Annotated in this window: 26 protein-coding genes; 13 read left to right on the top strand and 13 right to left on the bottom strand. The window is 64.5% G+C overall.

The genetic code is table 11. The features are described from left to right. Nucleotides 1–213 precede the first annotated feature (213 nt). Complete coding sequence (locus RYH74_RS24090; RefSeq protein WP_317410355.1) at nt 214–1704, bottom strand: NCS1 family nucleobase:cation symporter-1; 1491 nt, start codon at nt 1702–1704, stop codon at nt 214–216. Between the two features lie 342 nt (nt 1705–2046). On the opposite strand from RYH74_RS24090, the gene hydA reads away from it, so the two are divergent. From hydA to preA, 3 genes are all read left to right on the top strand, one after another. Next, entirely contained in the window at nt 2047–3486 is a 1440-nt protein-coding gene (gene hydA, locus RYH74_RS24085) for a dihydropyrimidinase (RefSeq protein ID WP_317410354.1), read from the top strand. Between the two features lie 280 nt (nt 3487–3766). Beyond that, nucleotides 3767–5134 (top strand): NAD(P)-dependent oxidoreductase, encoded by a 1368-nt coding sequence (locus tag RYH74_RS24080; RefSeq protein WP_317410353.1) that lies wholly within the window; start codon nt 3767–3769, stop codon nt 5132–5134. Continuing rightward, nucleotides 5135–6409 carry an NAD-dependent dihydropyrimidine dehydrogenase subunit PreA gene (gene preA / locus RYH74_RS24075; RefSeq protein ID WP_075045658.1) on the top strand — a complete coding sequence of 425 codons (1275 nt, stop codon included), beginning with the start codon at nt 5135–5137 and terminating at the stop codon, nt 6407–6409. It begins immediately after the preceding gene. 183 nt (nt 6410–6592) lie between these two features. On the opposite strand, the gene RYH74_RS24070 is transcribed toward preA, so the two are convergent. The 4 genes from RYH74_RS24070 to gnd form a co-directional block, all read right to left on the bottom strand. After that, entirely contained in the window at nt 6593–7213 is a 621-nt protein-coding gene (locus RYH74_RS24070; RefSeq protein ID WP_015270992.1) for a TetR/AcrR family transcriptional regulator, read from the bottom strand. A gap of 299 nt (nt 7214–7512) precedes the next feature. Further along, entirely contained in the window at nt 7513–9309 is a 1797-nt protein-coding gene (locus RYH74_RS24065) for a glycoside hydrolase family 15 protein (protein WP_317410352.1), read from the bottom strand. A gap of 144 nt (nt 9310–9453) precedes the next feature. Then, the gene (zwf, locus tag RYH74_RS24060) at nt 9454–10959 is read right to left on the bottom strand and encodes a glucose-6-phosphate dehydrogenase (RefSeq protein ID WP_075045660.1); all 1506 of its coding nucleotides are present in this window, start codon (nt 10957–10959) and stop codon (nt 9454–9456) included. Then, nucleotides 10956–11978 (bottom strand): phosphogluconate dehydrogenase (NAD(+)-dependent, decarboxylating), encoded by a 1023-nt coding sequence (gene gnd / locus RYH74_RS24055; RefSeq protein WP_157896988.1) that lies wholly within the window; start codon nt 11976–11978, stop codon nt 10956–10958. Before gnd ends, zwf begins: the two co-directional genes overlap by 4 nt. 164 nt (nt 11979–12142) lie before the next feature. On the opposite strand from gnd, the gene RYH74_RS24050 reads away from it, so the two are divergent. Beyond that, a complete protein-coding gene (locus RYH74_RS24050) occupies nt 12143–12310 on the top strand; it encodes a DUF6026 family protein (RefSeq protein WP_003258397.1) in 168 nt (55 codons plus the stop codon). A 42-nt stretch (nt 12311–12352) separates the two neighbouring features. Here RYH74_RS24050 and RYH74_RS24045 read toward each other — a convergent pair whose 3' ends face one another. From RYH74_RS24045 to RYH74_RS24025, 5 genes are read right to left on the bottom strand one after another with little or no spacing between them, the layout of a single operon-like run. Further along, on the bottom strand, nt 12353–12607 hold the full coding sequence (locus RYH74_RS24045; protein ID WP_075045662.1) for a PAAR domain-containing protein: 255 nt from the start codon (nt 12605–12607) through the stop codon (nt 12353–12355). Nucleotides 12608–12661: 54 nt separating this feature from the next. After that, on the bottom strand, nt 12662–13624 hold the full coding sequence (locus RYH74_RS24040) for a PoNe immunity protein domain-containing protein (protein ID WP_317410349.1): 963 nt from the start codon (nt 13622–13624) through the stop codon (nt 12662–12664). A gap of 15 nt (nt 13625–13639) precedes the next feature. Continuing rightward, on the bottom strand, nt 13640–14596 hold the full coding sequence (locus RYH74_RS24035) for a PoNi-like cognate immunity protein (protein WP_317410347.1): 957 nt from the start codon (nt 14594–14596) through the stop codon (nt 13640–13642). 9 nt (nt 14597–14605) lie between these two features. Then, nucleotides 14606–16009: a hypothetical protein gene (locus tag RYH74_RS24030; RefSeq protein ID WP_317410346.1), complete on the bottom strand. Its 1404-nt coding sequence runs from the start codon at nt 16007–16009 to the stop codon at nt 14606–14608. Beyond that, nucleotides 16006–18321 carry a type VI secretion system Vgr family protein gene (locus RYH74_RS24025; RefSeq protein WP_317410345.1) on the bottom strand — a complete coding sequence of 772 codons (2316 nt, stop codon included), beginning with the start codon at nt 18319–18321 and terminating at the stop codon, nt 16006–16008. Before RYH74_RS24025 ends, RYH74_RS24030 begins: the two co-directional genes overlap by 4 nt. 899 nt (nt 18322–19220) lie before the next feature. On the opposite strand from RYH74_RS24025, the gene glgA reads away from it, so the two are divergent. The 8 genes from glgA to RYH74_RS23985 all read left to right on the top strand — a co-directional run bounded on the left by glgA (nt 19221) and on the right by RYH74_RS23985 (nt 32316). Next, on the top strand, nt 19221–20780 hold the full coding sequence (gene glgA, locus RYH74_RS24020) for a glycogen synthase GlgA (protein WP_075045668.1): 1560 nt from the start codon (nt 19221–19223) through the stop codon (nt 20778–20780). A gap of 14 nt (nt 20781–20794) precedes the next feature. Further along, nucleotides 20795–22537 carry a malto-oligosyltrehalose trehalohydrolase gene (treZ, locus tag RYH74_RS24015; protein ID WP_317410343.1) on the top strand — a complete coding sequence of 581 codons (1743 nt, stop codon included), beginning with the start codon at nt 20795–20797 and terminating at the stop codon, nt 22535–22537. Then, on the top strand, nt 22534–24603 hold the full coding sequence (gene malQ, locus RYH74_RS24010; RefSeq protein ID WP_317410342.1) for a 4-alpha-glucanotransferase: 2070 nt from the start codon (nt 22534–22536) through the stop codon (nt 24601–24603). The genes treZ and malQ overlap by 4 nt, the downstream gene beginning before the upstream one ends. Continuing rightward, nucleotides 24600–27374, top strand: a complete 2775-nt coding sequence (locus RYH74_RS24005; RefSeq protein WP_317410341.1) for a malto-oligosyltrehalose synthase — start codon at nt 24600–24602, stop codon at nt 27372–27374. Before malQ ends, RYH74_RS24005 begins: the two co-directional genes overlap by 4 nt. Nucleotides 27375–27388: 14 nt before the next feature. Then, on the top strand, nt 27389–27637 hold the full coding sequence (locus tag RYH74_RS24000) for a DUF2934 domain-containing protein (protein WP_061551133.1): 249 nt from the start codon (nt 27389–27391) through the stop codon (nt 27635–27637). A gap of 155 nt (nt 27638–27792) precedes the next feature. Continuing rightward, nucleotides 27793–29946 (top strand): glycogen debranching protein GlgX, encoded by a 2154-nt coding sequence (gene glgX / locus RYH74_RS23995; protein ID WP_075045673.1) that lies wholly within the window; start codon nt 27793–27795, stop codon nt 29944–29946. A gap of 183 nt (nt 29947–30129) precedes the next feature. Beyond that, nucleotides 30130–30939, top strand: coding sequence for an endonuclease/exonuclease/phosphatase family protein (locus RYH74_RS23990; protein ID WP_025339815.1), 810 nt, complete (start codon nt 30130–30132; stop codon nt 30937–30939). A 300-nt stretch (nt 30940–31239) separates the two neighbouring features. After that, nucleotides 31240–32316: an autotransporter outer membrane beta-barrel domain-containing protein gene (locus RYH74_RS23985; RefSeq protein WP_025339816.1), complete on the top strand. Its 1077-nt coding sequence runs from the start codon at nt 31240–31242 to the stop codon at nt 32314–32316. A 117-nt stretch (nt 32317–32433) separates the two neighbouring features. Here RYH74_RS23985 and glgB read toward each other — a convergent pair whose 3' ends face one another. From glgB to RYH74_RS23970, 3 genes are all read right to left on the bottom strand, one after another. Beyond that, nucleotides 32434–34644 (bottom strand): 1,4-alpha-glucan branching protein GlgB, encoded by a 2211-nt coding sequence (gene glgB, locus RYH74_RS23980; protein WP_317410339.1) that lies wholly within the window; start codon nt 34642–34644, stop codon nt 32434–32436. Then, entirely contained in the window at nt 34645–37962 is a 3318-nt protein-coding gene (treS, locus tag RYH74_RS23975; RefSeq protein WP_317410338.1) for a maltose alpha-D-glucosyltransferase, read from the bottom strand. It lies immediately after the preceding gene. Between the two features lie 154 nt (nt 37963–38116). Further along, entirely contained in the window at nt 38117–40135 is a 2019-nt protein-coding gene (locus RYH74_RS23970) for an alpha-1,4-glucan--maltose-1-phosphate maltosyltransferase (RefSeq protein WP_286100190.1), read from the bottom strand. 140 nt (nt 40136–40275) lie between these two features. Between RYH74_RS23970 and RYH74_RS23965 the strand changes: the two genes are divergently transcribed. Continuing rightward, nucleotides 40276–40437: a hypothetical protein gene (locus RYH74_RS23965; RefSeq protein ID WP_003251307.1), complete on the top strand. Its 162-nt coding sequence runs from the start codon at nt 40276–40278 to the stop codon at nt 40435–40437. Nucleotides 40438–40497: the final 60 nt, after the last annotated feature.

Genomic DNA, 40497 nt, shown 5'->3' with positions numbered 1-40497 from the left:
CCATCAGGGACTGCCACAGGCGGGTGCTGTCGATGTGGTGCTGGGTGGATTGCATTACTTGTTGGGCTGGGGTCATGGGATTTTCCTCAGGCATTTTTGTTGTCTGTCCCGGCCTCTTCGCGGGTAAACCCGCTCCCACACGTACAGCGTTGGCCTCAGGACCTGCGCTGTACCTGTGGGAGCGGGTTTACCCGCGAAGAAGCCAGCGCGGTCTCACGGCAAGGGCTTGGCCACCCGCGCCGGGCTGCGCGCGACCACGCCGGCGAAGAGGTAATACAGCGCCCCGCCCAGCAGCGAACCGGTGAACCAGCCGTAGTCGTAGAACCAGCTGAAACTGCTGTTGCCAATGGCCATCACGGTCAGCGCGACCGGCAACGCAAAGGCGGCAAAACCGGCCCAGTTCCACGCCGGGTACACGTCGTCGCGGTACAGCCCGGCCAGGTCCAGCTTCTGCCGGCGGATCAGGAAGTAGTCCACCACCATGATCCCGGCGATCGGCCCCAGCAGGCTGGAATAGCCCAGCAGCCAGTTGGAGTACACGCTCTCCAGGCTCAGGTCGGAGACGATCCAGCCCAGCTTCTTCAGCAGCTCATGGCCCATCAGCGCCAGGCCGATGAAGCCGGTCAGCCACACCGCGCGGCTGCGCCCGATCAGGCGTGGGGCGATGTTCTGGAAGTCGTTGGTAGGCGACACGATGTTCGCCGCGGTGTTGGTCGACAGCGTGGCGATCACGATCAACGCCATGGCCAGGGCCACCCAGAACGGGCTGTGGATCTTGCCGATCAGGCTGACCGGGTCGGACACGGTCTCGCCAACCAGCGACGCCGAAGCAGCGGTGAGTACCACGCCCAGCGCGGCGAACAGGAACATGGTCAGCGGCAAGCCGAAGATCTGCCCGAGAATCTGGTCCTTCTGGCTGCGGGCGTAGCGGCTGAAGTCGGGGATGTTCAGCGACAGCGTGGCCCAGAAACCGACCATGGCGGTAAGCCCGGCACAGAAGAAGCCGAGCATGTTCGCCCCTTCCGGGCGCTTGGGCGGCTGGGCCAGCAGTTCGGTCATCGACATGTGCGGCAAGGCCCAGAACAGCAGGCCGACGCCGACCGCCACCAGCAGCGGTGCCGAAAGCGTTTCGAGCCACTTGATCGACTCGGCGCCGCGCAGCACCACCCACAGGTTCAGGCACCAGAAGATCATGAAGCCGATCACCTCACCGGTGCCGCCCAAAGCTTTCCAGCCGTCGAACACCGAGCCGAGGAACAGGTGGATGGCCAGGCCGCCGAACATGGTCTGGATGCCGAACCAGCCACAGGCGACCACTGCCCGGATCAGGCATGGCACGTTGGAGCCGAGGATGCCGAACGACGAACGCAGCAGCACCGGGAACGGAATGCCGTATTTGGTGCCAGGGAAGGCGTTGAGGGTGAGCGGGATCAGCACGATCAGGTTGGCCAGCAAAATCGCCAGCAAGGCCTCGCCCACGCTGAGGCCGAAGTAGGCGGTGAGCACGCCGCCGAGGGTGTAGGTGGGCACGCAGATGGACATGCCTACCCACAGGGCGGTGATATGCCATTTGTTCCAGGTGCGCTGGTGCACCTTGGTCGGGGCGATGTCATGGTTGTAGCGCGGGCTGTCGAGGACATCGCTGCCCTCGGACAGCTCGAACAGCCCATCCTGCTCGACCACTTCCGATCTGCTCTGCTGCATGGGGGCCTTCTCCAGATGTTCTTGTAGTTGTTTGCCCATCGGGTTGATGCGATGGCCGGAGTACACACGCTTTATGTGCTTGAAAATCTCGACCAGATTTCCATCTTGTCAAGTCAGTCAAAGTTTCAAAAAGCCCCGTAGTCAGCACCGCAAATCAAATAATTTCCTTAATTTCAATGAGTTAAAAACCACAAAATTAATGGGAAAATTTTCTTGCTGAATGCCGTATCTGCATCTAGCCTCCAATCTTGTCAGGTCTGACAGGATTAACCGCCCTGCCCGCCCTGTACCCAGACAATTCCAAGAACCGGCCCAGACCGGTCAGCCTGCGAGGAAAACGGCATGTCCCTGTTGATCCGTGGCGCCACCGTGGTCACCCACGAAGAGAGTTACCCCGCCGATGTCCTGTGTGCCGATGGCCTGATCCGCGCCATCGGGCAAAACCTCGAACCGCCCACCGACTGCGAGATCCTCGACGGCAGCGGCCAGTACCTGATGCCCGGCGGCATCGACCCTCATACCCACATGCAGCTGCCGTTCATGGGCACCGTGGCCAGCGAGGACTTCTTCAGCGGCACCGCCGCGGGCCTGGCCGGTGGCACCACCTCGATCATCGACTTCGTCATCCCCAACCCGCAGCAGTCGTTGCTGGAGGCCTTCCACACCTGGCGCGGCTGGGCGCAGAAAAGCGCCAGCGACTACGGCTTCCATGTCGCCATCACCTGGTGGAGCGAGCAGGTGGCCGAAGAAATGGGCGAACTGGTGGCCAAACATGGGGTGAACAGCTTCAAGCACTTCATGGCCTACAAGAATGCGATCATGGCCGCCGACGACACCCTGGTGGCCAGCTTCGAACGCTGCCTGCAACTGGGTGCGGTGCCCACCGTGCATGCCGAGAACGGCGAACTGGTGTACCACCTGCAGAAAAAACTGCTGGCCCAGGGCCTGACCGGGCCGGAAGCCCACCCGCTGTCACGCCCGTCCCAGGTCGAGGGCGAGGCGGCCAGCCGCGCCATCCGCATTGCCGAGACCCTGGGCACGCCACTGTACCTGGTGCATGTTTCCAGCCGCGAAGCGCTGGACGAAATCGCCTATGCCAGGGGCAAGGGCCAGCCGGTGTACGGCGAAGTGCTGCCAGGCCATCTGCTGCTGGATGACAGCGTCTACCGTGACCCGGACTGGGCCACCGCCGCAGGCTACGTGATGAGCCCACCGTTCCGCCCGCGTGAACACCAGGAGGCGCTGTGGCGCGGGCTGCAATCGGGCAATCTGCACACCACCGCCACCGACCATTGCTGCTTCTGCGCCGAGCAGAAAGCCATGGGCCGCGACGACTTCAGCCGTATCCCCAACGGCACTGCCGGCATCGAGGACCGCATGGCGGTGCTGTGGGATGCCGGGGTGAACAGCGGGCGCCTGTCGATGCATGAGTTCGTCGCGCTGACCTCCACCAACACCGCGAAAATCTTCAACCTGTTCCCGCGCAAAGGTGCCATTCGTGTTGGCGCCGACGCCGACCTGGTGCTGTGGGACCCGCAAGGCACCCGCACCATCTCGGCCAGGACCCATCACCAGCAGGTGGACTTCAACATCTTCGAAGGCCGTACCGTGCGCGGCATCCCCAGCCATACCATCAGCCAGGGCAAGGTGCTCTGGGCCGATGGCGACCTGCGTGCGGAAAAAGGCGCGGGCCGGTATGTGGAACGGCCGGCGTATCCGTCGGTGTACGAGGTGCTGGGGCGCAGGGCTGAAGTGCAGCGGCCGACGCCCGTCCAGCGCTGAAGCCATTGGGGCTGCTGCGCAGCCCATCGCCGGCAAGCCAGCTCCCACAGGAATAGTGCTGCTCTCAAGGGCATGGCTCTCCTGATGGAACCAGCTCTCAAGGGCATGGCTCTCCTGATGGAACCAGCTCTCAAGGGCATGGGCCTCCTGATGGCACCAGCTCTTGCAGGGATGGCATTGCTCTCACGGACAACACTGTACCTGTGGGAGCTGGCTTGCCGGCGATTGGGGCGCACCGCGCCCCCATTCCAAGCCCCATATAAAAAGAGAGGCTACAACCGTGATCAACGCCCTGAACCACTTGCCGCGCCCACGGGCCGGCGCCGACCAGCTGGCCGAGCGCTTCAGCGACCTGGCCCCACCCCTCACCGCCCGCCAGGCCGCCGTCGAAAGCGCACGCTGCCTGTATTGCTATGACGCCCCTTGCGTCAACGCTTGCCCCAGCGACATCGACATCCCGTCGTTCATCCACCGCATCAGCGACGAAAACCTGCAAGGCGCCGCCGAACGCATCCTCTCGGCCAACATCCTCGGCGGCAGTTGCGCCCGCGTCTGCCCCACCGAAATCCTTTGCCAGCAAGCGTGCGTGCGCAACAACGCGCAGGAATGCGCACCGGTGCTGATCGGCCAGCTGCAGCGCTATGCCCTGGACAACGCCCAGTTCACCGAGCACCCGTTCCAGCGTTCGCCGGCCACTGGCAAGCGCATCGCCGTAGTGGGTGCCGGCCCCGCCGGGCTGTCGTGCGCCCACCGCCTGGCCATGCACGGGCATGATGTGGTGGTGTTCGAGGCCAGCGACAAGGCCGGTGGCCTCAACGAGTACGGCATCGCCCGCTACAAGCTGGTGGACGACTACGCCCAGCGTGAAGTGGAATTCCTGCTCGGCATCGGCGGCATCGAGATCCGCCATGGCCAGCGCCTGGGCAGCAACCTCGGCCTGGGCGAACTGCGCGATCAGTACGACGCAGTGTTCCTCGGCCTCGGCCTGAATGCCGTGCGCCAGCTCGACCTGCCGGATGAAGAAGCCCCCGGCCTGCTCGCCGCCACCGCATACATCCGCGAACTGCGCCAGGCCGAGGACCTGAGCCAGCTGCCCCTGGCCGACCGCTGCCTGGTCATCGGCGCCGGCAACACCGCCATCGACATGGCCGTGCAGATGAGCCGCCTGGGTGCCCGTGACGTCAACCTGGTGTACCGCCGTGGCCATGCCGACATGGGTGCCACCGGCCACGAGCAGGACATCGCCAAGGCCAACCAGGTACGCCTGCACACCTGGGCCCGCCCCGATGCCGTGCTGCTGGACGACAGCGGCAAGGTGTGCGGCATGCGCTTTGCCCGCACCGAGCTGGCAGACGGCCGCCTGCGCGACACCGGCGAAACCTTCGAACTGGCCGCCGACGCCATCTTCAAGGCCATCGGCCAACGCTTCGACGACGCCAGCCTCGGCGACCCGGTAGCCGCGCAACTGGCTCGCGAAGGCGAGCGCATCCGCGTCGACGAAAGGATGCAAACCAGCCTGCCTGGCGTATATGCCGGCGGCGACTGCACCGCCCTGGGCCAGGACCTTACCGTCCAGGCGGTGCAACACGGCAAGCTGGCCGCCGAAGCCATCCATGCCCAACTCATGCTCAACGTGGAGGCTGCGTAAATGGCCGACCTGTCCATCGAATTTGCCGGCATCAAGGCACCCAACCCCTTCTGGCTGGCCTCCGCACCGCCAACCGACAAGGCCTACAACGTGGTCCGCGCCTTCGAGGCCGGCTGGGGTGGCGTAGTGTGGAAAACCCTGGGCGAAGACCCGGCGGCAGTCAACGTGTCGTCGCGCTACTCGGCGCATTACGGCCCCAACCGCCAGGTGCAAGGCATCAACAACATCGAGCTGATCACCGACCGCTCGCTGGACATCAACCTGCGCGAAATCACCCAGGTGAAGAAGGACTGGCCCGACCGCGCGCTGATCGTGTCGCTGATGGTGCCGTGCGTGGAAGACTCGTGGAAGTTCATCCTGCCGCTGGTGGAAGCCACCGGGGCCGATGGCATCGAACTGAACTTCGGCTGCCCGCACGGCATGCCGGAGCGCGGCATGGGTGCTGCGGTCGGCCAGGTGCCGGAGTACGTGGAGATGGTCACCCGCTGGTGCAAGACGTACTGCTCGCTGCCGGTGATCGTCAAACTCACGCCGAACATCACCGACATCCGCCAGTCGGCGCGCGCCGCGCACCGTGGTGGGGCCGATGCAGTGTCGCTGATCAATACCATCAACTCGATCACCAGCGTCGACCTCGACCGCATGGTCGCCCACCCCATCGTCGGCGACCAGAGCACCCATGGCGGCTACTGCGGTTCGGCGGTGAAGCCGATTGCCCTGAACATGGTGGCGGAAATCGCCCGCGACCCGCAAACGCGCGGCTTGCCCATCTGTGGCATTGGCGGCATCGGCAGCTGGCGTGACGCAGCCGAGTTCATGGCCCTGGGCAGTGGCGCCGTGCAGGTGTGCACGGCAGCGATGCTGCACGGTTTCCGCATCGTCGAGGACATGAAGGACGGCCTGGCGCGCTGGATGGACCAGCACGGGCACCGCAACATCGAGGCGTTCCGCGGCCAGGCGGTGGGGCATACCACCGACTGGAAGTACCTGGACATGAACTACAAGTCAGTGGCGCACATCGACCAGCAAGCATGCATTGGCTGCGGGCGCTGCCACATTGCCTGCGAGGATACTTCGCACCAGGCGATTGCCAGTACGCTGAATGCAGATGGCACGCATGCCTACAGCGTGATCGAGGAGGAATGCGTGGGCTGCAACCTGTGCCAGATCACCTGCCCGGTGGAGAACTGCATCGAGATGGTGACTCAGGATACCGGCAAGCCGTACCTGAACTGGACGCAGGACCCGCGTAACCCCTACCGCGAGGCCAGTTGAGGCAGTTTTCTACCCCACCGACTGACGCGGTCCTTTTTGTGGGAGCGGCCTTGTGTCGCGAAAGGGGCGCGAAGCGGCCCCGGGATTTCAGCTTCGCAGCGTGAATTGCCGGGGCTGCTGCGCAGCCCTTTCGCGACGCAAGGCCGCTCCCACAATAGGACCGTGGCAACATGCAACTTCGGTTCAAGGCTCCAGCCCGATCCCCCGCAAGATCACGCTGGTCACCGTCTGCACGGCATTTTCAAAGGCCATGTCCGACAACGCCTCCCCGCCATTGAGCAACGTCACCTGGTAACCAAAGTCGGCATAGTGCTGGGTCGAGGCCCAGATCATGTACAAAAGCGCCGACGGCTCCACCGGCAGGATGCGCCCCTCCTCCACCCAGCGGCGGATCTTGGCTTCCTTCAGCTTGGCCCAGGGCACCAGGCTTTCATCCAGGTTCACTCCCAGCACCGGCGCCCCATGCAGCATCTCTTCGGCCCAGATCTTCGAGCCCAGCGGCCGCGAGCGCGAGTGGCCCATCTTCGCCCGGATGTAACTGGTCAGCACCACGCGCGGGTCGTCGAAGTTCTCGAAGCACAGCGCGTCCTGCTTCCACACATCCAGCAGGTCCTGCAGCACCGCGCGGAACAGGTCGTCCTTGGTGCTGAAGTAATAATGCAGGTTGGAACGCGGCAACTCGGCCTGCTCGGCGATATCACCCATCGAGGTGGCGCCGTAGCCCTTCTCGGCGAACACCTTTTCCGCCGCCTGCAGGATCTTCTCGATATTGCGCCGGCGGATTTCGATCTTGTGGTTGGCCATCAGGCTTGCGCCGTCCACACCGCCAGCTCATAACCGTCTGGGTAGATGAAATTGAACTCGATGTTGTCGATCTGCCGGTCAGTACCGCAAATGCCCATGTGTGCTCCGTGCCAAAGGGGTTTGCCCTAGTCTACTCCGCTTACTCCAAGCCAGCGCAATCCCTGTAGGAGCGGCCTTGTGTCGCGAAAGGGGTGCGTAGCGCCCCCGGGATTTCAGCCTCACTGCATGAATTGCCGGGGCTGCTTTGCAGCCCGATCGCGACACAAGGCCGCTCCTACAGGGGGAGACCGCCACCTGACTTAGCTACAGCTCGCCCGATCACGCACCGGGCACTGTGCGCGGTGCAGGTTCAGTGCGGTGTTGATGATGCCGATATGGCTGAACGCCTGGGGGAAATTGCCGAGCATGCGCTGGCCCGCCGGGTCGTACTGTTCGGCCAGCAGGCCAAGGTCGTTGCACAGGCCGGTCAGGCGTTCGTACAGTGCCTGCGCTTGTGCCTGGCGGCCCAGCAATACATACACGTCGGCCAGCCAGAACGAACACACCAGGAAGGTGCCCTCCCCGGGTGTCAGGCCGTCGCTGCAGCAGTCACTGTCATAGCGCAGCAGCAGGCCGTTTTTCAGCAGGCGCTGTTCGACCTGTTCGAGCGTGCGCAAGAAGCGTGGGTCATCCGCCGGCAGGAAGCCGGTCAGGGCGATGTGCAACAAACTGGCGTCCATCTCGCTCGAGCCATAGGCCTGGACGAAAAAGCGGCCGCTGGGGTCCAGGCCCTGCGCGCACACTTCACGACGAATCTCGTCAGCCACTTGGCGGTAATGCCGGCCGCGCTCGCGGCCTTCCTCGGTGGTGTCGGCCAGCCCCGCGGCACGGTCGAAGGCCACCCAGGCCATGACCTTGGAGTGCACGAACTGCTGCCGACCGCCGCGCACTTCCCAGATGCCCTCGTCCGGCTGGCGCCAGATGCGCTCGACGTAAGGCAGGATCGAGCGGGCGATGGCGGCGCTGCGCGGGTGGCGGGGCAAGCCGCCCTTGATTGCCTGGGTCATGGCATCGGCGAGTTCGCCGTAGATGTCCAGCTGCATCTGCGCTGACGCTGCATTGCCCACCCGCACCGGTTGCGAGTGCTCGTAACCGGCCAGCCACGGCAAGGTGTATTCCTGCAGGTCGCGCTCACCGGCCAGGCCATACATGATCTGCATCTGCTCGGGGTTGCCGGCCACCGAGCGCAACAGCCACTCGCGCCAGGCCTGGGCTTCGTCGAAGTAGCCGAGGTTCATGAAGGCCAGCAGGGTCATGGTCGCGTCGCGCAGCCAACAGAAGCGGTAGTCCCAGTTGCGCTCGTGGCCGATGCGCTCGGGCAGTGAGGTGGTGACGGCGGCAACGATGCCGCCGGTGGGCGCGTAGGTCATGGCCTTGAGGGTCAGCAGCGAGCGGCGCACCAGGGCGGAGTATGGGCCCACCTGTGGGCAGCGGGCGGCGAAGGCCTGCCATTGGTCGATGGTCTGCGTCAGCGCTTCATCGCTATCACAGCCGGGCTGCACCGGCAGGTGCGAGGGCTGGTGGCGCAGGCTGAACACCTGGCGTTCGCCCGCACCAACGCGAAAGCGGGCGACGGTGTGCTGGTCACGGGCATGCGGGGGGACGGTGCTGCACAGGATCAGCCGGTCGGGGCCGGCGACGGCGCTGAGGGTCAGCGGGTCGAGCCGTTCTACCCAGGGCACGCTGCGGCCGTAGTCGAAGCGCATGACCAGGTCCATTTCGAAGTTGGTTTCGCCAGCGAGGCCCTCGACGATACGCACCAGCGCGTTGGCCTCGCCCAGCGGCATGAAGTCGAGCACACGGACGCGGCCGGTGGCGGTGACCCAAGTGGTTTCCAGCACCAGGGTGTCGTCCAGGTATTGGCGGCTGCTGTGTTCGACCGGGTCGCAGGGGGCCAGACGCCAGCGGCCGTTTTCCTCGTTGCCCAGCAGTGCGGCGAATACCGCGGGGGCGTCGAAGCGTGGCAGGCACAGCCAGTCGAGCGAGCCATCGCGGCTGACCAGGGCGGCGCTGCGGCAGTTGCCCAGCAGGGCATAGTCTTCGATGTGGGCAGGCATTGAGGCTCCTTTGTGTGGTTGCCTGTGCTGGCCTCTTCGCGGGCATGCCCGCTCCCACAGGTGCACCACAGCCCGTGAGGGCGGTGCAATACCTGTGGGAGCGGGCGTGCCCGCGAAAGGGCCGGCACAGGCTCTACAAAAAACTCACCCCAACCGATGCCACTCGCGCTTGTCCCGCGCCAGCAATTCATTGCCGGCCTCGGGCCCGTCTTCACCGGCCGGGTACTCATGCACCTCGCCGCCCTGGGCCCAGGCATCAAGGAACGGCTGCACGGCGCGCCAGCCGTTCTCGATGTTGTCAGCCCGCTGGAACAGGGTCTGGTCACCGGTCAGGCAGTCGTAGATCAGCGTCTCGTAGCCGGTCGCCGGGGTCATCTTGAAGAAGTCCTTGTAGGCAAAGCCCAGCTCGACGTTCTCCATCACCAGCTCCGGCCCGGGGCGCTTGGCCTGCAGGTCGAACCACATGCCTTCGTTGGGCTGGATCTGGATCTTCAGGTAATTGGGCTTGGGCCGCTCCAGCTCCGACTCGCGGAACTGCGCATAAGGCGCCGGCTTGAAGCAGATGGCGATTTCGGTATCACGCACGCTCATGCGCTTGCCAGTGCGCAGGTAGAACGGCACGCCAGCCCAGCGCCAGTTGTCGATCATCACCTTCAGCGCCACATAGGTCTCGGTCTGGCTATCCGCCGCGACGTTGGGCTCGTGGCGGTAGCCAGGCAACTGCTTGCGCCCCTGTTTGCCGGCACTGTACTGGCCACGCACGGAGTTTTTCAGGGCCATCTTCGCCGACCATGGGCGGATGGCGCCGACCACCTTGGCCTTTTCGCTGCGCACGGCATCGGCGGCGAACGCGGCCGGGGGTTCCATGGCCACCATCGCCAGCAACTGGAACAGGTGGTTGGGCACCATGTCGCGCAACGCCCCGGTGCTGTCATAGAACGCACCACGGGTCTCGACGCCGACGGTTTCCGCGGCGGTGATCTGCACATGGTCGATGTAGTGGTTGTTCCAGAACGATTCGAACAAGCCGTTGGAGAACCGGCTGACCAGGATGTTCTGCACCGTCTCTTTGCCCAGGTAATGGTCGATGCGGTAGATCTGCCGCTCGCCCATCACCTTCAGCAGGCATGCGTTGAGCGCCTCGGCGCTGGCCAGGTCGGTGCCGAAGGGCTTTTCCACCACGACCCGGCGAAAGCCGCCGGCCGATTCGTCGAGCAGCCCGGCCTGCCCCAGGCGCTGCGCCACTTCGGGGAAGAAGCGCGGCGAGGTCGCCAGGTAGAAGATGGCGTTGCCGTGGCGGGTTGTGTCGATGCGCTTGGCGAGGGCCTGGTAGGTGGCCGGGTCGAGGAAATCGCCGGTCTGGTAATCCAGGCGCTTGGCCAGGCGTGCCCAGAGCTTCTCATCCAGGCACTTGGCCGTGCCCTCGCCACCTTTGTCACGCTCGACCATGAACGCATGCAGGCGCTCGGCGAATTCCTCGGCAGTGGCCGGGTTGTGGTCGACACCGACGATACGCAGGTTACGGTCCAGCAGACCGTCACGGCTGAGGTTGTAAAGCGCCGGCATCAGCAGGCGCTTGACCAGGTCGCCATTGGCGCCGAACAGGAACAGGGTGCATGGCGGAGCAGCCGGAATGCTCTGTTTGGTCATTCGGCTTTTTTCTCGACATGGCCACCGAAGCCCAGGCGCATGGCCGAGAGAATCTTGTCACCATAGGTGCCTTGCTGCTGGCGCGAGCGGAAGCGGGCGAACAGCGCGCTGGACAGCACCGGTACCGGCACCGCCTGCTCGACGGCGGCGTCGATGGTCCAGCGGCCTTCACCACTGTCGGACACCGAGCCACTGAACTGCGACAGCTGCGGGTCGGCCACCAGCGCATCGGCGGTGAGGTCGAGCAGCCACGAGGTGACCACGCTGCCACGCCGCCACACTTCGGCGATTTCGGCCACGTTCAGGTCGAAACGCTGGTCTTCCGGCAGTTCGTTGCCGCCCTTGCTGCGCAGCAGGTCGAAACCTTCGGCATAGGCCTGCATCAGGCCGTATTCGATGCCGTTGTGCACCATTTTCACGTAGTGCCCGGCACCGGGTGGGCCGGCGTGGATGTAGCCGTGTTCGGCACGCTGGTGCTCGCCGCTGCGGCCATGGGTACGCGGGATGTCACCCACGCCCGGGGCCAGCGCCTTGAACAGAGGCTCCAGGCGCTCGAACACGTCCTTTTCGCCACCGATCATCATGCAGTAGCCACGGTCCAGGCCCCACACACCGCCCGAGGTGCCGACATCCAGGTAATGCAGCCCGCGCTTGGCCAGCTCGGCGGCGCGGCGCACGTCGTCCTTGTAGAAGGTGTTGCCGCCGTCGATGATCGCATCGCCCGGCTCCAGCAGTTCGGCCAGTTGAGCGATGGTCTGCTCGGTGGGCTCGCCGGCGGGCAGCATGACCCACACCGCGCGCGGTGCTTTCAGCTTCTGCACCAGTGCACCGAGGTCGTGCGCGCCCTGGGCGCCCTCGCCCTCCAGGCCGGTGATGGCCTCACGGTTGCGATCGTGTACCACGGTGCGGTGGCCGGCGCGCATCAGGCGCCTTGCGATATTGCCGCCCATGCGGCCCAGCCCGATGATTCCCAGTTGCATGAGCCGATGCTCCCCTTTCGAAATAAATGACAACACAATCCAGCTTTTCAGATTAGTCCAGCGAACCGATCGAGGGTTCAGCGACGAACGGCGAGACCACGATAAACAAAAAAGTTCCCAAGACTTGCAAAAGAATTCAGAATGCGCCCGCGTGAAGCGTCTACGCTTTAACTTGTCACCAGCCAAAACCGCGAGGTGTGCTCATGGGTACCTTGATGCCTGCAACCCCAACCCAGACCCTCTATGTCTCCGTGCGCCGTGATGAGCTGCGTAAACTGAAGGACGAACGTGACCAGCTGCGCCAGCAGGTCGCCCAACTGAACCTGCTGCTTGCGCAGGCGCGCACAGACGGCAAAGCCGTTACCCTCTGAGTTTGCCCCTCCCCTGTGGGAGCCGAACTGCTCCCACATCGCTCAATCGAGCAGCCAGCTATTATCGCCATTTTCCAAGGTACCGCCATGACTGGTGGCATCGCCGACCCTGGCAAGCGGCTGCCCATCATCCATCAGTGCCGAGCCGCTGGTAATCACCGCCCCACACCCGAGCCTGTCGCCTACCCTGGCGGCTGCCCTGCCGTTGACGAAGAACAGACTGGAGCCGCTGCTGATGCTGGTCGGGCCGCACAATGGGCAGTGGTGAGGGTGACCCAGCAGAACGATGGCAGGCATTGTTGCCACTCCCGAATCATGTGAGGCGCCAGGCACTCATGCCGGCAGCGCCAATCAGAACGTTCTCGACAGCCGCCAGTGCACGACCTGGCCATCGATCTCAGGGAAAGGTACCTGGTGCATGAACACATGCTCGCCCACCATGCGCTCGACGCAGACGTAGTACCCGGGCCATGGGCAAGGCGTGCCGGAAGGCCAGCCTGGGGCATCCTCGCGCCTGGCGGTTTCCGGGTCGCGGAACTGCTTGCCCAGGCGTCGGTAATGCGCCCTTTCGACGAGCGCCTGCGGGTAAAAGCGGGGAGCGCTTTCCAGGGCATCACCCTGCACAGACCATAAAAACGCCACCAGTGCCGCCTCGAAGGCCCAATAACCCAAGTGGTCACTCCGTGCCCGGATGTGGCGCTCGTGCCAGTAGCAACCGTGCGCATTGGCGTACCACTGCCCGAGATAGTGCATGAGCGCGTCATGCTGCGCGGGGCCTTTCAGGTCGAGGCTCTCCAACAAGGCGCCGTAAGGTTCGGGGTGAAGCAATGAGGTGCCTGGGTAGGCCTTGCCCAGCCGCTGGAACAGGCGATGCAGCAGCAGGTCGGGGCTGCGCTCGTCGTCCTGGTTCAGCCAGCCCAGTACCTGGCCGACACGCTCGGGGGAACCGCACAGCACCGCCAGCGACAACAGCCACAAGGCAAGCCGGTATTCATCCGACACCCAGGGGCGCAACTGCTCGCTGGTTGCCGGGTACGCCGAAAAATGCCGGGCGAACTGGGCAAACGCATAGTCTACATAGGCCTCCACCAGTTCCATCGGCTCGCCACCGGAATACCGCTGCACTGCCAGCTCCAGTGCCATGTGTGCCCAGTCGCGGCTAAGGCCACGGTAGTGATGCCCGTGCTCGGCTGGCCCGATCAGCAATGCCTGGGCGTCAGGGTCGGCGAATTCCTGCTCTTTTTCACGCGTCGAAGCCAGGTAATGCTGCTCGACCATCCACGGGTCGCGCTTGATGCTGTCGAACTGGCCCATTGGCCCTCCCACACGCTATAAGCCTTTCACCAAGCGCCAAACCAGAGAGCGCCCATTTTCGCTCGGCATCTCTACACCTTGCATGAATGTCTGGGGCCCCACCGCCCATTCATCACATACCCACACGCCGGTGCGCGGGCAAATTTCGCCCGACCTGGCAAGCGCATCCGAATACGGCGCGCTTTGCAGTTGTTCAGGGAAGCTTTTGATAACTTGACGCTTGCGAGCATCGTCTACCAAATCCTTCGGGTAGAAAGGAAGATCTCTATAGGGCGTATCGTCGACGCCCCACAACACAGTGACCAATCCTGCCTCAAAGGCCCAATAGCCAAAGAAACCCGCATCGCTTCGTGCCTTGTGCCGGTCATGCCAATAACAGTTGCGCATGCCGCGATACCACTGCTTCAGGTAACTACGCACTGCCTGTTGCTGCTCATCCTTCTCGGTAGTTACGGCATTGAGCAATTCATGATAGGGGCGCTCATGAATCAACGTACTCCCAGGGATCGTCACCCCCACACGGGAAAACAGTTGCCGCAACAGGATGTCCTCACCGTCATCTGGGGCTTCACTTAAAAAACCTGCGATTTGCCTGATGCGCCCGGGCTTGTTGAACAGCACTGCAAACGATAGAAGCCAGAGTGTGTACTGATAGGCATCCGGCTCCCACAGTTTCAAGCTGAAACTCGGATAAGCTTGCTTGTGACGTTGAAACTGGGAAAACATGTGATCCGCGTAAAACTCAAGCGCTTCAATGGGTTCCCCTCCCGAATATAGAGCAATGAGCAACTCCATAGACTGAAAGCACCACCTCCAGCTCAACATCTTGACATTTACATACTCGGGACGCTCGATTTCGAGAAAAGACTCAGCCTGGCGCTCTACATAATTCTCCTTCCAAAAATAAACACTATCGAGATAGGCTGCCTCTTGCAAAAAAGGCTCACGCTTGACCCGATCAAATCCAGTCATTACACACCCCTATTGGATCACATCACCGATAAATTTAGCATTTTCGTCGAGCTTGACTATTTTCGTTACCACACCACCTTCATCTACGATCATTAACCAACGTTCATATCCGGCGAATGCAACTTCTTCCGCCTGTTTTTTCCCAAGCTCCAAGTCAAGTCTCGGCTCAATCCACGCATCACTCATCTGCCTGGCACTCGGAAACCCCTTACTCCCCTTTGTAACCGGCAAACTACCCGGCGAAAACGCGCCCCCCGTTCGATACTTGGTCTCGGTAATGATGAACGGCGGCGGTGGATGGGCATTACGATAGACGCCATCCAGCCCGCGCCCGGTGGGTTTCATTTGCAGGCTGCGAGGCCCACGAGCGGCCGACAGCAGGTTCTCATGGCCTTTGCCGAGCATGTACTGATCACTGACCACCTCCCCATAAATGCCCTTCTGCGCCCGGGTCGCCGTCGAATGATCGAACACGTGCACATTGGCGCCATGCGTGGCGGCAGCCGCAGAGGTGGGCACTGGCGGGCCGAGCGCACCCTCGGGGCGCTCGAGGTAACGCGGACGCATGCCAATGCCAGAAGTCACCCGCCCACCACTCATCGCCATGGGCACCGGCTTAGGCGCATGCACCCCGGCCTGCGCAACCTGCGCGGGCAGATCGCTGGCCTGTTCCAGCACCTTGGCCAACCTGGCGTCGAGTTGCATCAGCGCCTGTGGGATTTCCCGCACTGCATGCACCTGCACCGCGTAGAACTGCGCTTCCATGGCCTGCAGCCGCACCAACAGGTGCGAGGCCGCCTGGTTGAAGGGCCAGTTGCCCAGGTAGCTGCGAAGCTTTGCCGTTGCAGCCATGACCTTGGTCAAGAACTGGTTCAGATAGGCCAGCAAATCCTTTTCATAGCTCGTGAACCTGACCTGGCGCAGCCAGAACTCCACGCTGCCGCGGGTGAACTTGCCAAGAAACGCAACCACGGTCCGCAAGATGATCTGGCTTTCACGGATAAGTAGCAGGCACAAACCTCGCAGAAACGCTGCCGCTTCCTGGCCGACCAATGCACCTGCCACCGAGCCCACGGGCGTACCCACCGCCCCCACCACGGCACCGATGATCGGCGCGATCAAGGTAATCAGGCAGGCGACCAGCAGCACCCACTCCTGCCACTGTGGCGGCTGCGCCGTTGCCTGGCTGCCATTCGCCGTGTAGCGCTTGCCCAGGCGCAGGCACACTGCGGCCAGGTCACGGGCACTAAGCACGATCACCACCCCAGGCACCAACGACAGCAGCATGTCGGCAATGACCACGCTCAGTGGCCGTTCCTCGGCAAACTCGCCCAGCACCAGGTCACGCAGCCAGCCAAAGCCACCTGCCACCCTTTCCACCGCTTCATCCAGCCAGTCAGCAGCAGAGTTCATGGCTGGCCACCTGCCGAGGTACAGCCGGCAAGCAATGCCTGCAGGGCAGCATCCGGCTCGGTTGCGGTCGTCAGCTGCAGCGAACCTTGGCCAACCTCGTAGCGCACCTGGGCGCTACAACCGGGGGTAACGCCAGCCAGGCGGGCATAGCCGTTCTGGTCGACCATACCCTGGCGCTGGGTGCCATCGGACAACGTCGCTACGTAGGCCGTGCCCGCAATCGGCGTACCGTCGGCATGCACCAGGCGAAACTCGATTTCCTCCTGCGACGGTGCAGGCGGCTCGCCGTAACGTGCAGGCGCCTTTACCTGGGCGATGGCATGCAACAGCAGTGGCTCGGGGCAACCGATTTCGATGCGGCCATCAACCAGCTTGATGAACGCCCCGCCGCAACTCAGGGTCAGCGACGTTCGGCTGTCGATGTGCACATGGCCGTGATGGCTGGTGATCGACACATCGTCATTGGCATCGACCCGCAGTTGCCCGCCGACCTGCACACGCTTGTCCTGCGCGACCTGCTCGCTGGCCTCGAGGCCAACCATCACGCTCAACGCCCCGCCAACGGCCAACGACTTGCCCAGGCCTATGCTTTCGACTTTGCCAAGGGCGACCGTTTCGCTCTTGCTGGCGCCGACCTTGACACTGCGGTTGCCACCTATGTGCACCACTTCGTCATGCTCGACGCGCTCGCTACGATCATTGCCGATGAGCGTGGTTTCGTTGTGTTTCACGACGTTGTTCTGGTCGCGCTCGGCATGAATGAATACTTCCTGGTGCCCCAGTTCGTCCTCGAAGCGCAACTCATTGAAGCCATCGCCTTTATGGGTCTGGCTCTTGATGGTCATGCGGGTCTTGTGTTCGGGCAGGTCGTAAGGCGGCAGCTGGTCACCGCAGTAGGTGCGCCCGGTGATCATCGGCTGGTCAGGGTCGCCATTGACGTAGTGAACAATCACATCCTGGCCAATACGCGGAATGGCCATTGAACCCCAACTGCCACCGGCCCAGCCTTGCGACACCCGCACCCAGCAGGAACTGAATTCGTTGTTGCTGCTTTCACGGTCCCAGGGGAAGCTGACCTTGACCCGCCCCCACTGGTCGCAAAAAATCTCTTCGCCCGGCGGGCCGACCACGGTGGCCATGTGCGGGCCATCGATTCGCGGCTTGGCCAAGGGGGCCGGGCGCCATTCGGCCATGCCTTGCACCAGCAGCGCATCGTTCACATAGCGGGTACCTTGTTCGGCGCCGGCGGCTTCTTCCTGCAGGCTGGTGAACTGCGTACCTTCGTGGCACAGGCTGATCACGCGCCAGTGCACATTGAGGTCTTCGCGCGGGTGGCCGACGAGGGTGAAGCTCAGGCCTGGCTGCAGGCGCACGTCATCGCCTTGTACTTCGGCCAGGCGGGCGTCATGGCGCAGGGCCGTTAGCCGCGTTTCAGTGAAGGGCTTGCCGACCGCATCGCGCTTGTAGCGGCCCGGGTAATCAAAAAACTCGTAGTCCAGCGACTGGTGCGTGATTCCGCTGGCCTGAGCCTTGTGTTCCTGGCGATAGGCCGGGTTGGTGAAGGTGTAGTCGCGCTGCACCTGCTGCGCAGTACGCACCTGCTCGCAGTAGCGCAAACGCCGCAGGCAAGCACGGGCCTGGTCGCCACCGCTACTGGCGTGGTACAGCACCTTGTCGGGGCCGAGATCATCTTCATCCAGCCAAAGCGCCTCATCATCTACGGGCTTTAGCGTGCCCCGGCTGAGCAACCCAAGCGATAGCAGGCGATCGGTAACGATCAGCGTGTGGTGCCTGGCGCAGTGTGCAAAGCGGTAGACGAAGCCCTCTTCAGCGGCAAGGCGATGGATGAAGTCAAGGTCGGTTTCCCCCGCCTGGACACAAAACTCACGCACCTGGTGATCGGCGCTGCTATTGAGCTCAAACCGGGCAATGCCCTGACGCTTGAACATCAGTTCAAGAATCTGCGGCACGGTTTTCTGCTGGAAGATGCGCCAGTTCGAACGCAAGCGGGCACGGGCCAGTTGCGGCTCGACCACAGCGTGGTAACGCGTGCGACAGAAGCCGGTTTCACCTTGGCTGAAGGCACTGACCAAGCCATGCACATGACGCAGTGGCCGGTCTGCGCAATAAAGGGTGAATAGCGCAGGCTTGTCGAGCACCTGGCCGAAGTCGACATCACTGTCGTAGCTGACAAGTTCAAGGCTCAGCACAAATGGCTGGCTGATAGCTTCTTCCAGCTTGAATGAAACCACTTCGAACTCCGTGCGCCCGGCGAGCGCCTGAAATCCGAAACGAAAGTCCGACTGTTTCATGAGTTGCTCTACCCGCCATCATGTTTACCGGCGAAAAAACAACCACACCCTGGCTTTCTTCAAGATGAGTACGTCGAATGAAAATTGCCCGTCGCCAACGTTCAAGCCGGCTAGATCCGTGGCATTGGCGGACTTGACCGATGACGACAGTGAGGATGAGGCAGTGACTGAAGAGCAACTTAAACCGTACCGCCCCGCCATGACAGGAACGATGGGTTTCATGCATTGACGATTTCGTAGGAAATTTCCTAAAGCATAAACTTACAAGCTTTTTCGCGCGCAAGTCCGCTCACTGAAACACCAGAAATTCAAGCCAGGAAAATAATAAATATAGTTACTGAAAAGTTCGCGAAACAGCCCCTTTCATTCACCCTGAAATCACTTGGATTCCGAAATGCACCATTCTGTTGGAGGGCGATGAACTTGGCACCCCTCAAGCGCACCAAAAAGGTGCATGACTGGCAGGAAATGGGGCATGCCGTCTGCCCCCCATCCACCGCTCCAGCCCCTGCATTCACATCCGGTCACAACCGCCAACGTTTGCGTCTACTCCGCGGCGTAACAATAGTGACCAGCGGGTCACATTTTTATCTCTTTCTCTCCTACACTCGGGTTTCGGCCCGCCATTTGCTCAACGGAAGAGTGACGAAAAAAAGTCGAACTTTCCGGAACGCGGGCAGGTCAGGAACTAAGTAGGCCAAACGCAAAGGGACTTCCCAGCCTCGGCCCACACACCCCACCAGCCCAATCGCCTTCGGCCGGAATGCCGATCGCGCCGTGCCTGCGCGCACGACCCTGGGGCATGGAACGCACTACGCAGAATCCAGAATCAGAGAGAACCAACACGAAACATCGCCACGGGTGCCAGCACCCGGCCAAGCATAGGGACGGAGAGAAGTATGATCAGTGCCGCTGTCGAGCCTCACGTAGATTCATTCAACCCGGACAACCGCGAACCGCTCACCCCGGACTTCGCCACGACAGGCAAGGCACCCGGCGCCCAGCGCCAGCACAACCGCAACAAGCGCAAGATTTTGTTCGTGACCTCGGAAATCGCCGACCTGGTGAAAACCGGTGGCTTGGGCGATGTGTCTGCAGCCCTGCCCCGTGCCCTGGCGCACCTGCACGATGTGCGGGTGCTGATCCCCGGCTACCGCCAGGTGATGGAAAGCGACAACCCCATCCACATCGTCGGTGAACTGGGTGGCCACGCCGCCCTGCCGCCGTGCAAGATCGGGCGCATGGACATGGCCGACGGCCTGGTCATCTATGTGCTGATCTGCCCCGAGCTGTACCAGCGCGACGGCACCCCCTATGGCGCCAACAACGGCCGCGACTGGCCCGACAACCACATCCGCTTCGCCCGCCTGGGCCTGGCCGCCGCCGAAATCGCCGCCGGCGAAGGCAGGATCCACTGGAAGCCCGAAGTGGTGCACGCCCACGACTGGCCCGCCGGCCTGGCTCCGGCCTACATGCACTGGCGCGGGCTGAGTACGCCAACCCTGTTCACCATCCACAACCTGGCCTACCAGGGCGTGTACAGCCGCGGTTGCAGCCCGGAACTGGCAATCCCCGAGCACGCCATGCAGCAGGAAGGCATGGAGTTCTACGGCAAGCTGTCGTTCCTCAAGGCCGGCCTGGCCTACGCCAGCCACATCACCACGGTCAGCGCCACCTATGCCCGGGAAATCACCACCCCGGAATTCGGCTGCGGCCTGGACGGCTTCCTCGCCAGCAAGGCCCAACAAGGCCTGCTCGGGGGCATTCCCAACGGCATTGACGAAAGCTGGGACTCGGCCACCGACAAGCACCTGCAGCACAACTTCAGCATCAACGACTGGGAAGGCAAGGCGCGCAATGCCCAGGAAGTGCGCGAGCTGTTCAAACTGCAGCCCTCCGAAGGCCCGCTGTTCGCCGTGGTTTCGCGCCTGGTCTACCAGAAAGGCCTGGACCTGACCCTGGGTGTGGCCGACTACATCGTCGAGCAAGGCGGGCAGATCGCGATCATCGGCCGTGGCGAGCCGGAAGAAGAGCAGGCCATGCGCGAACTGGCGCTACGCCACCCGGGCCGTATCGGCGTACGCATTGGCTTCAACGAGACCGATGCCCGGCGCATGTTCGCCGGCAGCGACTTCCTGCTGATGCCGTCACGCTACGAGCCATGCGGCCTCAGCCAGATGTACGCGCAGCGCTTCGGCTCGCTGCCGGTAGCGCGCAACACTGGCGGCCTGGCCGACACCATCGAGTGCGGCGTCACCGGTTTCCTGTTCAACGAGTCCACCGTCGAGAGCTATCGCCAGGCACTCAGCCGCGCCTTCTATGTATACGGCAAGAAGGACCTGCTGAACGCCATGCGCTGCCTGTCGATGACCCAACCGTTCAACTGGTGCCAGGCCGTGGAACCCTACGCACGCCTGTACGAAGACCTGGTCAAGCAGGCACAGCACAGCCACTACTGAACGGGGAATCGAAGATGCACAGACATGGCGCACACCTGCTGGACGCCACGTCGGCGCGCTTCGCCCTCTGGGCCCCGGATGCGCGCAGCGTGAGCGTGGAACTGGAGCAGCAGCCGGCCATCGAGCTGTTGCCCGACGATGATGGCTGGTTCACCGGTGTGGCCCCGTGCCAGGCCGGTGACCGTTACCACTACCGTATCGATGGTGCACTGCAGGTGGCCGACCCGGCCTCGCGCTACCAGCCCGATGGCGTGCAGGGGCCGAGCCAGGTGGTGGATGTGGCCAGCTATGCCTGGCAGCGCCCCTGGCAAGGCCGGCCTTGGCACGAAGCGGTCATCCAGGAGCTGCATGTCGGCCTGCTCGACGGCTACGTCGGGGTCGCCCGGCAACTGCCGCGCCTGGCCGAGCTGGGCATCAGCGCCGTCGAGCTGATGCCGCTGGGGCAGTTCCCTGGCGAGCGCAACTGGGGTTACGACGGCGTGCTGCCCTATGCGCCGCAAAACACCTATGGCAGCCCCGAGCAGCTGTGTGCGCTGGTCGACCAGGCACATGGCCACGGGCTGATGGTGCTGGTCGATGTGGTGTACAACCATTTCGGCCCCGACGGCAATTACCTGCACCAGTACGCCAGCCCGTTCTTCCGCGAAGACCGGCAGACCCCCTGGGGCGCAGCCATCGACTTCCGTCGCCCGCAGGTGCGCGAGTACTTCATCCAGAACGCCCTGATGTGGTTGTGCGACTACCGCTTTGATGGCCTGCGCCTGGATGCCGTGCACGCCATCGACCAGCCCGACTTCCTGGTCGAGCTGGCGCAAAGGGTGCGTGCTGCGGTGGAACCCGGCCGCCACGTATGGCTGGTACTGGAGAACGAGCACAACCAGGCCTTCCTGCTGGAGCAAGGCTTCGACGCCCAGTGGAACGACGACGGCCACAATGCCCTGCATGTGCTGCTCACCGGCGAAACCGAAGGCTACTACGCCGACTACCAGCAGCGCCCCATCGACCAGCTGGCCCGCTGCCTTGCCGAAGGTTTCGTGTTCCAGGGCCAGGCCAACCGCCATGGCACGCCCCGCGGCGAGCCCAGCGCGCACTTGCCACCCAGCGCCTTCGTGCTGTTTCTGCAGAACCATGACCAGGTCGGCAACCGTGCCCTGGGCGAGCGCCTGACCCGCCTGTGCCCACCGCAGGCGCTGCGGGCGGCCACCGGGCTGTTGCTGCTGGCACCGATGATCCCGCTGCTGTTCATGGGCGATGACGATGGCAGCTGCCGGCCGTTCCTGTTCTTCACCGACTTCCATGACCAGCTGGCCGACGCAGTGCGCGAAGGCCGGCGCGGCGAGTTCGCCCATTTCGCCGCCTTCGCCGACCCCGAGCAGCGCCAAAGCATCCCCGACCCCAACGCCGAACAGACCTTCGAGGCCTCCCGCCCGCAAGGCAAGGAAGTGATCGCCGGCTGGCACGGCCTGTACCAGCACCTGCTCGAACTGCGCCGCCGCCATGTGATCCCGCACCTGCCCGGCAGCCGCGCGCTGGGCGCCGAAGTACACGGCGACAAGGCCCTGACCGCACGCTGGTGCCTGGGCAATGGCACCACCCTGCGCATCGACCTGAACCTGGCCGCCACCCCACAGGGGGTCGAGTTGCCCGCGCCGGCCAACCGCCTGTTCGACAGCAGCGACACCCGGCACCCCGATACCCACCTGGCCGCCTACAGCTGCGTGGTCAGCCTGCTTCCCCCTGCCCAGGAGCGCCCATGAGCGAAACTGCCCTGCACCGCCTGGCAACCCGCGTCGGGCTGAGCCGCGACTGGGTCGACGCCAATGCCCGGCCCCAGCGTGTCAGCGACGAGGTACTGCGCAACATCCTTGAAGGCCTTGGCCACCCGGCCAGCGATGACGCCGCCATTGCCGCCAGCCTGCGCGCCGTGGACGCTGCCGAAGACAGTGAGCACCTGCCGCCGCTGCTGACCGCCGACCTCGGCCAGCCACTGGCACTGGCGCGCTACTTCAGCGCCGCCAGCGTCGCGCACTGCACCTTGGAGGACCACAGCGCCCTCACCCTCAGCCTTGACGACCAGGCCCGCCTGCCCGGAGCGCTGCCCATCGGCTACCACCAGGTGGAAATCGACAGCCGCCGCTTCACCGTGGCCGTGGCCCCGCCACGCTGCCACAGCCTTGAAGACCGCGTGCAGCAGCCGCCACCGCGCTGCTGGGGCCTGGCGGTGCAGCTGTACAGCTTGCGCCGCCCCGGCGATGGCGGCTACGGCGACTGCCTGGCCCTGGAACAACTGGCCCGCGCGGCCGCCGAGCGCGGTGCCGATGCCTTGGCCATCAGCCCGATCCACGCCTTGTCGGCCATCGACCAGACGCACTACAGCCCCTACTCGCCCTCCAGCCGCCTGTTGCTCAACACCCTTTACGCCAGCCCTGCCGCGCTGCTGGGCGAGCGGGAGGTGCGCGTGGCCATCGAAACCTGCGGCCTGGAGCAACAGCTGGAAGACCTGGAGCAAGGCCCGCTGGTCGACTGGCCGCGTGCCGCCAGCGCCCGCCTGCGCCTGCTCGAAGCCCTGTACCAGGGCTTCAGCCAGGGCGACCACCCGCTGCGCAAGGATTTCGACAGCTTCCGCGAAGCCGGTGGCCAGGCCCTGGAGCACCATTGCCGCTTCGAGGTGCTGCAGGCCCAGGCCGTGGAGCATGGCCTGGGCGCCGACTGGCGTCACTGGCCCAAGGCCTGGCACGACCCGTACCACCCGGAAGTGGAGGCGTTCGCCAACGCCTACCCGGCCAAGGTCGAGTTCCATGCCTTTTGCCAATGGCTGACCGAACGGGGCCTGCAACGCGCCCAGGAAGCAGCGCGCGGCAACGGCATGGCGGTCGGCCTGATCGCTGACCTGGCGGTGGGCGCCGACGGTGCCGGCAGCCAGGCCTGGAGCCGCCAGGACGAGCTGCTGGCAGGCCTGAAGGTAGGCGCACCGCCCGACATCCTCAACCGTGCCGGCCAGGACTGGGGCATCTGTGCCTTCTCGCCCGAAGGCCTCAAGCGCAACGGCTACCGCGCTTTCATCGAAATGCTGCGGGCCAACCTCGCCCACGCCGGCGGCCTGCGCATTGACCATGTCATGGGCCTGCGTCGGTTGTGGCTGATTCCGCAGGGAGCCAAGCCAAGCGAAGGCGCCTACCTCGACTACCCGCTGGACGACCTGCTGCGCCTGCTGGCGCTGGAGTCGGTGCGCCACCAGGCAATCATCCTCGGCGAAGACCTGGGCACCGTGCCGGACGGCCTGCGTGAGCAACTGGCGGCCAAGGCCGTGCTGGGCATGCGCGTGCTGCCCTTCGAGCAGACCCAGCCCGGCCATTTCAAGCCGATTCTCGACTGGCCGGACAACGCCCTGGCCACCACCGGCACCCACGACCTGGCGCCGCTGGCCGGCTGGCTGGAAAACCGCGACATCGACTGGAGCCACCGCCTGCAACTGATCGATGCTGCCACCGAACTGCACTGGCGCCACGAGCGGCAAAAGGAGCACGACGGCCTGCGCCGCACCCTGGAGGCCAACTACGGCACGCTGCCGAACAACGACGCGCTGATCGACGCAGCCATCCGCTACGTTGGCCACACCCGCGCACCGCTGGTGCTGGTACCGCTTGAAGACCTGCTGGGTTGCGACGAGCAACCCAACCTGCCGGGCACCACCGCCGGCCACCCCAACTGGCGCCGACGCTTCGCCCGGCCGGTACGTGAACTGCTCGACGACGAAGACGCCGCACGGCGCCTGGAACTGCTGGCCCAGGCCCGCGAACAAGCCTGGGAGCGTGACCGATGAAAGCGCTGACCTCGACCCTGCGCCTGCAGTTTCACAGTGATTTCACCCTCGATCACGCCGTGCCGCTGGTGCCGTACTTCGCCCAGTTGGGTATCAGCCACCTGTATGCCTCGCCCATCCTCAAGGCCCGCGCCGGTTCGCGCCACGGCTACGACGTGGTCGACCCGACCTGCGTCAACCCCGAGCTGGGCGGCGAAGCGGCGCTGGAACGGCTGGTTGCCGCCCTGCGCCAGCACGGCATGGGGCTGATCCTCGACACGGTGTCCAACCACATGGCCGTGGGCGGTGCCGACAACCCCTGGTGGCAGAGCCTGCTGGCCTGGGGTCGGCGCAGCCCCTATGCAGAATTCTTCGACATCCAGTGGCACTCCAGCGACCCGCTGCTGGCCGGTCAGCTGCTGCTGCCGTTCCTCGCCAGCGACTATGGCGTGGCGCTGAAAAATGGCGAGATACCGCTTGAGTTCGACAAGCACCATGGGCTGCTACAGGTCGCCCATTACCAACACCGCTTCCCGATCTGCCCGGTCGACTATGGCTGGATTCTTGCCCTCAGCCCGGAGCCGGCGCTCAAGGCCCTGGCGGAACGCTTCACCGCGTTGAACGCATCGGCCACGCCGCTGGCCGACGCCCTGCCCCTGCAAGCCGAACTGGCGCGCCTGGCAGGCGAAGGCGCCGACCTCGAATCGGCCCTGGTGGCGTTCGACAGCCGTAGCGAGAACGGCTTCAAGCGCCTGCACCTGCTGCTGGAGCGCCAGACCTACCGCCTGGCCAGCTGGCGTACCGCCGCCGACGACATCAACTGGCGGCGCTTCTTCGACATCAACGAGCTGGGCGGCCTGCGGGTGGAACGCGCGGTGGTGTTCGAGGCCACCCACGCCAAGCTGTTCGAACTGATCGAGCGCGGCCTGGTGGACGGCCTGCGCATCGACCATATCGACGGCCTGGCCGACCCGCGCGGTTACTGCCGCAAGCTGCGCCGGCGGGTCGATGGCCTGCTGGCACGGCGGCCGTTGAACGCCGCCCTGGAGCATTTCCCGATCTACGTGGAGAAGATCCTCGGCGCCAACGAGCACCTGCACCGCGACTGGCTTACCGACGGCACTACCGGCTATGAATTCATGAACCAGGTTTCGCTGCTGCAGCACGACCCGGCGGGCGAAGCAGCGCTGACCGAGCTGTGGGCCAGTGTGAGCGAACGCCCCGACTTCCCCGAAGAAGTGCGTCAGGCCCGCCACCTGGTGCTCAATGCCAGCCTGGCCGGCGACTGCGAGTCGGTGGCCCAGGCGCTGTTGCAGGTGGCGCGCAACGACCTGATGACCCGCGACCTGACCCTGGGCGCGATCCGCCGTGCCTTGCAGGCGCTGGTGGCGCATTACCCGGTGTACCGCACCTACTTCAATGCCTGCGGGCGCCCGGCAGAAGACGAAGGGTTTTTCCAGCAGGCCCTGGCCAATGCCCGGCAGGACCTGGGCGAAGCCGACTGGCCGCTGCTCGAGCACCTGCAACAATGGCTGGGCGGGCAAGCCTGGCGCCGCCTGCCAGCAGGCCGGGCACGCAAGCAGCTGCGCCACGCCTGCGTGCGCTTCCAGCAACTGACCGCGCCCAGTGCCGCCAAGGCCGTGGAAGATACCGCGTTCTACCGCAGCGCGCGGCTGCTGTCGCGCAACGATGTGGGCTTCGACGCCGAGCGTTTCAGCGCCCCGCTCGAGCACTTCCACAACGAGGCCCAGCGGCGCCTGCGTGACTTCCCCGACAACCTGCTGGCCAGCGCCACCCATGACCACAAGCGCGGCGAAGACACCCGTGCGCGCCTGGCCGTGCTCAGCGAGCGCGGCCCGTGGCTGGCCAGCCGCATGGAACACTGGCGCGAACTGGCCACGCCGTTGCGCACGCAACTGGATGACGGCCCGGCGCCCAGCCCCGGCGACGAGCTGATGCTGTTGCAGACCTTGCTGGGCAGTTGGCCGCTGGACCTCGACCTGCACGATGACAACGCCCTGCACCAGTACGCCGAACGCATCCGCCAGTGGCAGCAGAAGGCCCTGCGCGAGGCCAAGCTGCGCAGCAGCTGGAGCGCGCCGAACGAAGCATACGAAAACGCCTGCGCCCGCTACATCGATGGGCTATTGCTGGACGGCGAGAACCAGCAGCTGCGCAAATCGCTGGCCGATGCCGCCCACCTGCTGGCCTGCCCCGGTGCCCTCAACGGCCTGGTCCAGGCCCTGCTGCGCATGACCACGCCGGGCGTGCCGGACCTGTACCAGGGCAACGAATACTGGGATTTCAGCCTGGTCGACCCGGATAACCGCCGCGCCGTGGACTACGCTTGCCGGCGTCGCACCCTGGACGATGCAACGCCGGTAGCCGAGCTGCTGGAACACTGGCGCGACGGCCGCCTCAAGCAGGCGCTGATCGCCCGGGTGCTGGACTGCCGCCAGGCCCATGCCGAGCTGTTCCGCCGTGGCGCCTACCTGCCGCTGACCGTGCATGGCCGGCATGCCGACAAGGTGGTGGCGTTCGCCCGCCTTGGCGAAGGCGAACGGGCCGTCATCATCGCGCCACGCCTGGCCAGTACCCTGCTGGCAGGTGCATCGATACCCCTGATCCCGGCACAGAACTGGGACGACACCCGGGTAAGCCTGCCGTTTGCCTTGTCGCCTGCCAACTCGACGGGACTTTTCCCCAGTGCTGCGGTCAGCTCTTCCAAGGAGCTGATGTTGAGCGCCGTGCTGGCGGAGTTTCCGGTCAACCTGCTGATACAACAATCTTGAGCATCAGGAGCGTCATGATGAGTGTTGATGAAAAGCGTATCCGCGAATTTGCCTACCAGATCTGGGAGTCCGAGGGTAAGCCCGCCGGCCAGGAGGACCGCCATTGGGACATGGCGCGCAAGCTGGCCGAAGCCGAGGCGCTGGCACCCAAGGCGGCGCCGCGCAAGCGGGCGCCGGCCAAGCCTAAGGTAGCCGCTGAGCCGGTTGAGAAGGCCGTGGCTGTGAAGAAACCCCGGGCGGTGAAAAAGCCGGCTGCCGGTTGAGCCTGTACCGGCCTCTTCGCGGGTAAACCCGCTCCCACAGGGATAGCGCCAGGCCTGAGGATGACGGTGTACCTGTGGGAGCGGGTTCACCCGCGAAGAGGCCGGTACAGGCCTACGCAGCTCCCTCCCTTCACCACGGCCACTAGAGGACCGCCATGAGCCCCCGCACACCGAAGAAAACCCGCTCGGTCGCCCCGTCGCGTATCCGCGAAGGCCTGCCCTTCCCCCTCGGCGCCACCTGGGATGGCCTTGGGGTCAACTTTGCCCTGTTCTCGGCCAACGCCACCAAGGTCGAGCTGTGCCTGTTCGACTCCACCGGCGAGCACGAAATCGAACGCATCGAGCTACCCGAGTACACCGACGAGATCTACCACGGCTACCTGCCCGACGCGCACCCGGGGCTGGTCTACGGCTACCGCGTGCACGGCCCGTACGAGCCGGAGAACGGCCACCGCTTCAACCCCAACAAACTGCTGATCGACCCGTATGCCAAGCAACTGGTCGGCAGCCTGCAATGGTCCGAAGCACTGTTCGGCTACACCATCGGCCACCCCGATGGCGACCTGTCGTTCGACGAGCGCGACAGCGCGCCGTTCGTGCCCAAGTGCAAGGTGATCGACCCTGCCTTCACCTGGGGCCGCGACCAGCGCGTGCTGATCCCCTGGGAGCGCACGATCATCTACGAGGCCCACACCCGTGGCATCAGCATGCGCCACCCGGCGGTACCGGAAGAACTGCGCGGCACCTTCGCCGGCCTGGCCAATGACGAGTTGCTCAAGCACATCAAGGAGCTGGGTGTTTCCAGCATCGAGCTGCTGCCGATTCACGCCTTCGTCAACGACCAGCACCTGCTGGACAAGGGCCTGAACAATTACTGGGGCTACAACAGCATCGCCTTCTTCGCCCCCCACCCGCGCTACCTGGCCAGCGGCAAGATCGCCGAATTCAAGGAAATGGTCGCGCACCTGCACGACGCCGGGCTGGAGGTGATCCTCGACGTGGTCTACAACCACACCGCCGAAGGCAACGAACGCGGCCCGACGCTGTCGATGCGCGGTATCGACAACGCCTCCTACTACCGCCTGATGCCGGACGACAAGCGTTACTACATCAACGATTCCGGCACCGGCAACACCCTGGACCTGAGCCACCCCTGCGTGCTGCAGCTGGTCACCGACTCGCTGCGCTACTGGGCCGGCGAAATGCACGTGGACGGCTTTCGCTTCGACCTGGCGACCATCCTTGGCCGCTACCACGACGGCTACAGCGAACGCCACGGCTTTCTCGTCGCCTGCCGCCAGGACCCGATGCTGAGCCAGGTGAAGCTGATTGCCGAGCCCTGGGACTGCGGGCCGGGCGGCTACCAGGTGGGCAACTTCGCCCCGGGCTGGGCAGAGTGGAACGACCGCTTCCGCGACACCGTGCGCGCCTTCTGGAAAGGCGACGAAGGCCAACTGGCCGACTTTGCCTCGCGCATGACCGCGTCGGGGGACATGTTCAACAACCGTGGCCGGCGCCCCTATGCCTCGGTCAACTTCGTCACCGCCCACGACGGTTTCACCTTGCGCGACCTGGTGTCGTACAACCACAAGCACAACGAAGACAACGACGAGAACAACCAGGACGGCACCGATAACAACCTGTCGTGGAACTGCGGTGTCGAGGGGCCAACCGACGACCCGGCCGTGAATGCCCTGCGCATGCGCCAGATGCGCAACTATTTCGCAACCCTGCTGCTGGCCCAGGGCACGCCGATGATCGTCGCTGGTGACGAGTTCAGCCGCACCCAGCACGGCAACAACAATGCCTATTGCCAGGACAGCGAGATCGGCTGGGTGAACTGGGACCTGGACCAGGAGGGCGAAGAGCTGCTGGCCTTCGTCAAGCGCCTGACCCGCCTGCGCCTGGCCTACCCGGTACTGCGCCGCTCGCGCTTTCTGGTGGGCGACTACAATGAGGCGATCGGCGTCAAGGACGTGACCTGGCTGGCACCGGATGGCAACGAGATGAGCGTGGAGCAATGGGAAGACCCGCACGGGCGTTGCCTGGGCATGCTGATCGATGGCCGTGCCCAGGTCAGCGGCATTGCCAGGCCAGGCGCCGAGGCCACCGTGTTGCTGATCGTCAATGCCCACCACGACATCGTACCGTTCGAGTTGCCGACCGTGCCCGAGGGGGATTACTGGAGCTGCCTGGTCGATACCGACCGGCCAGAGCTGCGCAAGGGGCAGCATCTGCAGTTCGACAGCACCTTTGAGGTGAAGGGGCGATCGTTGCTGCTGATGGTGTTGCAGCGCGATGAGGAGTGAACCCCGGGGGACCCTCGTCGGTCCCATTGTGTATCGGTTGCCTGTACTGGCCTCATCGCCGGCAAGCCAGCTCCCACAGGTAATCCGCTGGCCGACGGGCCTGCGCGTTACCTGTGGGAGCCGGCTTGCCGGCGATAGGGCCGGGACATACAACACCCATGCACCCGCCATTGAGGAGTAACCGTGAACCCCGAAGCCGGCAGTAAAGGTTTCGCCAGTGTCAACCAGGCCCCGGCCGTGAAGCGGCTGCAGGTGCTGACGGTGAATACCCACAAGGGCTTCACCGCCTTCAACCGGCGCTTCATCCTGCCGGAACTGCGCGAGGCGGTGCGCAGCACCCAGGCCGACATCGTCTTCCTCCAGGAAGTGCTCGGCAGCCACGACCGCCACGCCGCGCGCTACCCCGGCTGGCCGCAGACTTCTCAGTACGAGTTCCTCGCCGACAGCATGTGGAGCGACTTCGCCTACGGCCGCAACGCGGTCTACCCCGACGGCCACCACGGCAACGCGCTGCTGTCCAAATACCCGATCATCGAACATCGCAACCTCGACGTGTCGATCACCGGCCCCGAACGACGTGGCCTGCTGCACTGCATCCTCGACGTGCCCGGCCAGCACCAGGTGCATGCCATCTGCGTGCACCTGTCGTTACTGGAAAGCCATCGCCAGAAACAACTGCAACTGCTGCGCAAGCTGCTCGAGTCCTTGCCCGCCGAGGCCCCGGTGATCATCGCCGGCGATTTCAACGACTGGAAATCCCACGGCAACCGCACCCTGGGCCTGCAGCGTGACCTGCACGAGGCCTTCGAGCGCCACCATGGGCACCTGGCCCGCACCTATCCTGCGCGGCTGCCGCTGTTGCGCCTGGACCGTGTCTACCTGCGCAACGCCGAAAGCCATGGGCCGCGGATTTTGGGGCACAAACCTTGGTCGCACCTGTCGGACCACCTGCCGTTGTCGGTCGAAGTCAGGCTTAGCAATCATTCTTCATAGCCACGCCACGACAAATAGCGAACCCCGCTATACCTCGCAGATTTATCAAAAAAATCAACACGTTGAACAAAACCACGGATCCTGAACACTTCCTTCACACTTTCTTGACGCAAGCGGCGGCCTCTCCTTAGCTGAACATATCAAGCAGTAAAGATCTCGCGCCGGGCCTCTAGCTCGCGCCTTCGTGCGCGCTGGCGAAAGCCTGGCGTGCTGGTTTGGGTCGCCCACTGTTTTTGCCGTACAGCTCGTGACAACAGGCCAGGTCCTAGGGCTGTAACACAAAAACAAAGGAGATCCGCCATGAAAAGCACCTCGAACCTCTTGCGCTTCGACAGCATTTTCTACGCGGTTTCCACGTCGCTGCTTCTGGCAACCCCGGTGGAAACTATCGCGTATGAACTGCAGGACGACCCGGCCTCGCCCGGTTTCCTGCACCAACCGGCAGTACCACAGCTGTCGCTCGACCCGGTCAGCGCCAGTGGCTTGAGTATCGGTACCTTGAATGCGTTCTCGCAGAAGATGAGCGAACGCCATGGGCAGGCTGCACCGGACCTGGTCGCCAGCCAGTGGGCGCAGTTCTTCCCCACCACCGCGCGCGGTGGCGCGCAGCCCCCGGACCAGCTGGAAGCACCCAGCCAGCAACTGACGATCGGCCCGGACCTGTTCGTGCGTGAAACTGCAGCGGGCAATGTGCACCGCGCGGGGATCTTCGTGGGGCAAAACAACCTGCAGACCAGCTTCAACGGCATGCGCCGGCTGTTGGGCGACAAGCAACGCAACGCCGTGAACCTCAGCGGTGAAAGCCTGGGGGTTTACTGGAGCATGACCCATGAACAGGGCTGGCACCTGGATGCCGTGGCCATGGGTTCGCGCATCGACGTCAATGGCCGTGGCGAGAACGGCCAGCGACTGGATGACAGCGGCCACGCGATGACCTTCTCGCTGGAAGGCGGCATCCCCATCGGCCTGGGTGGCGGCTGGGTGATCGAGCCGCAGGCGCAGTTGATCAACCAGCAGTTCTTCCCCGGCAGCCGGGCGCAGGAAGAGACCTTGCAGGCCTTCGACAGCCAGCCAAGCTGGAGCGGTCGGGTCGGCGCCAGGCTGTCCGGGCGTTATGAAGTACGCGGCATGCCGATCGAACCCTATGTGCGGACCAACGTGTGGTATGACTTCAGCAATGCCGATGAGGTGAAGCTGGACCAGGTCGACAAGATCTCCAGCTCGCGCTACTCGACCACGGTAGAACTGGGGTTGGGGCTGGTGGCTCGGGTGACGCCCTCGGTGGCGCTGTTTGTCAGTGCCGATTACAGCAGTGATGTGGACGACAATGATCTGAATGGGTTGATTGGCAGCCTTGGGGTGCGGATGCGGTGGTAGGCAGGTTCGGCCCTTTCGCGGGTGAACCCGCTCCCACAAGGACCGCACAGGGTCTGAAGCTTGTGCAATACCTGTGGGAGCGGGTTTACCCGCGAAGAGGCCAGTACAAGCAACACATCAGGCTGGTTTCATTATCAGAACCCCAAGTGGCGGCAGGTTCAGGGCCAGCGACTGCGGCTGCCCATGGCTGGCTATCTGGTCACTCTCCACCACCCCCAGGTTGCCGACATTGGACCCGGCATACAGCTCTGCGTCACTGTTCAACAGCTCCTGCCAGCGCTCGCCAAACGGCACGCCAATGCGATACCCCTCGCGCGGTACCGGGGTGAAGTTGGCCACCACCAGCACCGGCTCGCCACTGCTGCTCCAGCGCAGCCAGGCATACACGCTGTTCTGCGCATCGTCACCAATCAGCCACTGGAACCCCTGCGGCTGGCAATCCTGCTCGTGCAACGCCGGCACCTCGCGGTACAGGCGGTTGAGGTCGCCGACCAGGCGCTGTACGCCCTGGTGCTCAGGGTACTGAAGCAGGTACCAGTCCAGCTCGCCATCGTGGTCCCACTCGCGCCACTGGCCGAACTCGCAGCCCATGAACAGCAGCTTCTTGCCCGGATGCGCCCACATGAAGGTGAGGTAGGCACGCAGGTTGGCGAACTTCTGCCAGCGGTCGCCGGGCATCTTGTCGATCAGCGAATGCTTGCCGTGCACCACTTCGTCGTGGGAGATGGGCAGGATGAAGTGCTCGGAATAGGCATAGATCAGCCCGAAGCTCATCTCGTTGTGATGGTAAGTGCGGTGCACCGGGTCGTTCTGGATGTAATGCAAGGTGTCGTGCATCCAGCCCATGTTCCACTTGTAGGCAAAGCCCAGGCCGCCCTGTTGGGTCGGCTGGCTGACGCCGGGCCAGGCGGTGGATTCCTCGGCGATGATCAGCGCGCCCGGGGCCTCGTGGGCCGCCACGCCGTTGAGGTGGCGGATGAAGTCGATGGCCTCCAGGTTCTCGCGCCCGCCGTGGCGGTTGGGCACCCATTCGCCGGCCTTGCGCGAATAGTCGCGGTACAGCATCGAGGCCACTGCATCGACACGCAGGCCATCGATGTGGAAGTGCTTCAGCCAATGCAGCGCCGAGGCCATCATGAAGCCGCGCACTTCGTTGCGGCCAAGGTTGTAGATCAGCGTGTTCCAGTCCTGGTGGTAGCCCTCCAGGGGGTTGTCGTATTCGTACAGGGCGGTGCCGTCGAAACGCGCCAGGCCGTGTTCATCGGTGGGGAAATGCGCCGGCACCCAGTCGAGCAGCACGCCAATGCCGCCCTGGTGGCAGGCGTCGATGAAGGCGGCGAAGTCCTCGGCGCTGCCGTAGCGCGAGGTGGGCGCGAACAGCGACAGCGGCTGGTAGCCCCAGGAGCCGCCGAACGGGTGCTCCATGATCGGCAGCAGTTCGATATGGGTGAAGCCCAGTTCCTGAACGTACGGCACCAGGCGCTCGGCCAGCTCGCGCCAGTTGTAATAGCGCCCCACCTCGCCCGCCTCGTCCAGCTCGCAGCGCCACGACCCCGGGTGCAGCTCGTAGATCGACAGCGGCGCACTGTAGGCATGGCGCTGCGCGCGTTGCGCCATCCAGTCGTGGTCTTGCCAGTCGTGGCTGAGCGCCCCCGCTACCTTGGAGGCGGTGCTCGGCGGCAGTTCAGTGGCACGCGCCAGCGGGTCGGCCTTCAGGGGCAGTATGCCGTCCTTGCCCAGCACCTCGAACTTGTAGGTTTCGCCCACGCCCAGGCGCGGCACGAACAGCTCCCACACCCCGGCGCTGTGGCGCAGGCGCATGGGGTGGCGGCGGCCATCCCAGTTGTTGAAGTCACCCACCACCGACACCCGCCGCGCGTTCGGCGCCCACACCGAGAAACACACGCCGTCGACACCATCGACCTGGATAGGCTGGGCGCCGAAGCGCCCGGACAGGTCGCGGTGGTTGCCTTCGGCAAACAGGTACAGGTCCATGTCGCCCAGTTGCGGGCCGAAGCTGTAGGGGTCTTCGGTAATCTGCTCGCCACCGGCCCAGCCGATCTGCAGCAGGTACGGGTGTGCCTCATCGAGGTGCGCGGTGAACAGCCCCGGCAGGCTGCCCTGCTCCATTTCGGCGAGGATGCGCCCGTCATGCCGGGCCAGGATGCGCACATTCAGGGCAGTGGGCAGGAAGGCGCGGACCACCTGCCCGCCCGCGCCGTCGCCATGGGGGCCGAGTACCGCAAATGGATCGGCGTGCTCGGCGCGGGCCAGGGCGTCGAGGTCCCGCTGCCAAAGGCCGCCGTTTTCACGCGTGGTTGCATTCATCTATGACTCTCCCCAGGTACTGATCAGTCCATGCAGGCCATGCAAAGGCACGGCCAGCCAGCTCGGACGGTTCTCGGCTTCGTATGTGATTTCGTAGGCAGCTTTTTCCAGGCAGAACAGCTCCAGTGCGGCGCGCTCGCCCTCGGCCTGTTGCCAGGCGTGAGGCATGGCCGCGGTGGCCAGGCCATAGGCTTCGACAAAGGCATGCCGCGATTGGTGCAGGTACTGCCTGGCAACCCGTTGCCGGGCTTGGCGCGCCGGGTCGGAAAGGTCGACCGCAGACGCGCTGCGCAAGATCATGGCAGCAGCATAGTCGAAGGATCGCAGCACGCCGCTGACATCCTTGTACGGGCTGTGTTTTGCCCGACGCTCTTGCAGCGGCCGGGCCGGTTCACCTTCGAAATCGATGAGGTAGGCGTCGCCCTGCACCACCAGCACCTGGCCCAGGTGCAGGTCGCCGTGCACGCGCATCAGCAGGCCGCCCTGGGCCTGGCGGGTCAGGTTGGCGATGTGCTGGGCCAGGCCGTCGCGCTGTTGCTGCAAGTCGTCGACCAGCGCCTGGCTTTCGCTGTCGAGGCTGTCGCGGTGCTGGGCCAGCAGGTCGAGGGCATGGGTGAGTTCGGCGTTGATCTGCACACTCCAGCGTTCGCTGTCGTCGGCATCGCTCGGGCGCGGCTGGAAGGCCTCGTCATTGGTCGGTGCAGCCAGCAGCAGGTGCATCTCGCCCAGGCGCTGGCCGAGCAAGGCGGCAAAGCCGGTGAGTTCGGCCAGTGCATCGGTGTGCGCATCGGCGTCGAGGCTGGAAGGCTCCATCTGGTCGCGGATGGCCCGCTCCAGGGTGTTCTGGGTCCAGGCCCAGGCGTCGCCCTGGTTGCTCAGGTAGCCCTGGGCGATCATCAGCAAGTGTGGCGCCCCCTGCTCATCCACCCGGCTGACCCAGGCCAGCAGCGGCGAAATGTTGGCAAAGCCTGCGGCGGTCAGGTAGGCACTCATTTCCAGCTCTGGGTGCACACCCGGGTTGACCCGGCGAATCAGCTTGAGCACCACCTGGTCGCCGATCACCACCGAGCTGTTGGACTGCTCGGCGCTGAGGTAGCGCACGCTGCTTTCGTCGTTCAACGCCAGGCCCACCAGTTGCTGCGTGCTTTCGAAGCGCAGCTCGCCCTCGCCGTTGCCACAAGGCAGATGCATGCCGCCCTCACAGGCACGCAGCACCGCGCGGATGAACGGCTCGAGGACGAAGGCGTCGGTGATCAGGCCAACCTGATGGGCACGGCGCACCCGCGCCAGGGCCAGCTGCTGCGGTAGCGCGGTACTGATCTGCTCTTCGGGCAGCAGGCCGAACGGCAGCTGATAGCGGGTAGCCACCCCCTCGCTGAGCACTTCGATTTCACCGAGCAGCACCGGCGTGGTGGCGGTGCCGAAACGCACGCCGTAGCACAGGCGCACCTGGTCGATCGGCCCTTCCTTGCCGGCGAACCAGCGCCGCTTGGGCAGGTACTGCGGCAGGATGGCGCTTTGCAGGGTATCGCTGGAGGGGGCCTCCAGCAGTTCTTCCATGCGTTTGCGCAGTACCAGTGTGGTCAATTCGGGTAACCCCTCGGTGGCCTGGATGTGCCAGCTGGGCATGCGGTCGTGGCTGGCCAGCAGGAACCAGTAGAAGGCGTAGGGTGGCAAGGTCAGCAGGAACGGCAGTTGCCCGATCGGCGGGAAAGCGCTGCCGCCGAGCATCTCCACCGGTACTTTGTCGGCGTATTGTGACAATTCCAGTTCAGCCGCCTGGGCGGCGCGGGAAACGTTGGCCACGCACAGGATGACTTCGGTGTTGCCATCGGCGTCGGTGTACTCGCGCAAGTAGGCGAGGATGCGCCGGTTGTTCGGCGTGAGGGTGCGCAGGCTGCCGCGGCCGAAGGCCTTCTGCTGCTTGCGCACCGCCAGCATGCGCCGGGTCCAGTTCAGCAGCGAGTGCGGGTCGTTGGCCTGGGCTTCGACGTTGACGGTCTGGTAGCCGTACAGCGGGTCCATGATCGGCGGCAGCACCAGGCGCTGCGGGTCGGCGCGGGAGAAACCGCCGTTGCGGTCCGGCGACCATTGCATGGGCGTGCGCACACCGTCGCGGTCGCCCAGGTAGATGTTGTCGCCCATGCCCAGTTCGTCGCCGTAGTACAGGGTGGGCGTGCCGGGCATCGACAGCAGCAGGCTGGTGAGCAGTTCGATGCGCCGCCGGTCACGCTGCAGCAACGGCGCCAGGCGGCGGCGGATGCCCAGGTTGATGCGGGCGCGGCGGTCTTCGGCGTAGTAGTTCCACAGGTAGTCGCGCTCGCGGTCGGTGACCATTTCCAGGGTCAGCTCATCGTGGTTGCGCAGGAAGATCGCCCATTGGCAGTTGGCGGGGATTTCCGGGGTCTGGCGCAGGATGTCGGTGATCGGGAAGCGGTCTTCCATGGCCAGGGCCATGTACATGCGCGGCATCAACGGGAAGTGGAAGGCCATGTGGCATTCGTCGCCCTCGCCTTCGCCGAAGTACGGGCGGGTGTCCTCGGGCCATTGGTTGGCCTCGGCCAGCAGCATGCGGTCGGGGTAGTTGGCGTCGATTTCGGCGCGGATCGCCTTGAGCACGTCGTGGGTTTCGGCAAGGTTCTCGTTGTTGGTGCCATCGCGCTCGATCAGGTAGGGGATGGCGTCCAGGCGCAGGCCATCGACACCCAGGTCCAGCCAGAAGCGCATCACCCCGATCACTGCCTTGAGCACTTGCGGGTTGTCGAAGTTGAGGTCGGGCTGGTGCGAGTAGAAGCGGTGCCAGAAGTACTGGCCGGCGACCGGGTCCCAGGTCCAGTTGGACTTCTCGGTGTCGAGGAAGATGATGCGCGTGCCGTCGTACTTCTGGTCGTCATCCGACCACACGTAGAAGTCCCGTGCCTTGCTGCCGCGCTTGGCATGGCGGGCGCGCTGGAACCAGGGATGCTGGTCGCTGGTGTGGTTGATGACCAGCTCGGTGATCACCCGCAGGCCGCGTTTGTGCGCCTCGGCGATGAAGCGGCGGGCATCGGCCAGGTTGCCGTAGTCGGGGTGCACGGCCTTGTATTCGGCGATGTCGTAGCCGTCGTCGCGGCGTGGCGAGGGATAGAACGGCAGCAGCCACAAGGTGTTGACGCCCAGCTCGGCAATGTAGTCGAGCTTGCTGATCAGGCCGGCGAAATCGCCGATGCCGTCGTTGTTCGAATCGAAGAACGACTTGATGTGCAGCTGGTAGATGACGGCGTCCTTGTACCACAGCGGGTCGTCGATGAAGGCTGCCGGGCGGGAACGCTTGGCCATGTGCGACTCCTTTCAATTCCTGGTTGCTCTGGCCCCAATGCACAAGCAACTGACTTGACACGACCCCTGTGGGAGCGGGCGTGCCCGCGAACACCGGCGAAGCCGGTGCCATGCTCCGCGGCGCCTGCTTCGCGGGCACGCCCGCTCCCACAGGTTAACGGGCCTTTTCGATGCGCCAGATACCGAACGGCAGATGCCAGGGTTCGATGCGCATCCATTGGGTCTTGCCGTACCACGACCAGCGATGGCCGTTCATCAGGTCTTCACCCTGGGTTTCGGCGTTGTCATCCAGCCCCAGCTCCCACAGCGGCAGCTCGAAATGCGCCTCCTGGGCGTTGTGCGGGTCGAGGCTGATTGCCACCAGGATGTAGTTGTCGCGCTCGGGCGTGCGCTTGGCGAAGTACAGGATGTTGTCGTTCCAGCAGTTGAAGAACGCCACGCCCAGGTGGGTCTGCAAGGCGCGGTTCTGCCGGCGGATACGGTTGAGCTGGGCGATCTCGGCAATGATGTTGCCGGGTTGGCTGAAATCGCGTGGGCGAATTTCGTACTTCTCCGAATCCAGGTATTCCTCCTTGCCCGGCAGCGGTGTGCCTTCGCACAGTTCGAAGCCCGAGTACATGCCCCACAGCCCCGAACCCATGGTGGCCAGCGCCGCGCGGATGAGGAAGCCGGCACGGCCGGAGGTGTGCAGGAAGTACGGGTTGATGTCGGGCGTGTTGACGAAGAAGTTGGGCCGGTAGCACTGGCTCCATGGCGGCTGGTTGAGCTGCTCGAAGTACTCGCGCAGTTCCTGTTTGTGGTTGCGCCAGGTGAAGTAGGTATAGCTCTGCGCGTACCCGACCTTGCCCAGGCGGGCCATCATCGCCGGCTTGGTGAAGGCTTCGGCGAGGAAGATGACCTCGGGGTGCCGGCTGCGCACATTGGCGATCAGCCATTGCCAGAACGGCAGTGGCTTGGTGTGCGGGTTGTCGACGCGGAAGGTTTTCACCCCCTCCTCGACCCAGCCGAGCACCACGTCGCGCAGGGCCAGCCACAATGACGGCACGGCCTCGGGTGCATAGAAATCGACGTTGACGATGTCCTGGTACTTCTTCGGTGGGTTCTCGGCATAGCGGATGGTGCCGTCCGGTCGCCAGCTGAACCAGCCGGGGTGCTCCTTGAGCCAGGGGTGGTCCTGGGAGCACTGGATGGCGAAGTCGAGGGCGATTTCCAGACCATGCTCGGCCGCTGCGGCCACCAGGCGGCGGAAGTCGTCGCGGCTGCCCAGCTGCGGGTGAATTGCCTCGTGGCCGCCTTCCGCGCTGCCGATGGCATACGGGCTGCCCGGGTCGCCGGGCTCTGCCGTGAGGGCGTTGTTGCGGCCCTTGCGGTGCTGCATGCCGATGGGGTGGATGGGCGGGAAGTACAGCACGTCGAAGCCCATGTCGCGGATCATCGGCAGGCGCTCGTGCACATCATTGAAGGTACCGTGGCGCTCGGGGCTGTCGGTGATCGAGCGCGGGAACAGCTCGTACCAACTGGCGAACTGCGCGGCCGGGCGGTCGACATCGACGGGGAATTCGCGGCTGCGGGCCAGGTAGCTGCGGTGCTCGGCATCGCTCATCAGGCGGGCGGTGGCGGGGTCGAGAAACAACGCCACCTGATCGTCGGCATTCAGCGTGGGCAGGCGCTGCTGCAAGGCCTGGAGCTCCTCGCGCAGGGCACCGTTGCACAGCTCGATGCCCTTGCCCAGCATCAATCGACCTTCCTCCAGCTCCAGCCGAACCTCGACACCGGCGTGGTACTTCTTCTCCAGATCGTGGCAATAGGTAGCGAACGGGTCGATCCAGGCCTCGATGCTGAACAGGTGCGGGCCCAGTTCGGTGGGTGTGAACTCGGCCAGCCACAGGTCGTTGCCCGGCGAGTGCATGGGTATGCAATGCCAGCGCCGGCTGTGGGCCTGGCGCCAGTTGAGCATCACCGCCAGGCGGTCGTGGCCGTCGCTGTAGACCTTGCTGCTGACCGCCACCGGTTGGCCGCTGATGGCCTTGGCGGCGAAGGTGCCGGCTTCGAGCACGGGTTGGGTGTCTTCGATCACGATGCGCGGCGCCAGCAGCGCCTGGGACAGGCTGATGGCCTGGTCCGGGTGATCGTTGGCCATGGGCACGCTTTCGAAGGGCTCGTTTCGTGACATCGGACCTTGCTCCCTCAGGCTGGTGGCGGTAAGGGTTCAGAGCCGGGCACAGGCGTGGGGTTCAAAAAAATTGAGCGAACGGCAGCTGCCAGGGGTCGAAGCCTGCAGCACCTCTTCAATTACCCAAGCGAGGTCAGGCCATGAACATTCCCATTCCACCGGAGACTCCCGATCCCAACATCGACGACCCGAGCCTGCCGCCGCCCGTGCCGGAGGAAGACCCGGACGAGCTGCCGATCAAGCCGACCGTGCCGCCGACGGTGGGCGACCCGCCGAGCCAGGAACCACCGGTGAAGGCTTAAGGGTAGACCAGGATCGACATAGGCAGGACCGGCCCTTTCGCGGGTGAACCCGCTCCCACA

The organism is Pseudomonas sp. LSJ-87 (assembly GCF_032971465.1).
Lineage (GTDB): Bacteria > Pseudomonadota > Gammaproteobacteria > Pseudomonadales > Pseudomonadaceae > Aquipseudomonas > Aquipseudomonas putida_Z.
The sequence above is the reverse complement of the archived record's forward strand: the minus strand, read 5'-3'. Positions and strand labels throughout refer to the sequence as shown.

Excerpts from the sequence above, each read along its gene's own strand:
- RYH74_RS24090 (WP_317410355.1), bottom strand. The coding sequence starts at position 1,704 with ATGCAGCAGAGCAGATCGGAAGTGGTCGAGCAGGATGGGCTGTTCGAG.
- hydA (WP_317410354.1), top strand. The coding sequence starts at position 2,047 with ATGTCCCTGTTGATCCGTGGCGCCACCGTGGTCACCCACGAAGAGAGT.
- preA (WP_075045658.1), top strand. The coding sequence starts at position 5,135 with ATGGCCGACCTGTCCATCGAATTTGCCGGCATCAAGGCACCCAACCCC.
- RYH74_RS24070 (WP_015270992.1), bottom strand. The coding sequence starts at position 7,213 with ATGGCCAACCACAAGATCGAAATCCGCCGGCGCAATATCGAGAAGATC.
- RYH74_RS24065 (WP_317410352.1), bottom strand. The coding sequence starts at position 9,309 with ATGCCTGCCCACATCGAAGACTATGCCCTGCTGGGCAACTGCCGCAGC.
- zwf (WP_075045660.1), bottom strand. The coding sequence starts at position 10,959 with ATGACCAAACAGAGCATTCCGGCTGCTCCGCCATGCACCCTGTTCCTG.
- RYH74_RS24050 (WP_003258397.1), top strand. The coding sequence starts at position 12,143 with ATGGGTACCTTGATGCCTGCAACCCCAACCCAGACCCTCTATGTCTCC.
- RYH74_RS24045 (WP_075045662.1), bottom strand. The coding sequence starts at position 12,607 with ATGCCTGCCATCGTTCTGCTGGGTCACCCTCACCACTGCCCATTGTGC.
- RYH74_RS24040 (WP_317410349.1), bottom strand. The coding sequence starts at position 13,624 with ATGGGCCAGTTCGACAGCATCAAGCGCGACCCGTGGATGGTCGAGCAG.
- RYH74_RS24035 (WP_317410347.1), bottom strand. The coding sequence starts at position 14,596 with ATGACTGGATTTGATCGGGTCAAGCGTGAGCCTTTTTTGCAAGAGGCA.
- RYH74_RS24030 (WP_317410346.1), bottom strand. The coding sequence starts at position 16,009 with ATGAACTCTGCTGCTGACTGGCTGGATGAAGCGGTGGAAAGGGTGGCA.
- RYH74_RS24025 (WP_317410345.1), bottom strand. The coding sequence starts at position 18,321 with ATGAAACAGTCGGACTTTCGTTTCGGATTTCAGGCGCTCGCCGGGCGC.
- glgA (WP_075045668.1), top strand. The coding sequence starts at position 19,221 with ATGATCAGTGCCGCTGTCGAGCCTCACGTAGATTCATTCAACCCGGAC.
- treZ (WP_317410343.1), top strand. The coding sequence starts at position 20,795 with ATGCACAGACATGGCGCACACCTGCTGGACGCCACGTCGGCGCGCTTC.
- malQ (WP_317410342.1), top strand. The coding sequence starts at position 22,534 with ATGAGCGAAACTGCCCTGCACCGCCTGGCAACCCGCGTCGGGCTGAGC.
- RYH74_RS24005 (WP_317410341.1), top strand. The coding sequence starts at position 24,600 with ATGAAAGCGCTGACCTCGACCCTGCGCCTGCAGTTTCACAGTGATTTC.
- RYH74_RS24000 (WP_061551133.1), top strand. The coding sequence starts at position 27,389 with ATGATGAGTGTTGATGAAAAGCGTATCCGCGAATTTGCCTACCAGATC.
- glgX (WP_075045673.1), top strand. The coding sequence starts at position 27,793 with ATGAGCCCCCGCACACCGAAGAAAACCCGCTCGGTCGCCCCGTCGCGT.
- RYH74_RS23985 (WP_025339816.1), top strand. The coding sequence starts at position 31,240 with ATGAAAAGCACCTCGAACCTCTTGCGCTTCGACAGCATTTTCTACGCG.
- glgB (WP_317410339.1), bottom strand. The coding sequence starts at position 34,644 with ATGAATGCAACCACGCGTGAAAACGGCGGCCTTTGGCAGCGGGACCTC.
- treS (WP_317410338.1), bottom strand. The coding sequence starts at position 37,962 with ATGGCCAAGCGTTCCCGCCCGGCAGCCTTCATCGACGACCCGCTGTGG.
- RYH74_RS23970 (WP_286100190.1), bottom strand. The coding sequence starts at position 40,135 with ATGTCACGAAACGAGCCCTTCGAAAGCGTGCCCATGGCCAACGATCAC.
- RYH74_RS23965 (WP_003251307.1), top strand. The coding sequence starts at position 40,276 with ATGAACATTCCCATTCCACCGGAGACTCCCGATCCCAACATCGACGAC.